Source organism: Acinetobacter sp. Root1280 (assembly GCF_001425285.1).
GTDB classification, from domain to species: Bacteria; Pseudomonadota; Gammaproteobacteria; order Pseudomonadales; family Moraxellaceae; genus Acinetobacter; species Acinetobacter guillouiae.
This window is the reverse complement of the sequence record NZ_LMED01000025.1, coordinates 57,672-115,342: the sequence shown is the minus strand read 5'-3', so window position 1 is coordinate 115,342 and position 57,671 is coordinate 57,672. Positions and strand designations below refer to the sequence as shown.

Sequence of the window (57,671 nt, the reverse complement as noted above, 5' to 3'; positions counted from 1 at the left end):
GTCGCCACGCACTCCCCAAATCGCCGCCTGTTTAACATCATAAGATATAGGTGAATTATTGATTTTCTGAATATAACCTGCTTGAGTCAAACCAGTATCATTCACTGGAACGCCATCAAACGCACTACCAAACCCGACCACTGCCGTTTTAAATTTTAAACCTGCTGGATTTTCACTTGATGTTAATATTTTGGTTACAAAAGACTGTATCGTATTCCAACCATCATTCCCATTATCTCCCCTTGGCGGTGCTGGCACAGTAGACACTCCAGCCAAAGCCTTATTCATTAAATTCTGTGATCCACTATTATTATTCGGATAACCATCGGTCAATACATAAATCCCTTGCCCACTACATGTTGCAGTTTCTGGATCTGTGATTTGATTTCGAACACTTAATGGTGCTACATATTTATTTCCTGACCTAGGAACGTCAACAGATGCATTGCTAAAACCACTATTTGAAACACCTTGCGTTGTAGACCCCATCATATAAGCCGCGGCTTCTGCATAAGCATTGGCTGTAGGTGTCCCATTATAAGCAGTTAAATCAGCAATTCTCGTAAGTAAAATGGTTCTTTGATCCGCAGTGCTGGGTATTGTTTGACAACCTGCCTTACCCGTTTGACAATCCAAGCGTCTTGCAGCTGTTAATATAAATCCCGTTTTACTATCTCTGTTTGAATAAGCGGATAACCCAATTACTTTTTCACCAGAAACTCTTTCAATACCTTTTGCCGGGTTGCCCTGCAAGAGATCAAACAACCCATCCTTTAAACGCGTAAGCCGATCATAACAACGATAATTACCATTCGGTTGTTTTTCACAACCCGTTTTTTCATTTTTTACTTTGGCATTTGCATTAGCTGATGTGATATAACAAAAATTACGTTGATATGATGGATTAGAATCACTCATCACATAGTAATTTCTATTGTTCGATGGGTTTGATGGATAATTTGATGGGTTGTCATTATTACGACATGTTAGATCATAATCTCCATAACTATTAGGCGATATACTACCATCAGAATTCCATGAGTTATTAATTGGTCCCATACTTCCTGAAATGTCCAATAACAACATCAAAGTGATATCACCAGATTTGGCTTGTTGATAAATATCAATATCACTGGCTTGTACCGCACTACTTAACACGAGTCCTGTACAAAAAGCACTCACGCTCAATGCAAGGAGTCTTTTATGAAGCAATACATTACGCTTCAATTGTTTATTGTTAATTTTCATAATCGACTCCCCACTATGAAGCACTTTGTTGTGCAAGAACATATTCACTCACTTGTGTTGTGAACGGTACATTTAATTTTTTTAAACAAGTCGTTATGTCTTGTTTATTCTCATCGGAAACCGTTGTCGGAGATACATCAGCTGGAATTGTTACATCATTCATTTTAGAAAGTAGACAATTATTAATAGCGGCACGATCAGCATTCGAAATACTTGGCATAATAGACACTGCAAAAACTTTTACAGGTTTACTGTCTTCGAACTTAGAAACTTGTCCATCTGTACCTGAAACCCGATTTGAAAAAGGACCACCCGTATTATGACTAGGAAATTTGACAGAAACCTGCGTTAATACAGCTCTTCGACCACTAGTGAACCAGTTGGTATTTTGAATTGTTGCATCACAATAACCCTCTGTACCTAAATCATTATTGGTTGGAGTCGATGCTCCTTCTTTCCATTGCATAATACTTGCTTGAGAAATATCAAAAAAAGAGCTTTGATCTCCTCGATAACAAAACACCAATTCTTTATCTTTATCTGTCTTGTTATTGATATAGCCAAACATACCAATACCTGTAAGACTTACCCCTAAATTACTGGGTTTTTCTGCTTGAAAAAAAACCGCATCCGAATTTTGGGTTAATAATTGTTGTACTTGCGCATTTGTTGCAATATTTAATGCCACCATACTTTGACGAATAGCAATAGTCCCGATAATAGTAATCGCAGCTAAGAAAACTAACACAACAATAAGTGTTGCCCCTTTTTGCTTATTTTTCATTATTGTCTGTCTCCTATTGCATTTCTTAGCGCAACAGTTTGAGATACAACCTGTCTGACATATTTTGTATTTTGTGTTGGCACTTTCACTGTTATGGTTTTATCTAACACTGTAAATTGTTGATCATTTTTAATCGTAGCTTCTGCGCCCACCGACTGTGTTGAACGGATAAGCATCCCGAGTTGTAAAGATACAATTCTTGGTTTATTGGCTGAAGTCAAATTCATATAGTCATTGATTGAATAGTATCTACGGCGATTTAAAGCATCATCCTGAACGCCAAGCAATACTCTAAAATAATCAACACGTTTCATTACGATTTGCCCCGCACTTCCAAACCCTGTGATTGACTTAGGATTATTAGTTATGTCGGCAGAATAATGACCTGAATCACAAGCTAAAGCCAAGGGTTTATTCGGTTCGCTACTACCAGCATTCGCATCAGCTCTTAAAAAGTAACGTTGCACAATCACTTGTTTTCCATCAGCTTCAGAAAAAACTAACTCTTTCCCCTCACAGTCAAAGCCGCCAACCCAAAAATTAACACCCTTTCTTTTCTCTAGTTGATAGATGGGAACATATTGAATAACAAGCTGATCACTGGCCAAATCTATGCCTGATTCTTTTACATTTGATGCGCCTGTCCACAAATCTCCAGAGCCTACCGTGACGCCTGCGCCAGGACTTCTGGATAATAAATTAATATTGGCCGTATCCCCCTCGATCGTGCTGACTAAATTACTTGTAATTAATGGGGGGGTCTTAGATATATCTTTATGTGGGTTTGCAGAAGATGTCAGTACAATTCCACCATTTACAGTTGCATCATTAATGACAGACTGATCTGTGTATAAGTTGGTTAGCCTTAAGTCATGTGTTATATAATTTAAACCAAAATTAGCATTATCTTGAATATCGGATACGCCTTGTTGTAAGGATAAGCTTTTCCCACTGGTTAAAAACAATAATATTGCAGCGGCAGAAATGATTAGCCCCAAAGCAAGAGAAATCATTAACTCTATGAGTGTGAAACCTTTTTGTTTAATCATTTTAATAGGTCTCCATAATTACACAGGTTGAATTTGCATTATATGCATTGCCATTTGTGCAATCACCAGCATTAGGACCATTTGTTGCGCTTGAGTCTCCCCACGCCACATAAATACAACTTCTATTATTTGTATTTTGACAATCCATAATATTAATCGTCATACCTGAACTTGCAGCTCGATTACTGATTTGCGAAACATCAAAATCAGCCAAATCAGTGTCAGTACAATTGGCAGTAATACAGTTTGTTTTAAAACCTTTTTGATCTGCTGCCGTTTGTATTTGTGCTTCATAAACTGAAAAAGCATTACGATTTACCCGTATTCTTTCAGCCAGATCCCGAGCTAATGTAATCGCTTGAATTCGTGAAGCACTTTCAGCAGATGCCTCTAAAGCTCTATATTGCAATGCAACAAAACCTAAAACACCAATTGCTAGGATGAGTAAAGCAACCAATATTTCAACCATACCAACGCCTTTTTGATATTTCATTAGCAGCTTCCCTCAGATATGATTTGGATCGTCCCCATTCTGGAAACTGTTATTGTTTTCGATTTTTTATTCGTCCCAGTACTTGTATTACATATCGTAAAAGCAGTATCTGATGACGCAGGGCTTACAGATGTAGGGTGGTTGGTATCAGCAATAAAAACTCCACCTGTGATCCCAAATTTTATTGTCGTAGGCGATCCTGTTTTTAATACTGACTTACCTGAAGGAGACCAGTTAAGTGTACTCAGTGTATCTACCACTTGAGTTGCAGAAGAAGTCGTTGCGAGCTTAACATCAATCACTCTACGCTCAAGAACAGCCACAGATCTTGCTTTATTTAAAATTAAAATTAATTCTTGCGTGCTTTTATTCAAATTTTGTCGCTGAAACATATCGCTAAATGAAGGTGCGGCCATCATCGCAATAACCGCCATAACAGCAATCGTCACCATCAATTCAATTAAGGTGAATCCTCGATTATTTTGCATTGCCACTCCCCATTACAACAAAACTTTACCCTATTAAAAATCATAACTTAAATACTTACAAAACCAATACAAGTTGGATAAAAGGCATAAAAAAGCAGATAACTGAAATCTCAGCTATCTGCTTAAAAAATAAAGTTTAAATTTAAGCTTGCGTTACATGAATCCGTAGCTCTTTTGGCAGACTAAATGTGATGTTTTCCTCACGACCATTTAACTCTTGCGGTGCTGTTGCACCCCAGTCCTGTAACCGTTGAATCACTTGCTTAATTAAAATCTCAGGTGCAGATGCCCCAGCTGTAACACCGATCTTATGGTTCGAGTTAAACCATTCTTGTTTTAACTCATCTGCGTTATCGATCAGATACGCATGTTTCCCCATGCGTTCAGCCAACTCACGTAAACGATTTGAATTCGACGAGTTTGGAGAGCCAACCACCAACACCACATCACATTGTGTGGCTAAATCTCGCACAGCATCTTGGCGGTTTTGCGTGGCATAGCAAATATCATCTTTACGAGGCCCTTGAATTTGAGGGAATTTATTTCGCAAAGCATCAATCACTTTGGCCGTATCATCTATAGATAAAGTTGTTTGGGTCACAAATGCTATTTTTTCAGGATGATGTACTGTTAATGAAGCGACATCTTCTTCATCTTCAACCAGATAAATTTCACCACCATTCTTTTTATCATATTGCCCCATAGTCCCTTCAACTTCAGGGTGCCCTTCATGGCCAATCAAAATTGCTTCGGTTCCTTCACGTGCATATTTCGTGACCTCAATATGTACTTTGGTAACCAATGGGCAAGTTGCATCAAACACTTTTAAACCACGACGCTCTGCCTCTTGTTGGACGGCCTTTGACACGCCATGTGCACTAAAAATAACAATATTATCGTCAGGCACTTCATCTAACTCATCCACAAAAATTGCACCGCGCTGACGTAAATCATCAACCACAAATTTGTTATGAACCACTTCATGACGGACATAAATAGGTGGATTAAAACATTCAAGCGCACGATTGACGATGGCAATTGCACGATCTACACCTGCACAAAATCCACGCGGATTAGCCAATACAATTTCCATAAAACCCTCAATGCTCACTTCAATGGTTGGATATATTTTATCGATTAAACACAAACAATGTGTAAAAACAGTTTTGTTTGTCTTCGCTCTACTCTAAAATAGAGAAGATATTTTATCATATCAGGAAAAATATCATGTCGGGTCTATTGTTTGTCGTTTCTGCGGCATCAGGAACAGGCAAAACATCTCTCGTTAAAGCGCTACTTGAGCGTGTGAGCAATTTACACGTTTCAGTTTCACATACGACTCGTGGTCAGCGACCTGGCGAACTCGACGGTGTTCATTATCACTTTACCTCTAAAGAAAACTTTCTTGATCAAGTCAATCAAGGTGGTTTTATTGAGTATGCAGAAGTTTTTGGTAATTATTATGGTACTGCGCAAGCAACTGTAAAAGACCAATTGGCAAAAGGCCATGATGTGCTACTTGAGATCGATTGGCAAGGTGCTGAGCAAGTTCGTAAACTTTTTCCTGAATCTAAACAAATTTTCATTCTTCCTCCAACGCAGTTTGATTTACGTCAACGTCTCTCAAATCGTGGCACAGACTCTGTTGAAGTTATTGAACATCGCTTAAGTTGTGCAGTGGAAGACATGCAACAATATGTCAACTTTGAATACATCATCATCAATGATGATTTCAATAAAGCGTTACATGATTTGGAATCTGTTATTAATGCCAATCGCTTAAAAATAGATCAACAGGCAAATCGTCATCAGGCTTTAATTACCAAACTGATTACACCACAATCTTAGATCTAAATACTTATGATCTAAATGCTTTCTAAATAAGCTTCGATTAAAACTTGAGTCTATGATGAAAGCATTTTATACTGCACAGTCTATTTAAAAAATTTGTATTCAAACGAGAATTCTTATGGCACGCGTAACCGTTGAAGATTGTTTAGACCATGTGGACAACCGCTTTGAGCTTGTACTAGTGGCAAGCAAACGCGCGCGTCAATTGGCACGTCAAGGCATTGAACCAACTGTTGAGTGGGACAATGATAAGCCGACTGTTGTTGCATTACGTGAAATTGCGATTGGTCATGTGACTAAAGATATCTTGAAGCAACGTGATCAAGATTACCAAACGTCTAGTCTTGACCTTGCTTTATCAGCAAACAATCTTAATCTTGAAGGTTTTTCTTTCCAGTAAGCTAAGCCTTTGAAAAAAGCCTAGTTTTTCAACTAGGCTTTTTTATTTCAATTATTTTGCAAAAAGTTTTGCCAATCAATCGACAAAATTCAAAATATTTGTTAAAAAAAATAGATATATTTGATGTCTAGAAATTGACAAGCGGCTCAATATGCTTTTCATTAAAGCATTAGGAAAAATATTTCAAATTTGTAATTTAAGATAGGTGTTCTATGCCAGGCCAACAGGTCAGCCAATCCAAGCAACAGTTGAATGTAATTATCGACGCGTACTTAAAACCAAGTGATGTCGAGCGAGTACTTGTGGCTTGTGATTATGCTGATATTGCGCATGATGGTATTACACGTAAAAGTGGTGAACCCTATATTTTACATCCGATTGCGGTGAGTTGTATCTTGGCACATATGCGTATGGATGCCGAAACGCTCATGGCAGCCTTATTACATGATGTGATTGAAGATACAGATTTTACCAAAGAAGATATCACTGAAAAATTTGGTAAAACCGTGGCTGAATTGGTTGATGGGGTTACCAAACTCAGTCACTCCAGCGATAAAGAATATAATAAAGCTGCGTCTTTCCGCAAAATTCTTCAAGCCACCTTACAAGACCCGCGTGTCATTATTATAAAACTCGCCGATCGTTATCATAATATGACGACTCTAGGTGCTTTACGGCCAGATAAACGTGCACGTATTGCACAAGAAACTTTCGATATCTTTGTTCCTATGGCACGTCTTGTCGGTATGAACGAGATGGCGGATAACTTAGAACATCTGTGTTATCAAAACCTAGATCTCGATATGTACAATGATGTACAAGAAAATTTACTCAAAACCAAACCAGAGCGCTGTAAATATCAATCGGTTTGGGAACAAAACTTAGCTGAGTTGCTCAATAATTATAATATTCAAGGGCGCATCAAAAAGAAAAACAACAATATTGAACTCTTACGCCACTTTGTAAAAAATGAAATCGACTTACAAGAGCTCACCCATAGCCATGCTTTTGAAATTGTTTTACAAAGCATCGCGGATTGTGATCGCTTGGTGGATGCCTTACGTGAAAATTTCCAAGTCATCGACTATGAAGACCATATCCGTCGCCCATTACCAGGCGGAAATCAGTCTTTAATGATCAAACTCAAAGGTGAACGTACCACGTTGTCCTTAACCATTCAAACCGAGCTGATGCGTAAAGCTGCACGCTTTGGTGTGGTCCTCGGTGAAAATGCGCCACAAGCTTGTCGCTCTGCGATTCAAGCATCGATGAAGAATTTAGATCTTCTTGTCGGTGGTGAATGTGCAAAAACCACATTTAGCGATCTGCTTGATTATTTACATCAAGAAAAGATCTGGGTCTACACCCCACATGGACAGCTACATGAATTACCACAAGGTGCTACAGCCGTTGATTTTGCGTATTCTGCGAGTTTATTTTTAGGCAACCATGCGGTGGGTGCCAAAATTAATGGTGAAATTAAACCACTTTCAACTCCTTTGGTGAGTGGTCAGGTGGTTGAAGTCATTACCGATGTATTGGCAACACCAAACCCAGACTGGTTAAGCTTTATTAATACCCAAAAAGCGCGCCGTGCGATTCAAAATATCTTGCGAGATCAAGATCCAGATGAACAACGCCTAGTGGGGCAACAAGCGCTCAATCGTGCTTTAAAACTGTTTAATCGCTCGACCAAAGACTTATCTGAAGCGGATTGGAAAGATTTATTAGAATGGCGCCATGTACCCGATAAAGACACCTTATTTGAACAAATTGCAGTAGGTGATCTACTACCACAACTGGTCGCCAACCATTTATTTGCCCATTCTAAAGCCAATGAAGAACACGCTTCAAACCGCCTCATCCAAGGTACAGATGGTGTTGATGTAAAATATGCACACTGTTGTAACCCAGTCTTGGGAGATCCTATTCAAGGACATTTATCCCGTCGTGGTTTAATTGTGCATCGTGCACGCTGTCATAACTTATTGCACGAACAACATTTACATCCTGAAAATATCATGTCTTTACAGTGGACATCGGAAGAAGAAGAAGATGTGAACTTTAATGCTTATTTGAGTATTGATCTTATTTTAACCGATGAACAAATTTCAGAATTGATTTACTTATGTCGTAAAGCAAAAACTGGGGTTGAATCAGTACGCTCTCATGAAGATAAAACCTATGTGAATATCGTGGTGAATAATCGTAAACAAATTGCGCAAATCATTCGCGAATTACGTATGCAATTTGGTTTTCCTCGTATTAGTCGAATGTCTATGCCAGTTTCAATTAATGAAACGCTAAAAGCAAAAGCGTGCTAAATTAAGATCTGTAATGTTTATCGATAATCTTCGATGCACTTTGCATGCCATTCATGCTTTATGATGAAATGATTTGAAATCAAGGAGAAATCAATGTCCCGCCAAGTGATCCATACTGAAAATGCCCCTGCTGCAATTGGTACTTATTCACAAGCCATTTTAGTAGACAACACATTATATCTTTCAGGGCAAATTGGCTTAGATCCATATAGCATGGAATTGGTTGAAGGCATTGAAGCACAAATTCGACGTGTTTTTGATAATTTAAAAGCAGTCTGTGAAGCTGCAGGCGGTTCTTTAGCAGATATTGCAAAGCTCAATATTTTTCTTACCGATTTATCCAACTTTCAATTGGTCAACCAGATCATGGGCGAATACTTTGCTCAACCTTATCCTGCACGTGCAGCATTAGGTGTTGCCTCTTTACCTAAAAATGCATTGGTTGAAATGGATGGTATTGTGATTATTCCTCAATAATAGCAGCCAGAACTAATTATTTGATTTTAAATAATTTAAAAAATAAGATTAAATACTACCGATCAGGTGGTATTTTTTTATTCAAAAAGCCAATAAAGATTAATGAGATTTCAAATGAATTTCATTGACAAATGATAACAATTATCAATAATATTAGATATCGCATTTAACCTTAGGGTTGAGTTTCATGTACGTTTGTTTATGTCGTGGTATTACAGATCAAGATATCAAAGATGCAATGGCAAATGGTGCAGAGAGCTACCGTGAAGTACGTGAATTATTAGACTTAGGCACGTGCTGTGGTCGCTGTGCTCCTGAAGCAAAAAGCATTATCAATGAAGAGCTATCGCTGATTGCAGCACGTATTTCTGTTGCCGCGTAGTTTTGATTTAAAAAATTCAAACATAAAAATAAGTTCAGATTTATAACGACAATAAATAAGTTTTTTAATGATCCCCAGATCATTCTCCTCCCCCGCTTCGACTCAAAGCGGGTTCGTTTTTTTAATCAATCTCTTTTAGCCAAAACGACATCCCTATTGTTTTTGATTGCGATTTTCATTTGCCGTTCCATAAACTACTCGTAACCCTGCAAAAAGTTGATTAATATAGAGCCATATCAAATTACCTTAATTATTAAATTTCAATGACTCAGTTTAAATTCACGTTAAGGTAAAAAATTAGAATGGAGTTTTAACCATATGCAAGGCAATCGAGACGTAATTAATCAGCTCAATCAAGTGCTTTATCATCATTTGACTGCGATTAACCAATACTTTTTACACTCGCGTATGTTTAATGATTGGGGAATCGAGAAACTTGGTTCGGCTGAATACAAAGAATCTATTCGCCAAATGAAGCACGCGGATAAGATCATTGAACGTATTCTTTTTTTGGAAGGTTTACCAAACCTTCAACATTTAGGCAAGCTATACATTGGCCAACATACAGTTGAAGTTTTAAACTGTGATGTACGTAAAGTAAAAGAAAACATTGATGCATTAAAAACAGCAGTTGCACTCACTGAAAGCAACTTAGATTATGTGACTCGTGATCTTGTTCAAGAAATTCTTGAAAAAGAAGAAGAGTTTTGGGATTGGACAACCACCCAATTGGATCTAAGTGAAAGTGTCGGTATCGAAAATTATATTCAAAGCCAACTATAATTTTGAAAGATCACAAAAAATCCCCCTAATTGATTGGGGGATTTTTTATTTCAAATACAAAATACGATAGTCAACCTATCAAAAACGCATACACCAAAATATAAGCTTCATTTTGGATCAATGATCTGAATCAAGTCACTTCTATTGATCATTAAGCATGGTTAAACATATAAAGCTTTCACTGCCACACCTTACATTCAAAGTTTAAATAGCTTTGCGTAGGCGATGCCTCACTTTTCAGAGATGAAAAGATGACAAAAATCTTCTTTTGGGCGAGGAATACGCCTATCCCCCGCCCAACGGCGACATCCCTGTCGCCCCGCGATAGGATAACCATCAATGATTCAACAATGCAAAAAGTAAAAAAGAATTTTATTTTCCTACAGCAGATACAGGCAATAGATCCTGATATGACTTCTCTTTCCCATGCAGCGTCTTCAGAATCCATAACTGATGCTCAGCTTCAACTTTTTTACCATTAAAAGCCAAAACCTGTGCGTATTTCTGAATATCATATGCAGAAGCTAAGTTAGCCACCATACGTCCCATATATTGCAACTGCTGATCTGACATTTTGCTATATGGATTTAGACCAATCCACCAGACACGTTCTTTAAATTGTGTCAGCAACAAAATATCTTGATTCATTACTGCTTGCTGTGATGCACTTAACGGTGTTTTCTTATTTACGAATACGCTTTGTTGGCGATATAAAATATAGTCTCGATAAATTACTCCCACCAAGACCAAACCAATCACAATAATACTTACTGTAACCGAAGACTTTAAGTTCACTGTAGGCAAACGAGAATACTGAGCTTGAATGATCCCCAATAAAAAACCTAAAGGGAGTAAGAAATATGCATAGTGAATTGGGTATTCCAATAGAGCATGAATCAAAATGGCACAGACCATCAATCCCGCTGCAATTGAAACTGCATCTTTGATGCCTTTATTTAGCCAATACAACCAACATGCGACATAAACAATAATCAATCCACCAACCGGAATACCATTCCAAATCAGTAAATCCAAAATCACATTATGTGCCGTTTTATACCATTCATGTGATGGATATAAATCAAAAGCAGCGATTTGCGCCATCCCTGTTTGATTCCAGCCATAACCAAACCATGGCTTTTCTGAAATTGCGACAAGAGCTTGATTCCACATATCTAAACGGAGATAACCCGATGTTGCTCGCTCGACCGCTGAAGATGTTTGCGTTACTTCTTGTGTCGCTACAGCTGCAATCCACTGATTCACTATTGGCAAGCATGCAATCAAAGCAATAAACACCCCACTCCATGCGAGTAATTTTACAAACCCAAAGTGTTTAGTTTGACCAAATTGCTTGATTGTTAAATAAATCAATGTGAACAAACACACAACCCAAGCCGTACGAGATTGCGTCAACGCAATGGTCAATAGAAAAGTAAAAGTTGATGGCCCGAGTATGTAATTTGGTAGTATTTTCTTTTCATAAAAATATAAACATGCAAATACCCCCATACACATAAACGTTGCCAAATTATTCGGCTGGGCAAAGTTTGCATAGGGACGATTACCGTTTAGCAGATTCGCCAATGGTCTAAAATATTCGTTTACGCCTAACCACTGGGTCATTGCAATAAAACTTGAAAGTATCGCACCCGTAAAAACCACAAGGCTAAATACTTTAAAGACCTGTTCTCTTTGTCCCTTTTCACCTACTGCCAAGTTATAACCAACAACCAGCATCAACCAAAACATCGCAATATAGGCTGTACAAAGCAATGCATTACTTAAATACAAAATCTCGCCAACGCCCCATTGTATCAATGGGATTGCCAATACAGGCAATATAAGCAATTGCGGTTTCGGTATTTTTAAGTCTTTATGAATAAAAGCACTGAGTAGCACTAAACCTGATAGAAAAGTAAGCGCTTCACTACCAAAGGTTGTCCAGGGCGTTTTATGAATAGGTAAAAGCCAAGCAAGTAAAAGCAATATGGCTGAAAGAAGATAAGGAATAGCTTTCATAGAAAAAGTGAAAAGAAAAACTGAACCTATTATAAGCTCAGTTTAAAAAAATCTAAGTATTTATTTCCAAGGTCTTAAATCTACGATCTTAACAACCTCACCCTTTTCTTTATTGATTAGCACAACCATATCAACAGCTGTTGCATTGAGTGGAAGCCATGCATTTGCTGTCGGATATTGATGTAGAACTTTTTCCACATCATTTTTAGAATTATAACTCTGCAAAACATCAAATTTTTCAGAGTTTTGCTGTAAATCAAATTTAGCATGACTCAATTGTGTATAACGTTCAGGATGCATTGTTGGTACTACACCATAACTAAAGTCTTCAAATAATCTTTTATTTTGAGCGGCTACGGTCCCTGCTTTTTCTAGTGCAACAATTTGTGGTTTTAACCAGCTCGCTTTTTGATACGCTTGTTGAGCTTGTGCAATGTTCCCTGTTTCGATCTCATTATTTCTAACCAGATCAAAACGACCTGCATTGTCATATACAATCCACGCAGGTCGCCCTTGAGCAATATTAAAAATTCCATAGCTTAATGCTGCAACTTGGATAACAATGATGATTGTTAAATCCATTTTTAACGTTTTTTTACCCTCTTTGACATTTTTATATGTGACCAAAATGATGCAACTGAATTTTAGTATTCTAAAAACCTAAATACAATCAACTGGTTTAAATTTATTTGCAATTCCAGCAGAGGTGCTGCAACTCCACTTTCCATTAACATCCCTGTTTAGAAATACAGACTCACCTTTTATAGCAGAAGCAACCTGAGTTAATTTACATTCTAGTGCAGGATTCGCTACACCAGCCACAGGCGCTGAAACAGCGTAAGTGCAAAATTGTGAAGATGTTGAAAAAAACATATTCTCTACTGTAAAAGTCGCATTATTTGAAGCAGATCCATCATTGATGATTAACTCATATTGTGGTCTTGCTCCATTTAATTCCGCAACTGCGCTAGTAAGTTGAGATTTCACAACAAAATTTTGATATTGCAGTAATGCAACTGCTGCAAGAACACCAATGATCGCAACAACAATCATCAGCTCTATGAGTGTAAAGCCTTGCTTATATTTTTTTTGCCCCATTTGGCAACTACTTTTATAAATAGAGAGATTTATCAGTATAATCAAGTCACAAAAAAAAGCTTTTAAAATAAATTTACGCTAATAAATGCGTAAAAATATGACGTAAATTTACTTTAATTGTCAGATTTGTAAAATAAATTCAATTGATTATATAAGTATTTAAAAAAAGTATATTGTTGTGTCGTTTCAGGTGGCGAACCATTTCCAGTCCAAACAGTGATCCCGCCATTCTCATCTCTGATCATTAAAGAATTAGCACCCGGTAACCCTCCATCATGCCATTTAACCTCGATACTGTGATCATTTTTCTTATATCTACTTAATCCCAATGAAAAACAAGATTTTATTTCATTGACTTTACAGCCTGTATCTATCGAAGATGGTGACAATATAGACTGTTTGCCTCTGAGTAATTGACTTGATAGTTTTGCATAAGATTCTGCGCTTCCAGATAGACCTGCTACAGGTGATAAAGCATTAAAATCAAACATACCCGTATAACCATCAGTAAAGATGGATTCATATCTAAAATCATATTTTACTTCATCTGCACCAAATGGACCATTAATAAACTGAATATTATAGTTTTCTAAATTCATTTTTTGATTTAAAACGGATCTAAATGGATTTCCCGTCACTCGTTCAACCACAATTGAAAGTAAACAATAATTACGATTATCATAGCTATACATCTGCCCAGGCTGATGATCAAGCTTTAAACTTTGCATTTTTTTTAGATTATAAGGACACCACGGTTTTTCATAGGTGTTAAATAATGGATCATTGCTTTTTAGACGATCAAAACCAGAAGTATGCGTCAATAAGTTCTCTATAGTGATATCCTTGATCCGCTTATCCGAATAATGATTTAATTCCGGCAAGTATTTGACTAAATGGTCATCTAATTTAAGCCTCTGATCAGCAATCATTTTTAAAACCAATGAAGCTGTTATTGGCTTGGTAAGGCTTGCATATCTATATCTGGTATTTTCATCTATATGACTCGAAAATAATGGATAATTCTTCCAGCCACTTTCGCAATGATAGCTCTTACCTTCTGGGGAGATATAAACCAACTGATTTGCAAGACTGCCATTATCATTTACACTAAATATGATAGTTTGTTTCATCCATGCAGGACTATCAGTTGAGCAATTGATTGAATTTTTAGATAAGATTGCCTCTATAGGATAAATAAATCTAAAAAATTGATTCCGGGCAATAAGGGTAAAGTGTGCAACAAGGCCAATGATAACAATGATCAAAGCAATCAATGCAATGTCTGTATTCTTTATACTTTTAAACAACCGATTTCCCCTATAGCACAAGATTCAATGCACTTTAAAGTTTAATATTAATCTATTATCTGCATCAAAATATTTTTTCTTTTTAGCTAGCATTAAACATTATCGAAAGATGATCCCCGACTATGACAAACTCAGCATTTTTTATGTCATTTTTAAACTGATGATATAGGTTGTCATACATAATTTAATCTTCGACGACAACAGGACCAGGAATCGCTATACAACCTACTGGGCGGTATTTACGCCCAACATTTGTATAACAAAACCAACTATTTTCAGAATCATAATCCCAGACCAAAATCTTACCTTGAATTGCTGAAGCCGCATTACCACCAAATGTTGCTTTTAAGATAGCAAGTTGCCTTATACCACCATGGTTATAAGCCAACTTGGGAAAAGTTACAACCAAATGAGTCCCTTGTACGTTGAAGTCCTTGGCACCTAATAAATTACTATGAGTCCAACCAAACGGACAATTCGCTTCGGTGGAACCCTCACTTAAACACATTTCAATTGCAGGTCGAATTGCAGCTGTTTCTGCCATGACTCGAGTCACTTGTGATTTAGCCACATAGGTTTGATATTGTGGAAGCGCGATTGCAGCAAGAACACCAATAACCGCAACAACGATCATTAATTCAATCAGGGTAAAACCCTTTTGAGTTTTCATCACATTTCTCCAATGTTTTTAAAATTATTATTGCTCTTAGAACAATTTATAAAACAGTATTTTGTAGAAAAAATAAATAATATATTTTAATATTAGAAAGAAAGAGAGCAGATTACAAGTTTTTTACTTGTTATATTTTCTAGGTCATTCAGCGTAAAAAAGTGACACCCATTGTCAAAAAATCCAATTAATTCACAATTATTGGATTTTTTAAAAAAAATTAACACTTTAAAACTGACGATATGAGCTGCCATAAAACAAATTCACAATTTTTATGACTTCTGTCAACTTGTTAGCATTTCTAAACTAATGATATAGATTGCCATTAATATATTTAAAATTTGAACAATTGCTAAAATGTCATTGGTGACTGAGGTTCGATATTTTTTTAAACGAGATGATCATCTTCTGAATAAGCAATGCCTACAAAAACCGCAAACAAAGCAATAATGATTATGTAATATGCACCTCCATTTAATAATGAAGCACCAAATATATTAAAAAGCATAGCTAGACACATGATTTTTATTTTTGTCTTGCGTGTGATCATTTGTCTAAAAATAACCACAATAACCACTGTAGTGGCTATGAAACCAATTAAACCATATTCTATTAAAATCTGTAGCACTACGTTATGCGCTTGGCCAATTTGTTGCTCACCTAAAAATACTTTCAAATTTCGAACAGCTTCTCCGCCATAGCCCCAAAATGGACTTAAAAGGAACCAATCAAAAATTTGCTGATATAAATCTAGGCGACTTGAGGAGATTTGATTTGCATCCCCTTGAACTGAACGATGAAGTGATCTAAAAAATCCGAGTGATGGAGAAGCAACATTAAAAAAGGTAGATAGATAAACAGCACTCATAAAAGACAATGACGTTATACCTATAAAAAATCTTTTTTGATTTAAAAGTATAAATAAAACAGCCCATGCCATGAATATGCCCAAATATGCAGCTCTGGAACCACTCCACAAAATACTAGTCAAAATTGTTATAGAGAAAATCAAATACAAATATTTAATCGGGCTTTTATCTAGTAGAAATAAAAAAAATGCTGAAAAATAGCAAATGCTGAGCAAATCAGCCAAATGTCGAACATTTGTAAAAAAGTATAAATTTTCAACCCAATTATAAGTAAATGGATTATCAACGGTATTCCACATATAGAGTAGAACAGCAACATGTAACATCCCTATTACAGTCAAAACCCTATTAATACTGATGAAAGAAATCACTTTAAGATCAAGTAAAACCTTAGAGACATATCCAAACACTACACAGACAATGATGCCTATTAATCTCCACCATATTTCATATGCTTCTTTAAGAGGTGAAATTAAACTAGAAATAGCAAATAAAGAGATCATTGCAAGCACTAAAATAGTTAATTTATAATTAATACCATTAAATACCTCATGCTTATAAAAAAATAAAAAAGGTAATATAAAGTAAAGCATATAAACTGTAGGATTATAATTATTATAGAATGCACTTCCTGTACTACTTACCCCGAGTACAAACACTAAAAATAGATAGATATATCCGACAATCTTATTGTGATTATTTATTTTCATTTTATATAAAACCCTATACTTTCTACTTGGCTTTCTGCAAAGACCTGACGAGATTCATCATAAATTGGTGGGGTATGATCACCAACGATTACCACATAAGTGCCTTTCAGTTCAGGTTTTTTGATCAATTGTGATAAATTATGAAAAAACTGCTTTTGTAATTTTAAATTTCGACATGCACTCATAGATTGATCGAGTTGATATTTTTTACAATCAAATTGATCATCTTTTAGATCTCTTAAATCATAATTTACATGTGTATTTAGACTTAGCCAGTAAAAGAAAATCTTTTTATGTTGGCGAAACTCATTCACAATCTGATTTTGTAAATCACGATCACAAAAACCAGGAAATGAATAACATCTTGAGTTTAAATCAGGAAGTGATTCTCTAAAAATCTGCTGATCAAAACCAACTTTTGGATACCAATATTTTCGGTCATACATTGCACCAGTTGCGCCATGCATTGCAACAGTATAGTAGCCTTTTGCTTTTAATATATTCGGCAAGCAGTTTTGGAAGCCTGCTTGCTGATCTTTTAAGTTAAAACCTTTTAATGTTTTTTGGCATAACTCTCTGATTTCACCATCGATTGTAAATCCATTGACATTTAGAGGTCTTTTCCAAAGCCACTGAACCTGATTATTTTCCGTTATTTCCTTGAGTAAATCTTGCTGAATATCATCTTTTTTTGACACTCCCCAAGACTCATTGACAATTAAAATCATTTTTTCATATTTTGTGGGGGTTTTAAAAATTTCGTTTGAAGCTGATGCTGTTTGCTTGTTCTGAAAAACATCACCTTTGTCTGAAAAACTTTGAACGAATCCTTCTGTTCTAACATTATAGGTATTTAAAATCTGTGAAGCTAAAATTCGATTACTTTGCATATTCCATAAGCGACTATTATCTTCAACTAAAAAATTCTGAGCAATCCAGAGTACTAGAAAAAAATTAGTGCATAGTACAAATGAAAGCTGATAACTTTTATCTAGCTTTTGTGCCGACAATTTAATATAAAAGAAACTTAAAACTAAAAAAAAGATAAAAACTAAAATATTAATCGGATTTGCATAAGTAGCGAATTTAATTAAATAAATTAAATCTAACAAGCGGATGAATGGAAATATTTGTGAAAAAATATTTAAAAAGTCAAAAAAACTCACAATAAAAAATGCGATTAAGCCTATATTTTTTTTTCTGAGTAATAACAACAATAATATAGCAAAATAATCAAAGTTAACGATGACTCGATGTACATCTAAAAAAAAAGCAACTGTTTGCCAAAAAATATTCGGGAGCAAAAAAATAATGATTGTTTGTATAAATTTTTTCATAGTAAAAAAAAGAGGAAGATAGACTTCCTCTTTTCCTTTAAATCAAATTATGAACCAGAACCAGAACAACCTGCTGGTTTATATTTTCCAGCAACACTTGTTTTACAAGTCCAAGCACCTGTTGCTGAACGTGTCCATGTTAAAGTCTCGCCTTTAATTGCTTGAGCAGCATTGCCACCAAACGTTGCAACCAAAGTTGTATTCGTAGTAGCCGTACCAAAAGTTGCAATCAAACCAGGATCTTGTAATTTTCTTTCACCTAACAAGTTACTTTTCGTCCAACCAAATTCGCATGTATTCTCAGCAATACCGTCATTTAAACATGTTTCAATTGCTGTTTTAATCGCGCCTGTTTCAGACATGACACGACTAACTTGAGATTTCGCGATATAGTTTTGATACTGTGGAATCGCAATCGCAGCAAGAATACCGATAATCGCAACAACGATCATTAATTCAATCAGGGTAAAACCTTTTTGAGCATTCATAACATTTCTCCAATGTTTTAAAAATTTTTATAGCTTTTAGAGCAATTTATGTGGCTGTTTTTTTTGTGGAAAAAATCAACAACCAATCGAGACTCTTTGATTTTAGAGAGAATGTAACGCTTTACAAGTTTTTTTTTACCGCTTATATTTTTACGTAATTATACGTAAAAAAGTGACATTTATTGTCACCAAAAACCAGATTAATTCACAATGATTGGATTATTTGTTAACTCATTAACATTGGCAGCCTGAGCATATTGGTTGCCATAAAATAAATTCAAAATTTGACCAATTTCTAAAACTCCATTGCTGACCGCAGTTCGATAATTTTTATTTTTTAACTCTGAAATCATCACATCACAAATTTGTTGCCACACCTGTTGTGTGGTGGCTTGATGAATACCACGATCAACCACAATTTCGACTGTCTTTTCACATAAGTTTAAATACAGCAACACGCCACTATTATACTCAGTATCCCACACGCCCAATTCAGCAAACAATTGTTGCGCTCTGAGACGTGTATTTTGATGATATGCCTGATGACTTGGAATATGCCCCTCGATCACCACTTGTATTTCACCGACATGGCCTTCTTCTGCTTGCTTTACAGTTTGTGCAATGGCGTGTTGATCTTGCTTTGAAAAATAGCGTTTCGACGCAGGCATATATAAAACGTGTTTTAACCAACGTTTTAAGCTGGGTTGTACCTGCTCCTGTAACTTCGGTTCAGTCACAATTGCTGTTGTATCTGTTTTTGTTACCATGAGCCTGATGCTCCTCCACCGCCAAAACCGCCGCCACCGCCACTATAACCTCCACCACCACCAAAACCGCCCCCTCCATTACTTCCACCACGCCCACCACCTGATAGAAACATTTGGAAAATAAGTTGTGCCAGTGAGGTAATCAACAAGAAGAATATACCAAAACCCAAAACCAGACTCATCACAATCCCTGAACCATAAATAAGACCTGCAGCCGTTGCAGTCACACCCGCAACCGCTGCACTTAAACGATTACCGACAATAAATGATGCAAAGATACCGATCACCAAAATCACCATAGCAGTGGTTAAAGTTCGATCCTTAGCCTCTTGTTCTTGCAGTGCTTGGGTTTGCCGCGCTTTTAACTCATCCGCGGCTTGTTTGGCAATTTCAGGGTCAAGATTTAAAATACGCTCAATCTCATTGACACCTGCCTGTAAACCTTGAGCATATTGCCCCTGTTTAAAATCAGGGGTGATTTGATTGCGTATAATTCGACTGACCATAATGTCAGGAAGCACACCTTCTAAACCATAACCTGTTGCAATATGAATTTTTTGATCATTGATTGCGACTGCAATCAATAAACCATTGTCTTGTTTTGCTGAACCTAACTTCCATTGCTCAGCAACCCGCATTGCGAAATCAAAAATACCTTCTTGCCCCGTGGTTGGGACAATGATAATGCCAATTTGCGCTTTGCCTTGGCGGTATATATCACGAATTTGTTGTTCTAAATTTTGCTTTTCAGCTGCAGATAAAACCTTGGCTTGATCAACGACAGGCTGATTCAGTGTGGGAATATTTCGAGTAGTTTCACCCTCTGCCATATCATTGACAACTTGGGGTACGTTTTGTACGGGACTTTGAGGTCCTTGTTGTGTAGTTGGCGTTTGATTTACTTGATTTTGAGTATCTGGTGGTTTTGAACCGATCACATTGGGTAAATTAGTATTGGGCACCACTTTACCCAAAACAATCGCATCTTGCGCCTCTTGCTCATCTGTGGCTGTCGCAGTTTCAGCCCAGACACTCGATTGAACAGAAAGCATCAGTCCAAGAAATACAAATAATATTGTACTCATGTTTTTCATTACTGATTTTTCTCGCCATTCAATCATAGTTCACCTTTTATTTAATAATGAATATTCTTAGCCTATCTTTTTCAGCATGCTTTAAAGACAGTGAAATGAAATCACATCATTAATTAAAATTAACTGTTGGCGCTTTAGATGCACCCGCTTCTGCACTAAAGTTTGGCTTGGCTTTCATACCAATCACTTTAGCAGTCATTGCTTGAGGGAATTGACGTACATAAGTATTGTAATCTTGAACAGATTCTACATAACGTGTACGCGCAGTACTGATACGGTTTTCCGTACCTTCCAATTGAACCTGTAAATCCCGAAATTGTTCATTGGCTTTTAAATCTGGATAATTTTCCGTCACCGCTAAAAGTCGCGATAACGCACTGGTCATTTGTGATTGTGCTTCTTGGTATTTTTTAAACAATTCAGGATCGTTCAATACTTCTTTGTCTACTTTTAAACCTGCAACATTGGCACGTGCCTCAGTCACTTCGGTTAAAACCTTTTCTTCATGGGTTGCATAACCTTTGACAACATTGACCAGGTTCGGCACTAAATCTGCACGACGTTGATATTGGTTTTCAACTTCTGACCATGCCGCATTTACAGATTCGTCTTTGGCTTGCAAAGTGTTATAGCCACAACCTGAAAAAGCCAAAGTACTTGCCAATGTAAGTGCAACTAAACCTTTTTTCATTGAATTCATTGCCAATTCCTCAGAGATATTTATTTGTATTTGTTGATATCTCTGCATTCTATACAGTTTAAGGCAAAGTTTTGTTTAATTTCTGCTACCTAGCCAATGATCAAACAATTAAATTTTTGAATGTTTGATAGGCATTGACAAAAAATGCCTTAAAGCGAAACCACTTTGAATGTTGAAAATAATCTAAACGTGACTCAATTAATTTCGGATTGAGATAACCGATATCTTGAGCGCGCCGATAAAGCAAATCTACTGTTTTATCCGCCAAGTTATAATTTAGCATTTCAATATTAGCCATATTAAATATAATTTGCGCAGTGATTGGATCACGATCTACAAATCTTAACCGTTGATCCATTTGAATTTGGCTATGTAATAGGATTTTGTCTAAATCGTAATGTTGCTTTTGAAATTGTACAGTTTTAACTTTTGCCTTTGGTTCAGCTGCTTGACCAAAATCCAACCCTAAAACATCGTGATGTTGAATCCATGTTGCATCTTTTTGTTGTTGGATTTTCGCATCTAAAATTTTAACATGAATCCATTCACTGCCCTGATGAAGATTTGGATCACGTTGCATGCCCTGTTCAATCCAATACTTGGCTTTTTCAGACTGCCCAGCCAGTTCATACGCTGTCCCTAGATTCGCAGCAGTTTTAGCCAGATTTGGATGGGATTTTTCAATGTGTTTAAATATTTGAATCGCTTGATCGTATTCATGCGCATAAATCAGCAAGACACCATAATCATTTAAATTCTCAACAGATTTGCTCTTAGGTAAATGCCCTTGTGCCAATTGCTTTTGAGCAGTTTTTTGATCTAATCCGCCATAACCTAACTCAAAAGCATAAGTATTGATACAAGCATGAGCTGTAACAGATATTACGGACAACCCAATCACAGGGATATAAAATTTTAGCTTCATCTTATTATTCTCATCTTAATTATTTAGAATAAATTAACATAGAATTTAAACATAATTTAAAAATATAAAAAAGCCACCCTAAGGTGGCTTCTCAATTTAAATTACTTTTATTCTTCGTCTTTTTGCTCAGGTAAATCTTTCACTGCTTCTGCGATTAGACCAAACATATAGTTACCATAGGCATTGGTTTTATCATAATGAAAGCGCAAACGCGGAGTTACACGAGTTTTAATACGACGACCTAATTCGTGGCGTAAAAAACCAGATGCTTTATTTAAAACATCTAAAGTTTCTTTATTTGCCGCTTCACTTTGCTCATCGCCAAGTTCACGCCCCATCACGGTAACGTAAACTTCTGCATAACCTAGATCTGGACTGACTTTCACCGCAGAGATGGTCACTAGACCACCTAAGCGTGGATCTTTCAGCTCTTGGCGGATCAGTTCTGACAACTCACGTTGTACTGTATCTGCCATACGCTTAAGACGTTGACTACCCGCCATTAAAGACTCCGTTTAATCAACTGAACATCATACACTTCGATTTTATCAAGTGCTTTGATGTCTTTATAACCTTTCACTGCAAGACCACATTCCATACCGGCACGAACTTCTTCAACCACTTCTTTATAGCGACGAAGAGATTCAAGCTCACCTTGGAATACCACAACATCATCACGTAGTACACGGATTGGTTTATTACGATGTAATACACCTTCGAGTACCATACAACCCGCAGCAGCACCAAACTTACTTGAATGGAATACTTCACGAACTTCTGCAACACCCAGAATTGTTTCACGGTGTTCAGGAGCAAGTTTTCCGCTCATTGCTGCTTTCACATCATCAATAAGTTGATAGATGATTGAGTAGTAACGAATGTCGATACCATCTGCATCTGCTTTTTGACGTGCGGTATTATCTGCACGCACGTTAAAACCAAGAAGTACCGCTTCTGAAGATTCAGCAAGAGTCACATCAGACTCAGTGATTGCACCAACGCCTGAACCAATGACACGTACTTTAACTTCGTCAGTTGCAAGATCAGCAAGTGCAACATGTAACGCTTCCAACGTACCACGTACATCAGTTTTAAGAACAACATTTACAATCGGCACATCTTTCTTGCCCATTGATGCCATGATGTTCTCAAGACGCATTGCGCTTTGACGTTCAAGACGTTTTTGACGCTCACGATCCATACGCGCATCGGCAACTTCACGTGCTTTTTTCTCGTCATTAACAACAAGAACTTCATCACCCGCCATTGGTGCTTCTGGAAGACCTAAAATTTCAACTGGAATTGAAGGACCTGCAGATTGAATACGTTGACCATTCTCATCCGTCATCGCACGAACACGGCCGTAAGATGCACCTGCAAGAACCAAGTCACCTACTTTCAATGTACCGTTTTGAACAAGGATAGACGTTACCGCACCACGGCTATTGTCTACACGTGCTTCAATTACAACACCTTGAGCAGCACCTTCTTCAGATGCTTTCAATTCTAACATTTCAGCTTGAATTGAAATCAAATCTAGAAGTTCGTCGATACCTTGACCAGAATGTGCTGAAACCATTGCAACCGGTACATCACCACCCCATTGTTCAGGCACGATTTCTTTGGTTGTCAATTCATTCAATACGCGATCTGGATCAGCTGATTCTTTATCCATTTTATTGATTGCAACAATAATTGGAGTACCCGCAGCACGCGCATGGTCAATTGCTTCCGCAGTTTGTGGCATTACACCATCATCCGCTGCAACAACAAGTACCACGATATCAGTCGCTTTAGCACCACGTGAACGCATTGCAGTAAATGCAGCATGTCCAGGCGTATCAAGGAAAGTAATAATTCCTTTATCCGTTTTAACGTGATAAGCACCAATATGCTGTGTAATCCCGCCCGCTTCGCCTTGTGCAACTTTGGCACGACGAATACGATCAAGTAACGATGTCTTACCATGGTCAACGTGACCCATGATCGTTACAACTGGCGCACGTGTTGTTTGTGCACCACGCGCTTCTTCTGCTGCTTCAAGTAGGTTATCTTCAGCTTGTGTATCAGATACACGTACTGGGTTGTGACCCATTTCTTCAACAATCAATGCTGCAATTTCTTGCTCAATGGCTTGGTTCTGAGTAACAAGCTCACCCATTTTCATGAGTGATTTAATCACTTCACGAACTTTAACTGCCATTTTTGCTGCAAGATCTGCAACAACAATGGTTTCACCAATTTCAACGTCATAAACTTGCTTTTTGACTGGTTTTTCAAAACCATGTTTATTGGCTTGACTGGTTTTTAAACCACGTTTATGCGGGTTATGGCTGAAAGATTGCTCTTCTTGACCACGACGACCACCTTTTTTAGGAGAACGTGTATTTGCAGTATTGGTACCACGTTTGATTTCACGGTCTTCTTTTGCAAATGAATCTTCATATGCTTGACCAACCAAACCAGCAGCCAACGGTGAATCATCAACGACACGAATCGTTGTCGTTGTTTCATCAGAAGAATACTTAGACGCCATTTGACGCATTTGCTCAAGGGTACGTTGTTGAGCTTCTTCTGCTGACTTACGACGAGCTGCTTCTTCAGTCGCTTTCAGTTGTGCTGCTTGAGCTTCACGGGCACGTTTCTGCTCAGGGGTTTCAATGGTTTTTACTGTTGCTTTGGTAATCGGCTTATTGGTCGATTTACGCTTTACAACAACAGCTGCTTTTGGTGTTTCTTTCGCAGCAGTTTGCTGTTTTGCAGCAGCACGCATTTTTTCTAAATTCGCTTTCGCTGAACTTTCAGTTTTTTCAACTCCACTCACTACAGTATTTTGCTGTACTTTTTGAGTTGACGTCACTTGAGCATTTGCTTGAGCTTTCGCCAAAGCTTCTGCTTTGATTTGTTCAGGGTCTGGCTTAGTAAACGTATGTTTCTTACGAACTTCTACGTTAATTGTCTTCGCTTTACCTGAAGTACTCGCAACTTTAGCTGTACTTGTCGTTTTACGTTTCAACGTGATTTGTCCTGCTTGTCCCGTATCTTGACCATGCGCTTTTTTCAAATGGTTCACGAGAACATCTTGCTGTTCAGTAGAAATTTTATCTTCAGCCTGTTTTTGTGGCAATCCAGCTTCACGCACCTGATCAAGGAGCTTTGCAACAGGAAGTCCTACGCTGACCGCTAACTCTTGAATTGACTTATCCGTCATGTATTACCTCCTAGTTAAACCATGATTCACGTGCTTTCATAATCAATTGACCTGCTTTCTCAGCGCCTAAACCGTCGATATCAGAGATATCATCCGTTGCTTGGTCAGCTAAGTCATCGATTGTTACCACACCACGTGCTGCTAAAGCATGCGCAATTTCAGAAGTCATTCCTTCCATCGCAACAAGTTCTGGACTTGGGTCCTGAATATCTTCTTGTTGCTTTAACGCATCAGCTAAAGCTGCTTCTTTTGCACGACTTTGTAGCAATTCAACTGTATCTGCATCTAATTCGATTTCATCGAAAGTTTCCGCAGGTACATAAGCGATTTCCTCGAGTGAGGTAAAGCCCATTTCTACTAAAGCCATTGCAAGATCTTCTTCAATATCAAGACGTGTTACAAACATGTCTAAATACTGTTGAGCTTCATTTTGTTGACGAGCACGGTACTCATCTTCAAGCATCATATCTAATTTATAGCCCGTAAGCTCTGATGCTAAACGGACGTTTTGACCTTGTGAACCAATTGCTCGCGCAAGTTGATCGCTGGTTGCAAAAATAATGTCTGCTGTACGCGCATCTTCATCAATCACAATCCCAGATACATCCGCAGGCTCTAAAGCACTGGCGATATATTGAGCAGGATCATCAGACCACACCACAACATCAATACGCTCACCATTTAACTCAGACTGTACCGCTTGGATACGTGTACCACGCATACCAATACATGCACCGACTGGATCAATACGATGATCGTTGGTTTTAACCGCAATTTTTGCACGTACACCTGGTTGACGCGCTGCCGCTTTAATTTCAATGATTTCTTCAGAAATTTCAGGAATTTCTTTTTTCATTAATGCAATCAGCATTTCAGGTTTAGCACGTGACAACAATAATTGTGCACCACGACCTTCACGGTTCACATTATAAAGAATTGCATTCATACGCTGTTTAGGGCGAAGAATTTCTTTAGGAATCATTTCTTCACGCGCTAAATACGCTTCTGCGTTATCACCCAAGTCAATGATGAAGCCATCTTTGGTTTGTTTTTTCACTTCACCATAGATCAATTCACCGACTTTAGCTTCATAAGCATCCGCCACTAAAGCACGTTCGGCTTCACGAATTTTTTGCACAATGACTTGTTTAGCAATCTGCGCGGCAATACGACCAAAATCAATTGATGGTACTTCTAACTCACGGATATCACCAATTGACCATTGAGCAGGATCAACATCAGAAATCGCATCTTGACATGCTGGCATTTCATGATCTTCATCAGCAACAACTTCCCATTGACGGAAAGTGCTGTAATCACCTGTTTTACGGTCAATTTCTACACGTAACTGAGCTTCTTCCGAATTCGTTCCTTCGTAGAATTTCTTTTTCGTCGCTGCAACTAAAGCCTGTTCAAGCGCTTCAAAAATTGCTTCACGACTTACACCTTTCTCATTACTAACCGTTTCAACGACGGTGAGAATTTCACGAGCCATAAGTCACCTATTTATTCAGATTTCTATTTCTGGATTAATCCTGAAAGATCAAATTCGCTTTGTCTATATTGTTGCTATCGATCTCAAGTACTTGCTGTTTTTCAACTTCGACTTGAATGAATTCATTTTCTAAATCTACAGCAATTAATTTTGCTTGGAATTTACGGCGATTTTCAACTGCAGCAATCAAACGCAATGCAACTTGTTGTCCGATGTATTTTTCTAACTGCGCCAACTGGAAGAATGGTCGATCCCAACCTGGTGATGATACTTCTAAAGCATATTCACCTGAAATTGGATCATGTACATCTAATATTGCACCGACTTGCTGAGTCACACGTACACAATCTTGTACGCCAATACCACGACCTAATTCTGCTTCACCATCTTCATTGATTGTTGGTTCAGCATTTTCCACAACGTCTTTGTCGATATAAATACGCAATAAAGAACGCTTACCTTGAGGAATAAATTCGATTCCCCAAAGTTCTACATCACAAGCTTGCACTGCAGGAGTGATTAGATCTTGAAGTGCTTGAGTTTTATTTGATAGCTTCATTTACTCTCGTCATATTTGTGCGATTCAATCGCTCATCGGACTAATTCAAACTTACTATAGTGAAGCATGTCTTTTTGACCAATTGATGTCCACACTACACGATAGCCAATAAAAAAGGGCGTAATCGCCCCTATTATCGCACAGTAAACCGAAGTTCACTATGCAAAAAAGACCCACCTATCTGTGAGCCCTTTTAGAAACTTGGTAGCGGGAGCTGGATTTGAACCAACGACCTTCGGGTTATGAGCCCGACGAGCTACCAGACTGCTCCATCCCGCATCAGCGTTGCAAAATTATACACAAGAAATTTATTTTTTTCAATCTATCATTAACCGATACATTGTATTTCTTGCTTGATTAAGTTGCACCTTAATCAAAATGGTAGCGGGAGCTGGATTTGAACCAACGACCTTCGGGTTATGAGCCCGACGAGCTACCAGACTGCTCCATCCCGCATCAACACTGCAAATTCACACATCATCTCAATTTTTCAACTTAGATGATCTTTAACTAAGTTGCATCTTAATTAAATTGGTAGCGGGAGCTGGATTTGAACCAACGACCTTCGGGTTATGAGCCCGACGAGCTACCAGACTGCTCCATCCCGCATCAATGTTTTTCAGCTGCTAACACCAACAATCTGGTTCATTGTTGGTGCGGAAGGGGGGACTTGAACCCCCACGCCCGAAAGCACTACCACCTCAAGGTAGCGTGTCTACCAATTCCACCACCACCGCAGCTGTGACGCATTCTAGTCGCATCATTCAGAAAAAGAAAGAACTAAATGGCATTATTCGCCAGTTTTTGGTGCAGTTGGTGAAGTTTCACCCGTATTGGCTGGTGCAGCTGGTGTCGTTTGAGAGCTGGTCTGTACAGATTTCAAGCCATACGCATCCGAAGTTTGTTTTTTAGCAAACACCGCCAAACTTAAACTGGTGATAAAAAACAAAGCCGTGAGAATCGCAGTTAAACGAGTTAAAAAGCTTGCAGAACCTGAAGCACCAAATACTGTTGCAGCACCACCGCCACCAAATGATGCACCTGCATCTGCACCCTTACCATGTTGAACGAGGATAAGCCCGATCATCAAAACGGCCAAGATGATATGTACAACCAGCACAAATGTATGCATGCTGAACTCCTATTCTTCTGTTTTAGCAAATGCTTGAGCAATTTTATAAAATGACTCAGCATTAAGTGATGCACCACCAACCAGCGCACCGTTGATATCTGGACAAGCAGCTAACTCTACTGCATTTTCAGGTTTGACACTACCGCCATATAAAATCGCTGTATGTTGAGCTTGGGCTGTAATTTGAGTTAAACCTTCGCGAATTTTTGCATGCATTGTCTGAGCATCTTGTGGAGAGGCTGTTTTACCTGTTCCAATCGCCCAAATGGGTTCATAGGCAATCACAATATTGTGCCATTGTTCTACTTTTACAACCGCCGCGAGATCGCAAATTTGTTGTAAAACTACTTGCTCTGCCTGCCCTGCTTCACGTTGTTCTAGGCTTTCACCTACACAATAAATCACTTGAAGCCCAGCATTTAAAGCATTTGATAATTTGGCTTTAATTTTTTTTACATCATCGCCAAAAAATTCTCGACGTTCTGAATGCCCAATCAACACATAATCAATATGGCTGTCTTTGAGTAGTTCAGCACTGACTTCGCCTGTATAAGCACCAGTGCCAGGCATTTGAGAAAGATCTTGTGCGACAACTTTGACGGGTGAATCTGCATCTTTAAGTAATTTTTGCACAGACAATAACGCAATAGAAATAGGCGCAACACCAATATGACATTGTTGTTCTGTAATCGGTGATTGTTGTAAATACTGATTTAAATCTTGAATGAGCTGTTGCGAATTCGCTTGCATTGGGTTCATTTTCCAATTGCCGACAACCCAAGGAGTAATAGTCGAACCCGACATACATCTAACCTTTTATCGAAAATGTGCACATTCTACACGGAATTTATATTTTTAAAGTATTTTTTCACGAAGAGAATAGCGAGACTATTTTCGAGTTTCATAACGTAGGCTGAGATAATTTTAGCCACAACCCTTCGGGACTAGCGTGTTTTTTGCCGCTACGTGTTACCTTGCGAAACGATGTTTCTCATCATTTAGAATGACTAAATTTCGTATCTCGCGCCTAGTATCGCCTAAAAAACACACGTAGTCGCAAACGTAGACGAATTGTCAACAGCCCCTAATATAAAGCAAAGAAACATAAATCATTTCAAAGATAATGCTAAAAAGCCTGATTGGCTCAAGTTATTTTCAAATATGTTTCTATAAAAAATACGTTTAATTCTAGATATTTCTAAGGATCATCGTATAATTTTCGTATTCCAATTATAAAATGAAATTTAATGTGTTTTGGGGATGTCTATGCAAAATGGTTCACCTAAGTTTTCGGGGTATATCCGTCGCTTAGTCGACGAAGGTTTTTTATCTGCCCAGCAAATGAAAGATGCGCTCAGTAATGCTCAAAAAAATAAAGTGAGTATCGTGGCTTATCTCAGTGAAAAACTCAATATACCGCCACTGATCATTGCTGAAATGATCTCCCAAGAATTTGGAGAACCCATTTTTGATTTGGACAGTTTTAATCCTGAGATGCTGCCCAAGGAGCTTATTGACTCAAATTTAGTCACTAAACATAAAGTGATTCCTTTAGTACAACGTGGCAATATTTTATATGTCGCCACCAGTGATCCGACCAATATAGAAGCGCTGGATGCCATTCGTTTTAACTGCGGTTTGAATATTGAACCAATCATTGTTGAACATCATAAATTAGAAAAATATTTAGAAAAGCACTTTACGGTAGAGGAAAGCTTTAATTTTGATGGTGAAGACTTTGATGTTGATATCATCGCAACCGATGACCAACCGCCATCAGAAGAAGATGACGATGAGGCTTCAGAAGAAGAGGCACCTATTGTTAAATATATCAATAAACTCTTAATCGATGCGATTCGTATGGGTGCATCAGATTTACACTTTGAACCTTATGAAAAAAGTTATCGGGTACGTTATCGTGTAGATGGAGTACTAAGAACCATTACCAATCCCCCCTTGCAATTAGCTAGCCGTTTGGCATCACGCTTAAAAGTGATGTCTAGAATGGATATTTCTGAAAAGCGTGTTCCACAGGATGGTCGTATTAAGTTAAAAATATCAAAGACCAAAGCTATTGATTTTCGTGTGAATTCATTACCTACATTGTTTGGCGAAAAATTGGTACTGCGTATTCTTGATCCTTCCAGTGCCATGTTGGGAATTGATGCACTAGGTTATGAAGAAAAACAAAAAGCATTATTTATGGAGGCCTTAGAAAAACCTCAAGGCATGTTACTAATTACTGGACCCACAGGTTCAGGTAAAACTGTTTCCCTCTATACAGGTTTAAATATCCTCAATACAGAAAGTTCAAATATTTCCACGGCTGAAGATCCCGTTGAAATTAACTTGGAAGGGATTAATCAGGTTAACGTTAATCTTAAAGCAGGTCTCAGCTTTTCGGTCGCTTTGAAATCATTCCTACGTCAAGATCCTGACATTATCATGGTCGGTGAGATTCGAGACCTCGAAACTGCTGAAATTGCGATCAAGGCTGCTCAAACGGGGCATATGGTGATGTCTACCCTGCATACTAACAGTGCACCTGAAACATTAACCCGTTTACGTAATATGGGGGTTCCTTCATTTAATATTGCTACCTCTGTCAATCTTGTGATTGCACAACGATTGGCAAGACGTTTATGTAATCATTGTAAAGCACCCGTTGAAATTCCTAGACAAAGTCTGTTAGAAATGGGCTTTACTGAACAAGACTTAAGCAATCCTGACTTACAAATTTTTCAACCTGTGGGCTGTAATGAATGCCGTGAAGGCTATAAAGGTCGTGTCGGGATTTACGAAGTGATGAAAGTAACACCTGAGATTTCAAAAATTATCATGGAAGATGGCAATGCACTTCAAATTGCAGCGGCATCTGAAAAATTGGGGTTTGACAATCTAAGACGTTCAGGTTTAATTAAGGTTATCAATGGCTTAACTTCTTTACAAGAAATTAACCGTGTGACCAGCGAATAAATATAATCAATATTCAAGGAAATTATGATGGCAGCTAAAAAAGCTCAAATGATGCCTACATTTGCTTATGACGGGGTTGATCGCAAAGGGATCAAAATCAAAGGCGAACTACCTGCTCGCAATATGGCGCTTGCCAAAGTTACCTTACGAAAACAAGGCATCACCATTAAAACCATTCGAGAAAAAAAGAAAAATATTCTTGAAGGTTTAATGAAAAAAGGCATTTCCACTTTAGACATTACCATTTTCACTCGTCAACTCGCCACAATGATGAAAGCGGGTGTGCCATTAGTACAAAGCTTTGAAATCGTTGCAGAAGGATTAGAAAATCCTTCAATGCGCGAAATCGTGCTGGGGATTAAAAGTGAGGTCGAAGGGGGGAATACTTTTGCAGGGGCATTAAAAAAATACCCTCGCTATTTTGACAGCTTGTTTTGTTCATTGGTTGAGTCTGGCGAGCAATCTGGTGCTTTAGAAACCATGTTGGATCGTGTGGCAATCTATAAAGAAAAAAGTGAATTATTGAAACAAAAAATTAAAAAAGCGATGAAATATCCAATTTCCGTCATTATTGTTGCTGTGATTGTCACTATTATCTTAATGGTGAAAGTTGTGCCGGTCTTTCAAGGCTTATTTAGCTCTTTTGGTGCAGATCTCCCCGCATTTACTCAAATGGTGGTGAATATGTCCAATTGGATGCAAAGTTATTGGTTTATTTTGATTATCTTTATCGCTGTTATGATTACTGCTTTTTTAGAAGCCAAAAAACGCAGTAAAAAATTTCAGGATTTTCTAGATCGAACAGCACTGAGATTGCCTGTTTTTGGCGATCTGGTTTATAAAGCAATCATTGCACGCTATAGTCGTACACTTGCCACAACATTTGCGGCAGGAGTCCCTTTAATCGAAGCATTAGAGTCAACAGCTGGTGCAACCAATAATGTGGTTTATGAACAAGCGGTAATGAAAATTCGCGAGGATGTCGCCACAGGGCAACAACTGAATTTTGCCATGCGAGTCACCAATAAGTTTCCGTCTATGGCCATTCAAATGGTGGCGATTGGAGAAGAATCGGGTGCGCTTGATGCGATGTTAGACAAAGTTGCAACGCATTTTGAAAATGAAGTCGATAATGCTGTTGATGGTTTAACCTCAATGATGGAGCCATTAATCATGGCGATATTAGGTGTTCTTATTGGTGGTCTAGTGATTGCGATGTATCTGCCTATTTTCCAAATGGGTTCAGTGGTTGGTTGATAATGATGAATATGTTCCATGATTTGTTAAATTTTCTGATTCAATCACCAACAGCACTCTATTTGACTGTTGGTATTTTAGGCTTATGTGTGGGTAGTTTTTTAAATGTAGTCATTTACCGTACCCCCAAGATGATGGAAAAAGAATGGCGGCAGGAATGGCATGCAGAATGCCAATTACTGGCAGGCTCACAACAGATTGTGATTGATGAAGAAAAACTCAGTCTCAGTCAACCAGCCTCTACCTGCCCCCAATGTAAAACCTCAATTCGTTGGTATCAAAATATACCTATCATCAGTTGGTTGGCTTTAAGAGGCAAATGTGCTTCGTGTCAAAACCCAATTAGCATCCGTTATCCATTTGTTGAGCTTTTAACTGCGGTGTGTTCATTAACAGTGGTTGCTGTTTATGGCCCTACTTTAGAAATGGTTTTTGGTGTACTACTGACTTGGGTACTGATTACACTTACCTTTATTGATTTTGACACTCAGCTACTTCCAGATCGCTTTACCTTAACCTTGGCTGCAATAGGTTTAGGTATTAACTCATTTCATTTATATACAACAGCAAGTGCTGCAATTTGGGGCTATATTATTGGTTTCCTGTGTCTTTGGATTGTCTACTATCTATTTAAAATAGTGACAGGCAAAGAAGGCATGGGCTATGGTGACTTTAAGCTGCTTGCTGCACTTGGCGCTTGGATGGGGCCCTTGATGTTACCGTTAATTATCCTATTGTCTTCTGTAGTGGGTGCGATCATTGGTATTATTTTACTTAAGATTCGTAAAGAAAATGTCCCTTTTGCCTTTGGTCCTTATATTGCAATTGCAGGATGGATTGCATTTTTATGGGGTGAGCAAATTATGAAAGTATATTTAGGTCAATAATTTCAACACAGTATTAGGAATACGCAATGACGTTTATCTTGGGTTTAACAGGTGGAATTGGTAGCGGTAAATCCGCAGCAAGTCAGTGGTTTGAAACCCAAGGGATTACAGTTGTTGATGCTGATATTGTTGCAAGAGAAATTGTTGAAAAAGGACAACCAGCACTTCAACAAATTAGAGAGGTTTTTGGGGATTGGGTACTATTAAGCAATGGTGAACTTGATCGTCGTGCATTGAGAGAACATATTTTTAAAGACCCATTAGCACGGCAACAACTTGAATCGATTACCCATCCTGCGATTCGCGCTGAGATTATTCAACAATTACTAGCAGCAACCAGTCCTTATGTAATTTTGGTTTCTCCCCTGCTTTTTGAGACCAATCAACATGAACTCACCCAGCGTGCTCTACTGATTGATGCCAGTGAAGACATGCAAATCTTACGTGCTTCACAACGAGATGGTCAATCCATCGAACAAATTCAGAAAATTATTGCAGCCCAAATGCCACGTAACAAAAAGCAAAAATTAGCAGATGATATTGTGCTCAATGATGGGCATATTGATCATCTATATGCGAAATTAAAGTCTTTACATCAACAGTATCTAAAACAGGCACAGCAGTAAATTGTGTCTCTCATCATTTTAAAATAGATTTTTATCCATTTAACTTGATTGATCTATTTCTTCTTATCTAACTGCTTTTGCAAACTGTCTTTATGTGTAAACCAACGCCAAGGCTGTAAAGCACCAATGCCCATACCAATCAAACCGCACATCATTGCAAGGCTTATCGGTTCATTTAACAAGGGTACGGCGATTATTGCGGCAATAAAGGGCGCAAGTGTGACGATACTGCCTGTTTTAAAAGCACCTAACCGTTTAATTGCTTCGACATAGGCCAAAGTCGCAATGATCACCACAAAAATACCGTGAAACAACGTTTGCATAACCAAATGTGGTGTGGACACTTGATCTAAATGCTTAGGTAAAAACAACAAATAAATCGGGACATAAACGATCGCCGACCAAATCGCAACACCTGCCATGGCGTGCCATGCGGAAAGTTGCCATTGACGCAGTAATACAGTAAAAGTCCCCCACCAAATTGCACTGATAAAAAACAGTAAATCACCAATACCAAAAGCAACGCCTGTTTCGCTATACATCAAAAAACTCATCACAGAAATCGCAGAGAGCATGATGATTAAACTGATCCATATATGTTTATCAAATGGTTGGCGATAAAGTAACAGACCAGCTAAAGCTGTACACAATGGAATACAACCATTTAAAAAAATGGCAGCATGTGCCGCAGGGACAAAATGAAACGCGCTATATGACGTCAAACAATAGGCAACACCGCCAATCATCGCCAAAATAAAGGGTTGTTTGTTAAATAGAAAAGCCGTGTCTTTTTTATAGATTAAAATCGGCATCAGAATACAAAATGCCAAAGAAAAGCGTAATGCGGTGATATCCCATGGACTGATATGCCAAATTGCATTCAGTCTTGAGGTAATCGTAAAACCTCCCCAAATACACATTGTAATGGCGACATACATGTAGCCTTGAGTACGGGAGGTCATCATGTTGCTTCTCTAATCTTACCGATACAATTTAAACTAAATCATTCACTTTGTTGGCGTTGACGGCATGCTTCATATAACGCCATACCAGTAGCCACACTTACATTTAAACTTTGTAAGTTTCCAGCCATTGGGATAAATACGGTTTGATCACATTGCGATTGGGTGATTGGACGCAATCCTGTATCCTCTGCACCCATTACCACACATACTGGTGTTCCTGTAAAATCAAACTTCTGAATAGGCAGCGCCTTTTCATCGAGCATAGTACCGACCACACGGACATTATAATTTTCTTTGATTTGTCCAAGCGTACGCGCCAAATTGGTGACTTGAATAAACTTCACCTTTTCAGCACCACCTGCCGCAACTTTACGTGCAGTCGGCGTTAATGTTGCCGCACGGTCACGCGGAACAATCACCGCTTCTACACCCATAGCTGCCGCTGTACGGATACATGCGCCCAGATTATGCGGATCCGTGATATGGTCTAAAGCCAACAATAAAGGTTGCTGGCTTGACTCTAGAAGCTGATCTAAATCTTTTTCATTTAATACAGGATGTGGGCGAACAGCTGCGACCACGCCTTGGTGAAAAGGTTGACCTGCCAACTTTTCCAAGCTGTCACGACTTGCTTTTTGGACACTGATTCCAAAAGGCTCTGCAAGCTGGAGAATGCGCTGTAAACGCTGATCATCACGACCTTTTAAGGTAAATAAGGTTAAAACACGTTCAGGTTCTAACTCCAATAATGACTCCACTGAATGAACGCCATAATAATATTCGGACTTCGCCATGAACAACCTCATTAACAACATGATGATAGAAATGAAAAATCCTGCAAAGCCAACTTTACAGGATTCTATTTGATGCTTTAGTTTAACCGATTTCGCTTAAAAATTCTTTGCCTAATTTAGTGTCTGTTTTAAGCAAAGCTTTTTTCATTAGCCTTCTAAATGGCAAACGTAGTCTAAAACGTCATCCGTTTCAATTTTAAAACGACTATTGCCAGGCACATAGAATGACTGACCTGCGCGGAACAACTCACTTTCTTCACTGTCTGCGATTTTAACGCGACATTCACCAGAAATAATTTCCATACGTTCAGGCACATGTGTTTCAAATGTTAAAGCTTCTTCTGTTGGAAGAATGACCCCTAAAGTCTTTTTGGTTCCGTCTTCAAACTGCACAGTGTGGCTAATACATAAACCGCCAAAATATACATTAGATTTTTTAACTACTGATACATGATCATACTGAGCTGACATGCGTATTCTCCAGATAATGCGCATTTATAAAAATTATGTTCGATGTAGTTTAATGTTGCTCCGCAAACTAATCAATCTATGTTTTTAAGGTTAAGCTATTTCTATTTTTGCTCTGCTTTATCAGTCCGCTTAGATCAAAGCTTAAGCTTCTCTAACAATAAAGACCCAAAACCACAATACACGTCACCAAGAATACCAATCCTGTGGATGCTCAATTTATTCCCTACTTAGACTGAAGAAATGTCTTGTTTCAATATTGGCTGATAAAAGATGCAGATCAATAGATTCAAATGTCTGTTGCATAAAATCAGTCATAAAAAATCTAGATATTTGCTTCATTTTTTATCTAATTCAACAGGATTTATCTATTTTGATGTTTTTACTGGCAACTTAAGCAAAGGAAATTACATTTTCATATTAAAATTATTTAGAATGCTTAAAATTACTTCGTATTAGAATACGTTCTGACTTGTGACCACAACAAAACTTCACTATCTTAGAACTTCACCGTTCGCAGCTTGGATGCGTTTATGCTGACACACTTAAATCTGATCAATTTTGCTTTAGCCGATAACCTTGCTATTGATATCGAGCAAGGGTTCAACGTGCTTACAGGTGAAACAGGTGCGGGTAAATCATTATTATTAGATGCGTTGTCAGCCTGTTTAGGAGAGCGTACCGATACCAATTATGTGCGTTATGGCGCTGAAAAAGCAGATATTACCGCCGTTTTTAGCTATCAAGCACAGAGCCCGGAAGCCAATTGGCTCAAGACTCATGAATTAGATGATGAATCTGGTGAAATCCATTTAAGACGGGTGATCTTTGCAACAGGACGCAGCAAAGCATGGATCAATGGTCGTCCCAGCAGCCTCGCTGAATTAAAAGAACTTGGCCGCCTTTTGGTGCAACTATACAGCCAACATAGCCAACAACAACTGCTTGAACCGCCCTACCCGAAGCATTGGTTAGATCGGTATAGTAATTTTTATCAGCCAGCCCAAGATGTGCGTGATGCGTACAGCACTTGGCAAAAAAATATTCGTACACATCAAGCAGCGATTGATGCACAAGCCAATCGCCTGCAACGTATTGACACTTTAAAATTACAACTTGAAGAACTCGAAGATGTCATTCGTATTGATTATAAAGAAATCGAACAAGAATTTGATCGTTTAAGTCACCATGAACACATCATGCAAGACTGTGGCTATAGCTTAAATGTTCTTGATGAATCTGAACAAAATATTACCCAAGAAATTTCTTCAATTATTCGACGTTTAGAATCGCATGCTGGACGAAGTGAACTGCTGTCTGAAATTTACAATTCATTGATCAACGCACAAAGTGAAATTGATGACGCAACGGCAAATTTACGTCAGTTTATAGACCGTCAAAGTTTTGATCCTGAACGTATGGATGAGCTAAATACACAACTCGAAGTCTTTCATCGCTTGGCACGTAAATACCGTATTCAGCCCGATGAACTCAAACAGCAATATGAAACATGGCAAAATGAATTAGAGCAACTACATCAACTTGAAGATCCTGAAACCCTCGCTGAGCAAGTTGAACAATCTCATCAAGTGTTTGTAGAGAAAGCACAACATTTAGATCAGATTCGTCGTGATGCTGCTGAACCTTTAGCCAAGCAACTGACTGAGCAAGTCAAACAACTGGCGCTACCAGAAGCACATTTTGAATTTAAATTTGAACCGCTGGAACAAGTTTCTGCTGAAGGTTTAAGCTTTATTCAATTGCTCTTTACTGCCAATAAAGGGATTCCACCTCAACCGCTGGCACGTGTCGCTTCTGGTGGTGAGCTGTCACGTATTGCATTGGTCATGCAAGTGATGAATGCCGAAAAAACTGAAGCAGAAGTTTTAGTGTTTGATGAGATTGATGTCGGAATCAGTGGTGGTACCGCTGAAATTGTCGGGCGCTTATTGGCAGGCTTGGGGCAACACGTTCAAATTTTATGTATTACTCACCAAGCTCAGGTTGCGGCCCAGTCCGATCAACACCTATTGGTGAAAAAGCTGCAAACAGATCCTGCAAGTAGTACCATCGTTGCACTAGAAGAAGAGCAACTTATTTTAGAATTGGCTCGTATGACAGGCGGTATTGAAATTGGTGAAACCACCTTGCAACATGCAAAACAATTAAGACAGCTGAAATTTCAGCCATCTTAATACCTCAATCCTAGTGTATAAAAAAGAATACCCATATAAAAAACCAGTCAGCACGCGACTGGTTTTTTATTCCTATTTTGCAATATAAGCGCTTTTATCTATTCACTCGCCCTATTGTCATCGCTTTTATTAGAGATGCACATTTTTATTTGGACACCATTTTGTTTGTATTTTAAACATATTGATGAAAAACTTAGGCTGTTTTTGCAGGCTTTTAAAATATTCACAACCTATTGATATTAATTGTGCTATTTATATAGATATAGATTTTATTTAAACAATTAAAAATATTTAAGCGGATTGAAAAGGAGTTGCATATCGGTGCCAAAACAATATCTTTCTCATCGCTGCTTGATTGCACCACCTGATCTTGCTGATGATTTCTTTGCCAATACAGTAATCTATCTTGCCCGTCATGATGAAGATGGTGCGCAAGGTATTATTATCAATCGACCTTCAGGTATTCAAGTCAAAGAACTTTTGAATGACTTAGAAATTGAAGCAGATAATGTGCATCCACATGAAGTTTTGCAAGGTGGTCCATTGCGTCCTGAAGCGGGTTTTGTGATTCATACAGGACAACCGACCTGGCACTCTTCGATTGCCGTGGGTGAAAATCTGTGTATTACCACCAGCAAAGATATTTTAGATGCGATTGCACACAATGAAGGTGTAGGTCGTTATCAAATTGCATTGGGCTATGCCAGCTGGACTAAAAATCAACTTGAAGATGAAATTACCCGTGGCGATTGGTTGATTTGTGATTCAGATATGGATTTGGTGTTTAATTTGCCTTATACCGACCGTTGGGATGCGGCTTATCGTAAAATAGGGATTGATCGTACTTGGTTATCTTCTGAGATTGGACATGCCTGATTTAAATTCCCCACAACTGATTATTGCATTTGATTTTGGTACACAAAAAACGGGAATGGCTGTAGGCTCCTCCATCATTGAAAGTGCAACACCGCTTGCACTTTTTCCAATGAAAGATGGTATCCCCAATTGGGATGAATTGCTTAAGATCATCAAACAGCATCAACCGAATTTATTTCTGGTTGGCTTACCGTTAAATATGGATGATTCCGAGTCAGAATTATCCACACGCGCACGTAAATTTGCACGACGTTTACGTCATCAAACCAATATTGAAACCCTGATGGTCGATGAGCGCTTAACCACACGTGAAGCACGAGATGAACTCGATCATTACCACGCGCAAGGGCGAGCAAAGAAATTAGCAGCGGATAGTATTGCAGCGGCTTTATTTATTGAAAGTTGGTATCGAAACCCTGAAGGCATTACCCCTTAAACTGAGCATTAAAAATGTCTAAAACCTATGTCATCTATGGTGTAAGCAAAGGCTTGGGGCAAGCTATTTTACACGCAGTACCTCAAACACAAGATCTGGTTTTTGGTATTTCACGTTCTCAGCCACAGTGCGACCTTGCTCATTTCAAATGGATCTCTGCTGATTTATCAAAACCTGAACATGCTCGGGATGTAGTTAAAAATCAAATTCAAAATCAGCCTATAGATTATCTGATTTACAATGTTGGGATTTGGGAAACAAAAGCCTTTCAAGCAGATTATGACTTTGAACAATGCACTGACATTGAAATATCAAATTTGATTTATACCAATATTCAATCCTGTATTTTGGCAATTCAGTCCTTGATTGAGAATCTTAGATTGTCTCCAAATGCAAAAATTATCTTGATTGGTTCAACCTGGGGACTAGATAATCATAAGGGCAAAGAAGTGGTCTTTTCAGCCAGCAAATTCGCCCTCAGAGGCATTGTCCATTCGCTCCGAGAAAGCTTACGCAAAGACCAGATTGGAGTAAGCATATTAAATCTAGGCTACTTAGCGACTGAATTTGATCTGAATACATCTGTAGATGAGGTTTTACAACAGAGTGGTCATGAGTTAATTCCCTTACAGGATGTTATTCTTGCCATCAAATTTATCTTATCGACCAGTCAAGCCAGCTGTGTTAAGGAAATTAATATGCCCGCTATGGCAGACCTAAATCTATAAAAAACCCATTTTTCAATGGGCTTCAAGATCAAAGTTTAATGATGGATGCTGGTTATTTTTTTGCTTGTTCCAAAATATGTACCGTCACGGTACGCCCTGCGACAAAGGCCAATGAATCATGGGGCACTTCATCTAAAATAATTTTCACAGGTACCCGTTGAGCCAAACGTACCCAGCTGAATGTTGGATTTACATTGGCCAATAGGCCTGATGAAGTGGTCCGTTCACGATCCTCAATCCCAGACGCAATCCCTTGAACATGGCCTTTATATTTCAAAGAATCGCCCATGAGTTGTACTGTTGCAGGATCACCTAGATGTATTTTATTGAGTTTGGTTTCTTCAAAATATCCCACAACATAGAGCTGTTTACGATCAAGTAAAGCGGCAACAGCTTGCCCAACTTTGACATAATTCCCTGCGCGCAAATCAAAATTTGATAATGTTCCATCTGCAGGTGCAATCACTTCTGAACGTTGCATATTCAATTGCGCCAAATGCACACTACTGGTTGCTGCTTCAATCAAAGCTTTTTGTTGTTTGATATTGGCTTCTGCTTGTTGTACCGCAGCTTGCAATTGCTGATGCTCTGCATGGGACTGATCTCGTGTAGCAAACATTTGATCTTGTTCTTGTTTAGAGATCGCACCATTCATCAGGTCCGCATATCGACGTGCATTTTTATCTGCAAGATTGATATTGGCTTTTGATTTCACAATATTGGCTTTTGCCTCAGCAAGCCCCGCTTCAGCTTCAGCCAGTCCTGACTGGGCTTTTGCAAGATCTGATTTTGCTTGTTCCACGTCTAAAGTTTGGCGTGCTAAATCAATTTTAAAAAGCACCTGCCCTTTTTTCACGGTTTGGTTATCTTGAACCATCACCTCTGTGACTAAACCAGCAATATCAGAAGACACTTGAATAACATCGCCACGGACACGCCCATCACGTGTCCAAGGTTCTGCATTGTAGTAATTCCAGATATGCAGCGCACAAAATATCGCAATAATCACCACGATACCCAATGATATCGGCCGGATTGCCTTACGTATGTCAAACGTATTCATTTCAATTTTCCAATCATTAAACTTAAAAGTAAATCAGCTCTATTGCAGCGGCTAAGTCGTCACCTGAATAAATACCCAATGAATCGACCATAATAAAATCAAATAGATACAGATGTTAAAAATCCCAGGCAATGCAATCCATTCTTTTTCAACCAAGCGATCTGTACCAATACACACCACTTTCCAGATGATGAATGCCAGAATTGCTTGAATTAAAAATATTGGGACATAAACACCATAAATGTTGAGCTCACCCATATTTATGCTCCCAATAAAACAGTTGAAGGTTGTGCATCAACCAGATGAATATGACAAATACTATTACGAATATTATTCACAGAAATTTCTATACGCTGTCTGATATCTTGATCACCTACCGCTTGCGCATCTTGCAAGACATGATCAAATTGCTGAATCAATGCTTGTCGTAAGTTATCATCAGGCTGAGTTACTGCTTTTTCGTTTAGCCACTGGTTAAGTAGGCCTTGTAATTTAACAATTGCACTGGTCGTCGTAGATTCAGGCGACAATTTTTGGACCAGCTCCTGCAAACGAGTTAAATCAATTGCGGCACTCGACTCAATCAAAGCATTATTAATTTCGATTTTGAGCTGTTCTGACTGAATCAATTTGGTATTTAACACGCCAATACGATCAAGCATGCTGCGTAAATGTATTCTAAAGCCTGTCCCATAAGACATCGCAATACTTTCCCGCATGGCTTTATAGTGTAACGCCAACATCCGTTTTACCGTCATCTCAGGGGACATTGAACGTACCATTTGCATGATACAAACCGTGATAATCGGCCCAATCACGGTTGCAATCGAAGCATCAAAAAAGGTGATCTGATCCATCAAATAACGGTTTTGCAGATTTAACCCCATAATCGTACTCATAATCAGCGGTAAGCCCAGTGCATGCAAAGGCGGATGTAAATACAACATCACACAGAACATAATAAAGGGGGCTAATACAACGGCTAACTCCCAAAATGCGGTGATATGCGGAAAAATCCCATATGCATAAATAAAAACCAAAATAGCGGCATAAATACTGGAGCGGATAAATATTTTTAGCGCAGGTACAGGGTCATCTAAAAAGGTCAAAATACATGCTGTAATTGCGGCCATTTCTGCCACCATAAAGCCCATTTTCCAGCCACTTAAAATCCAAAATGCGCAGGCAATGTTGGTGGTTAAAAATGCCGATATCCCGCCACGTACCGCAACGCCATAATCACGATGTAAACTGGGATAGGTTGTGGTTAAAGGTACAATGGATTCAGGTAAGCTATGATTACCTTGCTGCATGCATTGCCAAATAAACTTCACTGCACGAACATTTTGAATAAAATGGCGAATATCCATTTTTAGACTGCCCAAAATCACCTGTTGTTTAGCAGTTGCATGTTCAGTGATGGTTTGAAATTCTTGGTCAAAATGTTCAGGTAAGTGCTTGAGCTCATCTTCAAGAATGGCATTCTCACCTTCTAAAAAATCATCAATCTTTTGGTGAAACTCAAGCAGATACGGACGATAAGTTAAATCAATTTGATCCAGTTGCTTGATTCGTTCTGACATTGCGACCAAGTTAGCCACTAACATCGTCACTTGATGTAGCAACTCTTGGAGTGGTTTGGTCATGCCTTTAAATTTTGAAGTTTCATAACTTAAATGCACAGCCATACTATGAATATCTGTTGTATCACGCGTGATATTGGTCAATAGCTGAGTATAATTGTCTGTATGTGCGGGATCAGACAAAATTGAGTCAAAAGCCTGTTTAGTGTCTTGCATGGTTTTAGTGACACGGAGTTCGACCACAGGCCCAATATGCATAGGAAATATAGTTGCAGAGACCACAGCACTACACACCACACCCAACGAGATTTCTAAGAAACGACCCACTGCCATATCGAAAATCGACACCGTCTCGATATAATAAATCGAGTTAAAACAAATAATCACTGCGGTATAACCCGCTAACATCACCACATAACTGCGTGGTGATCGGTCGATTAAAGACAGATATAGACAGATCCCCACCCAAGTTGCCAGTACAAAGGTAAATAACCAAGGGGTATTAACCAAATGAGGCATCACTGCGATAGCAAAAATTGCTCCGATCAAGGTTCCTAAAATTCGATAGATACTTTTTGATGCCATCATGCCCGAATAAGGATTGGCAATCACAAAGACTGTACCAATCGCCCAAATCGGATAGCTCAGGTTGAGTTCAAATGCAATATAAAGTGCCAGCATTCCTGCAATGAAAGTTTTGCTCGCAAAAATCCAATCGAGTTTATTGGGTCTAAAAGCCAATAAGGGTTTGATCAGTAACATGCAAGCAACTCACTATAAATTCAATTTCATTGATTTTCTCTGTCATCTCTAGCTCTCTAAGATCTAGGAAGCTGATATTCACCACTTTTATAAGGGCTTGTTGTACACATCACATTTTCTTTTCTTAGCGACCAAAAAACCGCACTGCTTAGTCAAATAAACAGTGTGGTTTTAAATAAAGATGTGAATAGAAGAACAAATTTAGGCATTTGCTCAAATACAACGATTGAGTAGAGAAGGACTCAATTTATGATAAAAATTTATACTTCTAGAAAAGTATAAATTCACCATTGGATATTCATATCAGCAATAATCTCAAAAAAAACACAAATAATCAATAAAAATATCTCATTTTGATAATACAACTAAATATAATTTACTTTAATGCTCAAATGTAGTGCTTTTTCTCAAAATAACCACTAAAGTTAAAAATGTAGAATCATTTGCATTTACAATGCAAATTCCACTGTTTTTTCTTGAACAATTTGTTATAAAGTAACATTCATTATTATTTTTTTTGATTCTCACTAATTGAGTAGGTCATCAATGGCACTTTCCAGTTTTGGCAAAATTCTCACCGTATTGGATTTATTTTCGGTGTCTCGCCCAGTAATTAATGTCGATGTGATTTGTGAAGAGCTTGGTTTATCTAAACCGACCAGCTATCGCTATTTAAAAGAATTAGTTTCGGCTGATATTTTGCAACGCTTAAATGGAACTTCAGGCGATTACACCCTTGGTCCTAAAATTGCTGTGATGGACTATATTTCTAGAACCACCGATCCATTGGTTCAAATCAGCAAACCATTTATGCAAGAAATTTCAGAACGTACAGAGCTTTGCTGTTTACTGACACATTTAAATGATGACTATTGTATTGATGTTCATCATGAGGTGTATCGTGATGAAACTTTACTTTCTTATGGTCGTGGTTGCCCTCGTCCCGTATTTATGGGCTCTTCACCTAAAGTGATCATGGCGCATTTATCTAAACAGAAAATTCATGAATATTACCTTCGCTTTGCAACACAATTAACTGAAGTTGGTTTTGCTGAAAATGAAGAAACCTTTGTTAATAAAATGAAAAAAATTAAAAAGCAAGGTTATTATTTTTCACAAGGCGAACTTGATCCAAATGTTTCTGGCTTATCTATCCCAGTGAAGTTTTCAAGTAAAGAAGCGCCTTTAGCATTGACCGTACTTGCTTCAAAAAATCGTTTTGAATACGTCAACACCCCAAAATTGATTGAGACCTTGCAAGAGTCTGCTGCACAGATTGAAAAACGCTATCAAGCACTCTCTGCCAATGACCAATTATCTGAATTTCACCCATAAACGCAATCATCTTGATAATTTAACATTTTGTAATGTTTTTATCTCTTGATAATGTTTTTATATTCTCATAATATGATTATGTTCTTCAGTAATCCATGATTTTTTGGACATTGTTTTTGCGAAGACAATTCCTCCTCAGAGTAAGGAAGCCTATGTGTTTAAACATAGGCTTTTTTATGCGCAAAATTTTTTATCCATTGAGTTTACTTTTAAGCCATTAAAAAAATAATTAGAGTAATTGGCGAATCATTTTCATTGAGGAATAATCTAAAGCAGCCAATAACAATGATGCATAATTTTAATTAAGGAATGTTATGAATATTCTCATCGTCCATGCACACCCCGAACCCCTTTCATTTACAACCGCGATGAAAGATCATGCTGTAGAGGTCTTGGAAAAATTAGGACATCAAGTTGAAGTTTCAGACTTGTATGCCATGAATTTTAATCCAATCGCATCACGAGAGGATTTCTCAGAACTGAGTCATCCTGAATATATGAATTATGCTTTGGAACAGCGCCATGCTTGTAAAAATAAGCAGATTGCCACAGACATTCAGATTGAAATTGAAAAAGTACAAAAAGCAGATTTAGTGATTTTAAGTTTCCCCATGTATTGGACATCTGTACCTGCTATCTTAAAAGGCTGGATTGATCGCGTATTCGTTTCAGGTATTTTCTATGGTGGTAAACGTTTTTATAACCACGGCGGCATGGTGGGGAAAAAAGCCTTGCTAAGCTTTACCTTGGGTGGCCGTGAACATATGTTTGGTGATCATGCGATTCATGGTTCAATTGAAGATTTATTACTGCCGATTCAACGTGGAACTTTAGCTTATGCAGGCTTTGAAGTGCTGCCACCATTTACCGCTTACCATGTCCCTTATATTTCTAATGAAGCACGTCAACAAATCCTGCTTGATTATCAGCAATATTTACATAACTTAGAAAATTTACCTGCATTAGACTTTCCTAAACTTGAACAATTTGATGACAAGCTTTATCCACTTGGATAAAAGTAACGAAAGGTCAAATTTACACGAGGCGCTAAAATTCGTGTAGATTTGGCGAGGGTATGTTTCCAATAACGTTGGGTCTGTCCTTGCATCACAATCAATTGACCACTGTGTAAAAGTAAATCTACTTTTTTAGCTTTCCACTTGTGCTTAAAACTGAATTTTCGAGTAGCACCTAGACTCAATGAAGCAATCACCACATTGTGGTTGGGCGCTTCCAATGATGGCTCATCATCACTATGCCAGCCCACGCCTTGTGAGCCATTTTCATATAAATTTGCCAAACAGGAATTATAAGTTTGCCCTGTGAGTTGCTCGATATGCTGTTTGAGTCGATATAAAGCGGGATTCCAGATATGGGCTTGTTTTGCCATACCTGAATAATGATATTGGTAATCATCATCGCCATACCACACCACTTTGCGCTCAGTTTTATAATATTGACCATGCAAATAAACTTCATCATGTTGCCAAGCCAAATGCTGTAGAAAATAGTTTAAATATTTTTGACTTTGTTCATGATCCAAAATTAAGCCAAAGTCTTTTACTACCCCATCATAAGGCAGTAAATTATCTTGTGCTTCAGGTTCAAATAAATCTAAATTCATTGTCTAAAATGAGCTACGGGGTCATCCAACAATGAATCAATATTTAACATGAAACAAGTCATTTTTGATCAAAATTAAACAACTTTAATATGAAGAATAGTAGGTCATATCATGGGTAAATATTCAAATGAACAGTGGTATATAGAAGGCGTCCAAGCCTATTTAGCCAAATATGGCGAAGTCCCACCGCCATGGATTTTTGCACCAGAATACCATCCTTATTCTATAGGATGGCGAATGGGAAGCGGAGAATCACATATGATGTATTTAGATGAATGGATGAGTCAGCAAAAAATGAGCTTTGCTGAAAAGGTCAACTATTTGCATCGTTACCCAGCACCACCACGTTGGTATCAATGGCTGGTTCACTTTTTATGGGATGATCTTCCATATGATATGGAAGATCAAGACTATCTCAAGTATTTTGAAAAGCTTAATCAACTCGGATTTAAATTAGCAGACCAATTTCAAGAGGATTTTGATCGTGAAGATTTGGACTAGTGTAAAACATCATTAAAATCTTTCACAATTCAAAACATAGCAATCACTTGTAGCAACGTTTATTCAGCTTTAGACTAAAACCAAGCTGATAAAAAGCAAAAAACCTATGAATTTATGGCAATTATTTCAAAAATTACGCCCCTTTGTACGCCCCTACCGCTGGCTCGTCATCATCACCTTAGTGTTAACGTTGATTGGCTCACTCACCGCTCAGGTCAATGCTCTTACACTTAAATATGCTGTAGACAGCATTAACCAACTGATCCAAGCAGGACAAGGCCTAGCGGATGGATGGCACATTATCATTACCATTACTGTGGTTTTATTGGCCAAAGAAGTCATCAATGCAATTGTTCAGTTTGGGCAAAAATCATTTGGTGAAAAACTCAGAATTTTAATTTCACAGGACCTATCTCAGGGCATTATCGAAAAATTTATTACCTATCGATTGGCCTTTTTCGATCAGAAAAATAACCAAGCAGGAAAATTACAAACCCGTATCGACCGTGGAGTTAGCTCGCTCACTCGGCTGGTTCAAATCTTTTTTATTGATATTTTACCGTTATTTACCAGTGCAATTATCGCTTTAGCCCTAATGTATTATGCCAATTTTTGGGTGGGTGTGGTCGCAACAATCATTGTACCAATTTACTTTTGGCTGACCTTTAAACAATCACAAAAGCTTTCTGGCAAACGTCGAGCCTTGCGCGATAACATGGAAAAGAAGAATCAAGGTATTTTGAGTATTATTAACTCAATTACAGTGATTAAATCTTTTAATAAAGAGGCTGTTGAATCCACCAAGCAACTGAACTTACAAAAGTCACTGACTGAAAATCAGATGCAAACTCGACAAACCAGCTATATCTTTGATGGTTTAAAAACCTTTATCGAACAAGTTGGTGTAGTCCTGATTATTATTTTAACTGCTTACTTTGTTTTAGATGGACAAATGAGTATAGGGATGATCATGTACCATGTATTGTTGTTCAATAACGTGTCTGCACCGATCCGCTCTTTGCATCGTATTTATGATGAAATTAACTCAGCAATGATCTATTCAGAAAGCTTCTTTAGTATCTTAGAAGCAGATCATGAAATCGAAGCCAGTGGTTTAATGAAACCTCAAATTCATGGCAAATTTGAATTGGAAAATGTTGATTTTATCTACCCGAATGGTCATCAAGCCTTACATCGGATTAACATGACTATTCAACCCAATAAAATCACAGCCTTAGTGGGCTTATCAGGTGCGGGAAAATCAACCTTAATCAGCCTACTGGATAAATTTTATGCCCCGAATTCAGGCTGTATCAAACTCGATGGGATTGATTTAGAGCAACTCGATACACACTATTTAAGAGAACATATTGGCTTAGTATTGCAAAAAAACCATATTTTCCAAGGCTCAATTTTAGAAAATATTCGTTATGGTAAGCCCCATGCAAGCAATGAAGAAGTCATCGCAGCTGCAAAAAAAGCCTCGATTCATGAGCAGATTTTAAAATTACCGCATGCCTATGAAGCAGATGCCTTGCTATTGTCTGGCGGGCAACAACAGCGAATCGCACTTGCTCGAATGTTCCTTAAAAACCCGCCGATTATCTTTTTAGATGAGCCCACAGCGAGTTTAGATGCCATCGCTTCAGAGCAAATCAAACAAAGTTTAGATGAGATTAAACAAGGCCGAACTGTAATTATGATCTCGCACAGCCTTTCGCAAATTATTGATGCCGATTACACCTATGTGATGAAAGAAGGACAAATCGTTGAGCATGGTGAACATCATGATCTTTATCATCAAGATGGTGCTTATAAGGAAATTTTTGATGCGATGGCTAAAAGCTTAAATATCGAAAAAATTGCACGAACTTTTGAAGATGATGGCGAGGAGGAAACCCATAGCTAAAGTCTAGTTAGTGCTTTGTATAAACCTACAGAAGCTCATACTGATTAAATTGATTTCTGCAGCATTGGATCATTCAAGATATGCCTATCTGCTAACGAGATAAATTATCTTTTATGAACTATTCCCACATACAAATAAAAAGCCACTCTATGTTCTAGAATGGCTTTTTTCTTTTTAGGCTAATGAATTTAGAGGCCTATCATTTCCATTTTACGGCTTGGACTTCAACCTTTTTAGGATTGTCCGTTTCAGCACTACTGCAACCACAACCGCCACCGCATCCACTCACCATCGCAGGCTGAATCCATTTGGCTAAACGATTCCAACCTTGCGACTGACAAAATTGAGCCAGTTTAGAAAACACCGAATACGCTGACTTTGGAAAGACTTTCTTAAATACAAAAATTGCACTCCAAATCACCAATACCGCAATAATCAATAATTCAATCATCTCTAGCTCCTTTGCTTCAAGATTCTGGCTTATAGACCAAAATAACCTGACGCAATTTGATAAGTGAGGAAAGCCATTAAATAAGCCAAACCAAATAGATAAACTGTCATACCAGCAACAGTTTTCCAAGAACCTGTTTCACGTTTTACCGTAGCCAATGTCGCTAAACAATGCGGTGCATAGATAAACCACACCAACAACGATAAACCTGTTGCAACTGACCAGCTTAAATCACCCTGACTGATCAGATGTGATAAACCTTGAGCAACTGCATCATCATCCGCTGCGGATAACGCATAAACCGTACCCAATGCTGCAACCACAACTTCACGTGCTGCCATCGCTGGAATTAAAGCAATACAGATTTGCCAATTAAATCCAAGCGGTTCAAAGATTGGGTGCATCACATGCCCCAGCATCCCAGCAAAAGAGTAGTCAATATCGGGTAAAGTTGCACCCTCTGGCGGTTGAGGGAATGTACATAAGAACCATAATAAAATCGATAAAGCGAAGATAATGCCACCGACACGCTTTAAGAAGATCTTGGCACGGTCTAACAAACCAATCCAGACACTTTTTATATCTGGGATACGGTAGCTTGGTAATTCCATCAATAAAGCATGTTGTGATTTATCTTTCTGGAAAAATTTCAGCACGGTCGCAACAATGAGCGCGCTCACAATTCCCGCCATGTATAAACCGAAGAGCACTAAACCTTGTAGATTAAGGAAACCCCAAACCATTTTCGCTGGAATAAATGCAGCAATCAGTAAAGCATAAACTGGCAAACGCGCTGAACATGTCATCAATGGCGCAACCAATATTGTCACCAAACGATCTCGCGGATCACTGATACTTCGAGTCGCCATGATCCCAGGTACAGCACAGGCAAAACTGGATAACAGTGGGATAAACGCCCGACCACTTAAACCTGCTTTAAACATCAATTTATCGAGTAGAAATGCCGCACGCGGTAGATAGCCTGACTCTTCTAAAACCAAAATAAAGAAGAACAGAATCAGAATCTGTGGCAAGAACACCACTACACTACCTGCACCTGCAATAATCCCATCGACCACCAAGCTGTGAAGTAGTGGCTGGGTAATAAACTGCCCAATCCAGCCACCAAACCAGCCAAAAAATTCTTCAATACCATCCATAAATGGCGCTGCCCAAGCGAATACAGCTTGGAAAACAATAAACATCATCAGCGCAAGGCTAAGAAGTCCTAAAACGGGGTGTAAAAAAATCTTATCGAGAAAATCAGTACGTTTATCTTCATGATCTAAAAAAACCACCACATCTTTTAAGATTTGGTCAATTTTTTCATGATTGGAACCTGAAAGCTTAACATCACTCAGTTCTGCACTTGGTGTGTGGAATTTTTCATTTTCCAAAGCACCCATCAAGTTTTCAATCCCTGCATTACGCACAGCAACCGTTTCCACCACAGGAATACCTAAACGCTGTGATAATTTTTGGGTATTGATCTGCATCCCACGACGACGCGCTTCATCCATCATGTTTAATACAAGCAGAATCGGTTTGCCTTGTTCAATGACTTCAAGGACAAGTCCCAAATGTAATTTTAAGTTGGTTGCATCCACCACACATAAAAATGCCTGTTGATCTTGTTCACCGGCAATTTTCCCTAAAACGACATCACGGGTAATGGCTTCATCAGGACTGGCTGCATCGAGGCTATATGTTCCAGGCAAATCTAGAACACGCACCGCACGACCAGAAGGTAAATTAAATGTACCCACTTTACGTTCAACAGTCACCCCAGCATAGTTGGCAACTTTTTGACGTGTACCGGTTAAATGGTTGAAAAGTGAAGTTTTACCGCAGTTAGGATTTCCTACTAAAGCAATACGTAAAGTTTCGCTCATGCGGAAGCTCCTTCTAATGCCTGATGTATTTCAATTTTCTCGGCTTCGATCTTGCGCAACGCAAATCGAGTAAAACCAATTTGAATGAGAATAGGATCACCACCAAAAACACCTTTTGTGATCACTTGTACACGTGTGCCAGGCACAAAACCTAGAGTTTCTAAACGACTCGCCACTAAATCTGGCTGATTGACATTATCTTGTGAGGTACGATTGACCTTTGCGATAATGGCAGTTTGCTTTACTTTCAAGTCTGACAAACGCACAGCAATTAACCCTAAAATTTACACGATAGACAGACTATTATACATACAAATGAGAATAATTACCAAGTAAGGTTTGATTACAATTCTCATTCAAATACGATATTCGACTTATGTTTTCTTTTAGTCTACATTCCATCAACAAATAAGTTTTAAACACCACCGAAGACCATGCTAAATAAGAAACCACGTATTCCTGCTGCTGTTGCCATTCCTGAAAATCTAGGCTTTTTACAGGGATTCCGTGACTATTTAATTGCGCAAACGGTCAGTCCGCATACAAGAAACGCCTATTTATCTGACTTAATTCAATGTAGTGAATGTGTAAATTCTTACCTTCCGAATTGGACACATGAAGACATTTCCGATGTACTTATTCAACTCACTAAACAAGGCAAAAGCCCTCGGTCAATTGCCCGTTCACTTTCTGCTTTACGTTCGTTTTTTAAGTTTTTACGTGAACAAAAGATTCGTTTAGATAATCCTGTCGCGACCCATAAAACCCCCAAACTCGGACGAGCATTGCCTAAAGATTTATCGGAGCAGGACGTTGAAGCACTGATCCAAGCACCAGAGGTCACAACAGCGTTAGGTTTGCGTGATCGCGCCATGTTTGAAGTGCTTTATGCTTGTGGTTTACGTGTTTCTGAGCTTCTCAATTTAAGATTAGATTTGATCAATTTAAAACAAGGCTATTTAAGAATCACAGGTAAAGGTAATAAAGAACGTTTGGTGCCTTTGGGGGGCATGGCATGTGAATGGGTGGAAAAATATTTAACTGAATCTCGCCCACAACTGTATAAATCCGCTACCGATTATCTATTTCTAACCCAACATGGCGGCATCATGAGTCGTCAAAACTTTTGGTATGCCATCAAACGTTATGCCTTACAAGCTGGGATTCAAGCAGAGCTATCACCACATACCTTACGCCATGCTTTTGCAACGCATCTTTTAAATCATGGTGCTGACTTACGCGTTGTGCAAATGCTTTTGGGGCATAGTGATTTATCGACCACACAAATTTACACCCATGTCGCACAAATCCGTATGCAACAGCTGCATGAAAAATATCATCCACGCGCTTGATGGCTGAGCATGACGTGTATATCGGCAATTTACATCCCTTAATCAAGTTTTAAAGTACACTATTAAAAATTTTGTTATGCTAATTCCCTCAAATCATGCTGAAGAAACATAAAGAGTTATTTATGCAATTGAATCGTTCAAAATTGATGTTGGCTTGTCTTATTGCAAGCACGATGGCAGTGAGTGCTTGTTCAAAAAATCCAGACTCAAAAAAAGATGACACTTTAACTGCGACAGCACCTGCAACAGGTGAGGCATCGAATTTAACTGAGCGTGATGCAAAACAACGTCTAATTCAAACATTACAAGCCAATTTCAAAAAGGCTGGCGTTCAAGCCAAAATTTTAGATGCTAAACCGACTGAAATGCCCAATCTTTATTGGATCAGCATGGAAGGCATGAGCTCAGTCTATGCAACATCTGATGGTAAATTCCTGATCCAAGGTGATGTAATCCGTTTAGGTGGCGATAAACTCAGTAGCATTGGTGACAAAATACAAGCTGCAGAAAACAAGAAATATCTTGCTGAGTTAAATATTAAGGATCTGTTGGTTTACCCTGCGCAAGGTAAGGTTAAACATGTAATCTATGTATTTACTGATGCAAGCTGCCCTTATTGCCATAAACTTCATGAACATATCAGTGAAATCACGGCTAAAGGTATTGAAATACGTTATATCGCATGGCCACGTGGTGAACAATTTATACCGACGATGGAAAGTATCTGGTGTAGTGCAGACCGTAGTGCTGCATTTAATCAAGCCATTGCTGGTACTGCGCTTCCACCTGCAAGTTGTAAAAATCCAGTTCGTGACCTGTATGCTTTAGGTCTAAAAATGGGTGTAAATGGTACCCCTGCGATCTACAATGCAGAGGGTGAATATCTGGGCGGTTATATGACTGCTGACGAAATTGAAAGCCGTTTAAATAAATAATTTTTATCAGTAAATTTACTATTATTTATAGCTCAATATAAAGATGCGTCAGGCTCTAGAGTCTGGCGCATTTTTTAGCTATGATCTAAGCTTAATATAATTTATATACATAATTGGAGTGTGACGTGAAACCAGTTCGTCTGGCAATACTCGGTCTTGGAACCGTAGGCGGTGGTGCCCTTAAACTACTACAAGAAAACGCTGCTGAAATTAGACGTCGCACCGGTCGAGAAATTGAAATTACCCACGTAGGCACGCGTCGTCCACGTCCAGATCTAAATTTACCAGCAAGCATTAAACAGAGCGCTGATCTGCTAGATATCGTCCGCCAGCCTGATGTTGATGTTGTCGTTGAAGTCATGGGCGGTATTCACCCTGCTTATGAAGTCATGATGGAAGCTATAAAACATGGCAAGCAAGTGGTAACGGCAAACAAAGCCTTACTTGCAGAACATGGCAATGAGCTATTTAAAGCAGCTGATGATCACCACGTACAAGTTGCCTTTGAAGCAGCGGTTGCCGGTGGTATTCCAATTATCAAGGTCATTCGTGAAGGCTTAGCAGCCAATAAAATTGAATGGCTGGCGGGTATCATCAATGGTACAGGTAATTTCATTCTGACTGAAATGAGTGAAAAAGGTCGTGCCTTTGCGGACGTACTTAAAGAAGCTCAAGAACTTGGTTATGCCGAAGCAGACCCAACATTTGATGTTGAAGGCATTGATGCTGCGCATAAGCTGACTATTCTTGCGTCATGTGCCTTTGGTATTCCTTTACAGTTCGATAAGGTTTATACCGAAGGTATCACCAAGATTACTGCACAAGATGTGAAATACGCTGAAGAGCTTGGCTATAAGATCAAACACTTGGGTATTGCACGTCGTTCTAGCAAAGGCATCGAACTTCGCGTACACCCAACCCTGATTCCTGAAGAAGAGCTTCTTGCCAATGTAAATGGCGTGAAGAATGCAGTTTTGGTTCAAGCCAATGCAGTTGGCCCTACATTGTATTATGGTGCAGGTGCAGGCGCAGGCCCTACTGCTTCTGCGGTTGTGGCAGATGTGGTTGATATTGTCCGTGATATCATTTACACAGAAGATGGTTCAGGTACTATTCCTCAGCTTGCCTTTGAAGCTCTTTCCGACTTGCATATCTTGTCGAGTGATGAGATGACCACAGGTTATTATTTGCGTTTAAATGCTGAAGACCAAACTGGCGTACTTGCAGATGTAACAACAATTTTAAGTCGCACTGGGATCAGTATTGATGCCATCATGCAGCAACCTCGCTTAAAAGATCTGATTCCTATCGTGATTTTGACTGATCCGATTGTCGAATCGAAAATGAATGAAGCGATTGCACAAATTCAAGCCTTACCTGCTATCCATGGCGAAATCGTACGAATTCGTTTAGAATTGCTCGATAACTAATCGGGTTTTAAACTCCTCTAAATTTGCAGCAATACCCTGCAAAGCGTCATTCAATGAATGGCTCAGCCTCTCCGAGTAGAGGCTTAGAGGTTAAAAGAATATCTTATTTGCTCTACACACAATTGGAACACCATCATGTCTAATGCCAATCGCTATACAGGACTTGTTGATCGCTATCGTGACCGCTTACCAGTATCAAAAACTACACGTGCTATTTCTTTAAATGAAGGTAATACGCCTCTCATTAAATTAGACAATATTCCCGGTATTATTGGTAAGAATGTTGAAATTTATGTGAAGTATGAAGGTTTAAACCCGACAGGTTCATTTAAAGACCGTGGTATGACCATGGCAGTGACCAAAGCGGTAGAAGAAGGCTCTAAGGCGATTATCTGTGCATCTACAGGCAATACCTCTGCTGCTGCTGCTGCATATGCTGCTCGTGCGGGTATCAAAGCATTTGTGTTAATCCCAGAAGGCAAAATTGCCATGGGTAAAATGGCACAAGCGATGATGTACGGCGCGATCACCATGCAAATTCGTGGCAACTTCGATGACGGCATGCGTTTGGTTAAAGAAGTTGCAGACCAAGCGCCGGTAACGATTGTTAACTCAATCAACCCATACCGCTTACAAGGTCAAAAGACCATTGCTTATGAAATCGTAGAAGCATTAGGTCGTGCGCCTGACTACCACTGCTTACCTGTTGGTAATGCAGGCAATATCACTGCGCATTGGATGGGTTATACCGAAGCAGTTGCTAATCAACCTGTTGAAGCATTTGAACAAGTGGTTTATGACCCTGAAACAGATAAGTTTACCGGTCCAAACCCTGAAGGTCGTCCGGTCATGGTCGGTTATCAAGCTTCTGGTGCTGCGCCATTCTTACGTGGTGGTCCTGTTGAAAACCCAGAAACAGTTGCAACAGCAATTCGTATTGGTAATCCTCAAAGCTTTAATCATGCTAAAGCGGTCGTTCGTGACTCAAATGGCTGGTTTGATGAATTAACTGATGCAGAAATTTTAGAAGCGCAACGTCTGCTTTCTATGTATGAAGGTGTATTTGTTGAACCTGCTTCTGCGGCATCTATCGGTGGTGCAATTCGTGATATCAAAGCAGGTAAAATTGCTGAAGGTTCTGTGATTGTATGTACTGTGACAGGTAATGGTCTAAAAGATCCTGATACCGCAATTAAACAATGTGAAGATGCAGTGATGTTGTCTATTGATGCAACAATGAATCAAGTGAAAGACTCTATTCTTTCAAATATGTAATAACGCATTCACATCTAAAAAAACCAGTTGTGCGCAACTGGTTTTTTATTTGCTCAAGCTAAACATTATTCTTCTTCATATTGGTCATAGTACAGATCTGATTCAGTCACACTATCTGCCTTTAATATCAATTGCTTTGTCAGCACGATTTGAAAGTGCCACCCAAACACCAGTATTCCAAATTTACACATCTCATAATCTATTTTTTATGCTTAATTTAAGCATAAAAAAGCCCTTCATATTGAAGAGCTTTTTGTCATTTAGCTGGTTAAGTGCTGTGAGAAACTGATTAGATACGTTTCGGTAAATTACTGACCCAGTTTAATAAATTGGTTGCATCATTGGTACGTGCCTGAGACGAACTTGCACCTAATAACACCACTACAGCTGGACGACTATTTACAGTGGTATGCATGACCACGCAACGCCCTGCTTCATTGATATAACCCGTTTTAGAAATATTAATATTCCAGCCACCATTACGTACTAAGGCATTGGTATTATTTGATTTCAACACGCGATAACCTAAATTAAAGTCATAATGTGCTGTTGTTGAAAATTGACGAATTAAGCCATATTGCGAAGCAGCACTGACTAAAATACCCAAATCACGAGCAGAAGAAACATTACGTGGATCTAAACCAGTAGATTCAACATAATGAGTTGAATTCATTCCCAATTGACGTGC

57 protein-coding genes and 4 tRNA genes (2 of these 61 cut by a window edge) are annotated in these 57,671 nt (G+C 38.5%); 22 read left to right on the top strand and 39 right to left on the bottom strand.

What is annotated here, in order from left to right; genetic code table 11:
* The 6 genes from ASC84_RS16270 to ispH form a co-directional block, all read right to left on the bottom strand.
* Positions 1–1,248, bottom strand: the start of a protein-coding gene (locus ASC84_RS16270; protein WP_056516675.1) for a pilus assembly protein. The gene continues 2,442 nt to the left of window position 1, outside the view; only the first 1,248 of its 3,690 coding nucleotides appear in the window; the start codon lies at positions 1,246–1,248; the stop codon falls past the left edge of the window.
* 13 nt (positions 1,249–1,261) lie between these two features.
* Complete coding sequence (locus ASC84_RS16265) at positions 1,262–2,032, bottom strand: PilX N-terminal domain-containing pilus assembly protein (RefSeq protein WP_056516672.1); 771 nt, start codon at positions 2,030–2,032, stop codon at positions 1,262–1,264.
* Complete coding sequence (locus tag ASC84_RS16260; RefSeq protein ID WP_056516669.1) at positions 2,032–3,081, bottom strand: PilW family protein; 1,050 nt, start codon at positions 3,079–3,081, stop codon at positions 2,032–2,034. The genes ASC84_RS16265 and ASC84_RS16260 overlap by 1 nt, the downstream gene beginning before the upstream one ends.
* Before the next feature lies 1 nt (position 3,082).
* A complete protein-coding gene (gene pilV, locus ASC84_RS16255; protein WP_155860355.1) occupies positions 3,083–3,574 on the bottom strand; it encodes a type IV pilus modification protein PilV in 492 nt (163 codons plus the stop codon).
* Positions 3,574–4,062, bottom strand: a complete 489-nt coding sequence (locus ASC84_RS16250; protein ID WP_056516664.1) for a Tfp pilus assembly protein FimT/FimU — start codon at positions 4,060–4,062, stop codon at positions 3,574–3,576. The genes pilV and ASC84_RS16250 overlap by 1 nt, the downstream gene beginning before the upstream one ends.
* A gap of 142 nt (positions 4,063–4,204) precedes the next feature.
* A complete protein-coding gene (gene ispH / locus ASC84_RS16245) occupies positions 4,205–5,155 on the bottom strand; it encodes a 4-hydroxy-3-methylbut-2-enyl diphosphate reductase (RefSeq protein ID WP_056516662.1) in 951 nt (316 codons plus the stop codon).
* 134 nt (positions 5,156–5,289) lie between these two features.
* Between ispH and gmk the strand changes: the two genes are divergently transcribed.
* The 6 genes from gmk (at position 5,290) to bfr (ending at position 10,279) form a co-directional block, all read left to right on the top strand.
* Positions 5,290–5,910, top strand: coding sequence for a guanylate kinase (gmk, locus tag ASC84_RS16240; RefSeq protein ID WP_034617459.1), 621 nt, complete (start codon positions 5,290–5,292; stop codon positions 5,908–5,910).
* A 121-nt stretch (positions 5,911–6,031) separates the two neighbouring features.
* Positions 6,032–6,313, top strand: coding sequence for a DNA-directed RNA polymerase subunit omega (rpoZ, locus tag ASC84_RS16235; RefSeq protein ID WP_004718302.1), 282 nt, complete (start codon positions 6,032–6,034; stop codon positions 6,311–6,313).
* 212 nt (positions 6,314–6,525) lie between these two features.
* Positions 6,526–8,637, top strand: coding sequence for a bifunctional (p)ppGpp synthetase/guanosine-3',5'-bis(diphosphate) 3'-pyrophosphohydrolase (locus ASC84_RS16230; protein WP_056516659.1), 2,112 nt, complete (start codon positions 6,526–6,528; stop codon positions 8,635–8,637).
* Between the two features lie 93 nt (positions 8,638–8,730).
* Positions 8,731–9,114: a RidA family protein gene (locus tag ASC84_RS16225; RefSeq protein WP_004718306.1), complete on the top strand. Its 384-nt coding sequence runs from the start codon at positions 8,731–8,733 to the stop codon at positions 9,112–9,114.
* A gap of 187 nt (positions 9,115–9,301) precedes the next feature.
* Complete coding sequence (locus ASC84_RS16220; RefSeq protein ID WP_004718308.1) at positions 9,302–9,496, top strand: bacterioferritin-associated ferredoxin; 195 nt, start codon at positions 9,302–9,304, stop codon at positions 9,494–9,496.
* A gap of 318 nt (positions 9,497–9,814) precedes the next feature.
* The gene (gene bfr, locus ASC84_RS16215; protein ID WP_056516656.1) at positions 9,815–10,279 is read left to right on the top strand and encodes a bacterioferritin; all 465 of its coding nucleotides are present in this window, start codon (positions 9,815–9,817) and stop codon (positions 10,277–10,279) included.
* A 372-nt stretch (positions 10,280–10,651) separates the two neighbouring features.
* Here bfr and ASC84_RS16210 read toward each other — a convergent pair whose 3' ends face one another.
* From ASC84_RS16210 to tpiA, 22 genes are all read right to left on the bottom strand, one after another.
* Entirely contained in the window at positions 10,652–12,301 is a 1,650-nt protein-coding gene (locus tag ASC84_RS16210; RefSeq protein WP_056516653.1) for a PglL family O-oligosaccharyltransferase, read from the bottom strand.
* A gap of 60 nt (positions 12,302–12,361) precedes the next feature.
* Positions 12,362–12,928 (bottom strand): TfpX/TfpZ family type IV pilin accessory protein, encoded by a 567-nt coding sequence (gene tfpZ / locus ASC84_RS16205; protein WP_319822759.1) that lies wholly within the window; start codon positions 12,926–12,928, stop codon positions 12,362–12,364.
* Between the two features lie 33 nt (positions 12,929–12,961).
* On the bottom strand, positions 12,962–13,399 hold the full coding sequence (locus tag ASC84_RS16200; protein WP_056516651.1) for a pilin: 438 nt from the start codon (positions 13,397–13,399) through the stop codon (positions 12,962–12,964).
* 113 nt (positions 13,400–13,512) lie between these two features.
* The gene (locus tag ASC84_RS16195; RefSeq protein WP_056516647.1) at positions 13,513–14,706 is read right to left on the bottom strand and encodes a serine hydrolase; all 1,194 of its coding nucleotides are present in this window, start codon (positions 14,704–14,706) and stop codon (positions 13,513–13,515) included.
* Between the two features lie 184 nt (positions 14,707–14,890).
* On the bottom strand, positions 14,891–15,376 hold the full coding sequence (locus ASC84_RS16190) for a pilin (RefSeq protein WP_056516643.1): 486 nt from the start codon (positions 15,374–15,376) through the stop codon (positions 14,891–14,893).
* 388 nt (positions 15,377–15,764) lie between these two features.
* Positions 15,765–16,955: an O-antigen ligase gene (locus ASC84_RS16185; protein WP_056516641.1), complete on the bottom strand. Its 1,191-nt coding sequence runs from the start codon at positions 16,953–16,955 to the stop codon at positions 15,765–15,767.
* Positions 16,952–18,292: a sulfatase-like hydrolase/transferase gene (locus tag ASC84_RS16180; RefSeq protein ID WP_056516638.1), complete on the bottom strand. Its 1,341-nt coding sequence runs from the start codon at positions 18,290–18,292 to the stop codon at positions 16,952–16,954. The genes ASC84_RS16185 and ASC84_RS16180 overlap by 4 nt, the downstream gene beginning before the upstream one ends.
* Before the next feature lie 47 nt (positions 18,293–18,339).
* Positions 18,340–18,780 (bottom strand): pilin, encoded by a 441-nt coding sequence (locus tag ASC84_RS16175; protein ID WP_056516635.1) that lies wholly within the window; start codon positions 18,778–18,780, stop codon positions 18,340–18,342.
* Positions 18,781–18,980: 200 nt separating this feature from the next.
* Positions 18,981–19,547, bottom strand: a complete 567-nt coding sequence (locus tag ASC84_RS16170; RefSeq protein ID WP_056516632.1) for a TPM domain-containing protein — start codon at positions 19,545–19,547, stop codon at positions 18,981–18,983.
* Positions 19,541–20,668: a YgcG family protein gene (locus tag ASC84_RS16165; protein ID WP_056516626.1), complete on the bottom strand. Its 1,128-nt coding sequence runs from the start codon at positions 20,666–20,668 to the stop codon at positions 19,541–19,543. The genes ASC84_RS16170 and ASC84_RS16165 overlap by 7 nt, the downstream gene beginning before the upstream one ends.
* A gap of 82 nt (positions 20,669–20,750) precedes the next feature.
* Positions 20,751–21,341: a LemA family protein gene (locus ASC84_RS16160; protein WP_056516623.1), complete on the bottom strand. Its 591-nt coding sequence runs from the start codon at positions 21,339–21,341 to the stop codon at positions 20,751–20,753.
* A gap of 100 nt (positions 21,342–21,441) precedes the next feature.
* Positions 21,442–22,266, bottom strand: coding sequence for a M48 family metallopeptidase (locus tag ASC84_RS16155; RefSeq protein WP_056516621.1), 825 nt, complete (start codon positions 22,264–22,266; stop codon positions 21,442–21,444).
* A gap of 107 nt (positions 22,267–22,373) precedes the next feature.
* Positions 22,374–22,769 (bottom strand): ribosome-binding factor A, encoded by a 396-nt coding sequence (locus ASC84_RS16150; RefSeq protein WP_004718330.1) that lies wholly within the window; start codon positions 22,767–22,769, stop codon positions 22,374–22,376.
* Positions 22,769–25,477, bottom strand: coding sequence for a translation initiation factor IF-2 (gene infB, locus ASC84_RS16145; RefSeq protein WP_004718332.1), 2,709 nt, complete (start codon positions 25,475–25,477; stop codon positions 22,769–22,771). Before infB ends, ASC84_RS16150 begins: the two co-directional genes overlap by 1 nt.
* A gap of 10 nt (positions 25,478–25,487) precedes the next feature.
* Positions 25,488–26,972: a transcription termination factor NusA gene (gene nusA / locus ASC84_RS16140; RefSeq protein ID WP_004718337.1), complete on the bottom strand. Its 1,485-nt coding sequence runs from the start codon at positions 26,970–26,972 to the stop codon at positions 25,488–25,490.
* A 34-nt stretch (positions 26,973–27,006) separates the two neighbouring features.
* The gene (gene rimP / locus ASC84_RS16135) at positions 27,007–27,531 is read right to left on the bottom strand and encodes a ribosome maturation factor RimP (RefSeq protein ID WP_004718339.1); all 525 of its coding nucleotides are present in this window, start codon (positions 27,529–27,531) and stop codon (positions 27,007–27,009) included.
* 202 nt (positions 27,532–27,733) lie between these two features.
* Positions 27,734–27,810: transfer RNA gene (locus ASC84_RS16130), tRNA-Met, on the bottom strand.
* A 100-nt stretch (positions 27,811–27,910) separates the two neighbouring features.
* A tRNA-Met gene (locus tag ASC84_RS16125) sits at positions 27,911–27,987 on the bottom strand.
* A 76-nt stretch (positions 27,988–28,063) separates the two neighbouring features.
* A tRNA-Met gene (locus ASC84_RS16120) sits at positions 28,064–28,140 on the bottom strand.
* Positions 28,141–28,183: 43 nt separating this feature from the next.
* Positions 28,184–28,268 (bottom strand) — tRNA-Leu (locus ASC84_RS16115).
* A 53-nt stretch (positions 28,269–28,321) separates the two neighbouring features.
* Entirely contained in the window at positions 28,322–28,663 is a 342-nt protein-coding gene (gene secG / locus ASC84_RS16110; protein ID WP_004718341.1) for a preprotein translocase subunit SecG, read from the bottom strand.
* Positions 28,664–28,672: 9 nt separating this feature from the next.
* Positions 28,673–29,467, bottom strand: coding sequence for a triose-phosphate isomerase (gene tpiA / locus ASC84_RS16105; protein ID WP_056516618.1), 795 nt, complete (start codon positions 29,465–29,467; stop codon positions 28,673–28,675).
* A gap of 456 nt (positions 29,468–29,923) precedes the next feature.
* Here tpiA and pilB point away from each other — a divergent pair, with 456 nt between their 5' ends.
* Genes pilB through coaE form a run of 4 tightly spaced genes read left to right on the top strand, consistent with a single transcriptional unit; the run spans position 29,924 to position 34,409 of the window.
* Positions 29,924–31,639 (top strand): type IV-A pilus assembly ATPase PilB, encoded by a 1,716-nt coding sequence (gene pilB, locus ASC84_RS16100; protein ID WP_056516615.1) that lies wholly within the window; start codon positions 29,924–29,926, stop codon positions 31,637–31,639.
* A 27-nt stretch (positions 31,640–31,666) separates the two neighbouring features.
* Positions 31,667–32,896 carry a type II secretion system F family protein gene (locus ASC84_RS16095; RefSeq protein ID WP_056516612.1) on the top strand — a complete coding sequence of 410 codons (1,230 nt, stop codon included), beginning with the start codon at positions 31,667–31,669 and terminating at the stop codon, positions 32,894–32,896.
* A gap of 5 nt (positions 32,897–32,901) precedes the next feature.
* Positions 32,902–33,783 (top strand): A24 family peptidase, encoded by an 882-nt coding sequence (locus tag ASC84_RS16090; RefSeq protein WP_081409386.1) that lies wholly within the window; start codon positions 32,902–32,904, stop codon positions 33,781–33,783.
* Positions 33,784–33,809: 26 nt separating this feature from the next.
* The gene (coaE, locus tag ASC84_RS16085) at positions 33,810–34,409 is read left to right on the top strand and encodes a dephospho-CoA kinase (RefSeq protein ID WP_056516608.1); all 600 of its coding nucleotides are present in this window, start codon (positions 33,810–33,812) and stop codon (positions 34,407–34,409) included.
* Between the two features lie 53 nt (positions 34,410–34,462).
* On the opposite strand, the gene ASC84_RS16080 is transcribed toward coaE, so the two are convergent.
* From ASC84_RS16080 to ASC84_RS16070, 3 genes are all read right to left on the bottom strand, one after another.
* A complete protein-coding gene (locus ASC84_RS16080; RefSeq protein WP_056516606.1) occupies positions 34,463–35,374 on the bottom strand; it encodes a DMT family transporter in 912 nt (303 codons plus the stop codon).
* Between the two features lie 38 nt (positions 35,375–35,412).
* A complete protein-coding gene (gene rlmB, locus ASC84_RS16075; RefSeq protein WP_004718355.1) occupies positions 35,413–36,168 on the bottom strand; it encodes a 23S rRNA (guanosine(2251)-2'-O)-methyltransferase RlmB in 756 nt (251 codons plus the stop codon).
* Positions 36,169–36,315: 147 nt separating this feature from the next.
* A complete protein-coding gene (locus tag ASC84_RS16070; RefSeq protein WP_004718357.1) occupies positions 36,316–36,639 on the bottom strand; it encodes a pyrimidine/purine nucleoside phosphorylase in 324 nt (107 codons plus the stop codon).
* A gap of 530 nt (positions 36,640–37,169) precedes the next feature.
* On the opposite strand from ASC84_RS16070, the gene recN reads away from it, so the two are divergent.
* From recN to ASC84_RS16050, 4 genes are all read left to right on the top strand, one after another.
* A complete protein-coding gene (gene recN / locus ASC84_RS16065; RefSeq protein WP_056516604.1) occupies positions 37,170–38,831 on the top strand; it encodes a DNA repair protein RecN in 1,662 nt (553 codons plus the stop codon).
* A gap of 321 nt (positions 38,832–39,152) precedes the next feature.
* On the top strand, positions 39,153–39,707 hold the full coding sequence (locus ASC84_RS16060) for a YqgE/AlgH family protein (protein WP_004718361.1): 555 nt from the start codon (positions 39,153–39,155) through the stop codon (positions 39,705–39,707).
* A complete protein-coding gene (gene ruvX, locus ASC84_RS16055; protein ID WP_004818593.1) occupies positions 39,700–40,143 on the top strand; it encodes a Holliday junction resolvase RuvX in 444 nt (147 codons plus the stop codon). Before ASC84_RS16060 ends, ruvX begins: the two co-directional genes overlap by 8 nt.
* 14 nt (positions 40,144–40,157) lie before the next feature.
* Positions 40,158–40,871 carry an SDR family oxidoreductase gene (locus ASC84_RS16050; protein WP_056516600.1) on the top strand — a complete coding sequence of 238 codons (714 nt, stop codon included), beginning with the start codon at positions 40,158–40,160 and terminating at the stop codon, positions 40,869–40,871.
* Positions 40,872–40,923: 52 nt separating this feature from the next.
* Here the strand turns inward: ASC84_RS16050 and ASC84_RS16045 are convergent, their stop codons facing one another.
* From ASC84_RS16045 to ASC84_RS16035, 3 genes are read right to left on the bottom strand one after another with little or no spacing between them, the layout of a single operon-like run.
* Positions 40,924–41,934, bottom strand: coding sequence for an HlyD family secretion protein (locus ASC84_RS16045; RefSeq protein WP_004818589.1), 1,011 nt, complete (start codon positions 41,932–41,934; stop codon positions 40,924–40,926).
* Positions 41,935–41,985: 51 nt separating this feature from the next.
* Positions 41,986–42,192: a DUF1656 domain-containing protein gene (locus tag ASC84_RS16040; protein WP_004718368.1), complete on the bottom strand. Its 207-nt coding sequence runs from the start codon at positions 42,190–42,192 to the stop codon at positions 41,986–41,988.
* A gap of 2 nt (positions 42,193–42,194) precedes the next feature.
* A complete protein-coding gene (locus tag ASC84_RS16035; protein ID WP_056516597.1) occupies positions 42,195–44,279 on the bottom strand; it encodes an FUSC family protein in 2,085 nt (694 codons plus the stop codon).
* Positions 44,280–44,825: 546 nt separating this feature from the next.
* On the opposite strand from ASC84_RS16035, the gene ASC84_RS16030 reads away from it, so the two are divergent.
* Positions 44,826–45,614: an IclR family transcriptional regulator gene (locus ASC84_RS16030; protein ID WP_004818582.1), complete on the top strand. Its 789-nt coding sequence runs from the start codon at positions 44,826–44,828 to the stop codon at positions 45,612–45,614.
* Between the two features lie 314 nt (positions 45,615–45,928).
* Positions 45,929–46,630, top strand: a complete 702-nt coding sequence (locus ASC84_RS16025) for an NAD(P)H-dependent oxidoreductase (RefSeq protein ID WP_056516594.1) — start codon at positions 45,929–45,931, stop codon at positions 46,628–46,630.
* Here the strand turns inward: ASC84_RS16025 and ASC84_RS16020 are convergent.
* Positions 46,615–47,238, bottom strand: coding sequence for an alpha-ketoglutarate-dependent dioxygenase AlkB (locus ASC84_RS16020; protein ID WP_004718376.1), 624 nt, complete (start codon positions 47,236–47,238; stop codon positions 46,615–46,617). The genes ASC84_RS16025 and ASC84_RS16020 overlap by 16 nt on opposite strands.
* Positions 47,239–47,349: 111 nt before the next feature.
* Here ASC84_RS16020 and ASC84_RS16015 point away from each other — a divergent pair, with 111 nt between their 5' ends.
* Entirely contained in the window at positions 47,350–47,739 is a 390-nt protein-coding gene (locus ASC84_RS16015) for a hypothetical protein (RefSeq protein WP_056516591.1), read from the top strand.
* 106 nt (positions 47,740–47,845) lie between these two features.
* Complete coding sequence (locus ASC84_RS16010; RefSeq protein ID WP_056516588.1) at positions 47,846–49,648, top strand: ABC transporter ATP-binding protein; 1,803 nt, start codon at positions 47,846–47,848, stop codon at positions 49,646–49,648.
* A 199-nt stretch (positions 49,649–49,847) separates the two neighbouring features.
* Here ASC84_RS16010 and ASC84_RS16005 read toward each other — a convergent pair whose 3' ends face one another.
* The 3 genes from ASC84_RS16005 to ASC84_RS15995 are packed head-to-tail and all read right to left on the bottom strand — an operon-like array spanning position 49,848 to position 52,257.
* Positions 49,848–50,099 carry a DUF6587 family protein gene (locus ASC84_RS16005; RefSeq protein ID WP_004718378.1) on the bottom strand — a complete coding sequence of 84 codons (252 nt, stop codon included), beginning with the start codon at positions 50,097–50,099 and terminating at the stop codon, positions 49,848–49,850.
* A 29-nt stretch (positions 50,100–50,128) separates the two neighbouring features.
* Entirely contained in the window at positions 50,129–51,991 is a 1,863-nt protein-coding gene (gene feoB / locus ASC84_RS16000) for a ferrous iron transport protein B (protein WP_004718379.1), read from the bottom strand.
* The gene (locus ASC84_RS15995; protein ID WP_004718380.1) at positions 51,988–52,257 is read right to left on the bottom strand and encodes a FeoA family protein; all 270 of its coding nucleotides are present in this window, start codon (positions 52,255–52,257) and stop codon (positions 51,988–51,990) included. The genes feoB and ASC84_RS15995 overlap by 4 nt, the downstream gene beginning before the upstream one ends.
* A gap of 168 nt (positions 52,258–52,425) precedes the next feature.
* On the opposite strand from ASC84_RS15995, the gene xerD reads away from it, so the two are divergent.
* From xerD to thrC, 4 genes are all read left to right on the top strand, one after another.
* Entirely contained in the window at positions 52,426–53,343 is a 918-nt protein-coding gene (xerD, locus tag ASC84_RS15990; protein WP_056516585.1) for a site-specific tyrosine recombinase XerD, read from the top strand.
* A gap of 122 nt (positions 53,344–53,465) precedes the next feature.
* On the top strand, positions 53,466–54,278 hold the full coding sequence (locus ASC84_RS15985; protein ID WP_056516582.1) for a thioredoxin fold domain-containing protein: 813 nt from the start codon (positions 53,466–53,468) through the stop codon (positions 54,276–54,278).
* Between the two features lie 125 nt (positions 54,279–54,403).
* Positions 54,404–55,708: a homoserine dehydrogenase gene (locus ASC84_RS15980; RefSeq protein ID WP_004718385.1), complete on the top strand. Its 1,305-nt coding sequence runs from the start codon at positions 54,404–54,406 to the stop codon at positions 55,706–55,708.
* A gap of 135 nt (positions 55,709–55,843) precedes the next feature.
* Positions 55,844–56,983: a threonine synthase gene (gene thrC, locus ASC84_RS15975; RefSeq protein ID WP_004718388.1), complete on the top strand. Its 1,140-nt coding sequence runs from the start codon at positions 55,844–55,846 to the stop codon at positions 56,981–56,983.
* A 289-nt stretch (positions 56,984–57,272) separates the two neighbouring features.
* Here the strand turns inward: thrC and pbpG are convergent, their stop codons facing one another.
* Positions 57,273–57,671: the end of a D-alanyl-D-alanine endopeptidase PBP7/8 gene (pbpG, locus tag ASC84_RS15970; RefSeq protein ID WP_056516579.1), read on the bottom strand. Its footprint extends 657 nt past the window's final position; 399 of the gene's 1,056 nt are visible here — the last part of the coding sequence; its start codon lies beyond the right edge, outside the window — the gene reads right to left on this strand; the stop codon is at positions 57,273–57,275.

What these genes read in the sequence shown, in the direction of transcription:
- ASC84_RS16265 (WP_056516672.1), bottom strand. Translation starts at nt 2,032, where the DNA reads ATGAAAAATAAGCAAAAAGGGGCAACACTTATTGTTGTGTTAGTTTTC.
- ASC84_RS16260 (WP_056516669.1), bottom strand. Translation starts at nt 3,081, where the DNA reads ATGATTAAACAAAAAGGTTTCACACTCATAGAGTTAATGATTTCTCTT.
- pilV (WP_155860355.1), bottom strand. Translation starts at nt 3,574, where the DNA reads ATGAAATATCAAAAAGGCGTTGGTATGGTTGAAATATTGGTTGCTTTA.
- ASC84_RS16250 (WP_056516664.1), bottom strand. Translation starts at nt 4,062, where the DNA reads ATGCAAAATAATCGAGGATTCACCTTAATTGAATTGATGGTGACGATT.
- ispH (WP_056516662.1), bottom strand. Translation starts at nt 5,155, where the DNA reads ATGGAAATTGTATTGGCTAATCCGCGTGGATTTTGTGCAGGTGTAGAT.
- gmk (WP_034617459.1), top strand. Translation starts at nt 5,290, where the DNA reads ATGTCGGGTCTATTGTTTGTCGTTTCTGCGGCATCAGGAACAGGCAAA.
- rpoZ (WP_004718302.1), top strand. Translation starts at nt 6,032, where the DNA reads ATGGCACGCGTAACCGTTGAAGATTGTTTAGACCATGTGGACAACCGC.
- ASC84_RS16230 (WP_056516659.1), top strand. Translation starts at nt 6,526, where the DNA reads ATGCCAGGCCAACAGGTCAGCCAATCCAAGCAACAGTTGAATGTAATT.
- ASC84_RS16225 (WP_004718306.1), top strand. Translation starts at nt 8,731, where the DNA reads ATGTCCCGCCAAGTGATCCATACTGAAAATGCCCCTGCTGCAATTGGT.
- ASC84_RS16220 (WP_004718308.1), top strand. Translation starts at nt 9,302, where the DNA reads ATGTACGTTTGTTTATGTCGTGGTATTACAGATCAAGATATCAAAGAT.
- bfr (WP_056516656.1), top strand. Translation starts at nt 9,815, where the DNA reads ATGCAAGGCAATCGAGACGTAATTAATCAGCTCAATCAAGTGCTTTAT.
- ASC84_RS16210 (WP_056516653.1), bottom strand. Translation starts at nt 12,301, where the DNA reads ATGAAAGCTATTCCTTATCTTCTTTCAGCCATATTGCTTTTACTTGCT.
- ASC84_RS16200 (WP_056516651.1), bottom strand. Translation starts at nt 13,399, where the DNA reads ATGGGGCAAAAAAAATATAAGCAAGGCTTTACACTCATAGAGCTGATG.
- ASC84_RS16190 (WP_056516643.1), bottom strand. Translation starts at nt 15,376, where the DNA reads ATGAAAACTCAAAAGGGTTTTACCCTGATTGAATTAATGATCGTTGTT.
- ASC84_RS16185 (WP_056516641.1), bottom strand. Translation starts at nt 16,955, where the DNA reads ATGAAAATAAATAATCACAATAAGATTGTCGGATATATCTATCTATTT.
- ASC84_RS16180 (WP_056516638.1), bottom strand. Translation starts at nt 18,292, where the DNA reads ATGAAAAAATTTATACAAACAATCATTATTTTTTTGCTCCCGAATATT.
- ASC84_RS16175 (WP_056516635.1), bottom strand. Translation starts at nt 18,780, where the DNA reads ATGAATGCTCAAAAAGGTTTTACCCTGATTGAATTAATGATCGTTGTT.
- ASC84_RS16170 (WP_056516632.1), bottom strand. Translation starts at nt 19,547, where the DNA reads ATGGTAACAAAAACAGATACAACAGCAATTGTGACTGAACCGAAGTTA.
- ASC84_RS16165 (WP_056516626.1), bottom strand. Translation starts at nt 20,668, where the DNA reads ATGATTGAATGGCGAGAAAAATCAGTAATGAAAAACATGAGTACAATA.
- ASC84_RS16160 (WP_056516623.1), bottom strand. Translation starts at nt 21,341, where the DNA reads ATGAATTCAATGAAAAAAGGTTTAGTTGCACTTACATTGGCAAGTACT.
- ASC84_RS16155 (WP_056516621.1), bottom strand. Translation starts at nt 22,266, where the DNA reads ATGAAGCTAAAATTTTATATCCCTGTGATTGGGTTGTCCGTAATATCT.
- ASC84_RS16150 (WP_004718330.1), bottom strand. Translation starts at nt 22,769, where the DNA reads ATGGCGGGTAGTCAACGTCTTAAGCGTATGGCAGATACAGTACAACGT.
- infB (WP_004718332.1), bottom strand. Translation starts at nt 25,477, where the DNA reads ATGACGGATAAGTCAATTCAAGAGTTAGCGGTCAGCGTAGGACTTCCT.
- nusA (WP_004718337.1), bottom strand. Translation starts at nt 26,972, where the DNA reads ATGGCTCGTGAAATTCTCACCGTCGTTGAAACGGTTAGTAATGAGAAA.
- rimP (WP_004718339.1), bottom strand. Translation starts at nt 27,531, where the DNA reads ATGAAGCTATCAAATAAAACTCAAGCACTTCAAGATCTAATCACTCCT.
- secG (WP_004718341.1), bottom strand. Translation starts at nt 28,663, where the DNA reads ATGCATACATTTGTGCTGGTTGTACATATCATCTTGGCCGTTTTGATG.
- tpiA (WP_056516618.1), bottom strand. Translation starts at nt 29,467, where the DNA reads ATGTCGGGTTCGACTATTACTCCTTGGGTTGTCGGCAATTGGAAAATG.
- pilB (WP_056516615.1), top strand. Translation starts at nt 29,924, where the DNA reads ATGTCTATGCAAAATGGTTCACCTAAGTTTTCGGGGTATATCCGTCGC.
- ASC84_RS16095 (WP_056516612.1), top strand. Translation starts at nt 31,667, where the DNA reads ATGGCAGCTAAAAAAGCTCAAATGATGCCTACATTTGCTTATGACGGG.
- ASC84_RS16090 (WP_081409386.1), top strand. Translation starts at nt 32,902, where the DNA reads ATGAATATGTTCCATGATTTGTTAAATTTTCTGATTCAATCACCAACA.
- coaE (WP_056516608.1), top strand. Translation starts at nt 33,810, where the DNA reads ATGACGTTTATCTTGGGTTTAACAGGTGGAATTGGTAGCGGTAAATCC.
- ASC84_RS16080 (WP_056516606.1), bottom strand. Translation starts at nt 35,374, where the DNA reads ATGATGACCTCCCGTACTCAAGGCTACATGTATGTCGCCATTACAATG.
- rlmB (WP_004718355.1), bottom strand. Translation starts at nt 36,168, where the DNA reads ATGGCGAAGTCCGAATATTATTATGGCGTTCATTCAGTGGAGTCATTA.
- ASC84_RS16070 (WP_004718357.1), bottom strand. Translation starts at nt 36,639, where the DNA reads ATGTCAGCTCAGTATGATCATGTATCAGTAGTTAAAAAATCTAATGTA.
- recN (WP_056516604.1), top strand. Translation starts at nt 37,170, where the DNA reads ATGCTGACACACTTAAATCTGATCAATTTTGCTTTAGCCGATAACCTT.
- ruvX (WP_004818593.1), top strand. Translation starts at nt 39,700, where the DNA reads ATGCCTGATTTAAATTCCCCACAACTGATTATTGCATTTGATTTTGGT.
- ASC84_RS16050 (WP_056516600.1), top strand. Translation starts at nt 40,158, where the DNA reads ATGTCTAAAACCTATGTCATCTATGGTGTAAGCAAAGGCTTGGGGCAA.
- ASC84_RS16045 (WP_004818589.1), bottom strand. Translation starts at nt 41,934, where the DNA reads ATGAATACGTTTGACATACGTAAGGCAATCCGGCCGATATCATTGGGT.
- ASC84_RS16040 (WP_004718368.1), bottom strand. Translation starts at nt 42,192, where the DNA reads ATGGGTGAGCTCAACATTTATGGTGTTTATGTCCCAATATTTTTAATT.
- ASC84_RS16035 (WP_056516597.1), bottom strand. Translation starts at nt 44,279, where the DNA reads ATGTTACTGATCAAACCCTTATTGGCTTTTAGACCCAATAAACTCGAT.
- ASC84_RS16030 (WP_004818582.1), top strand. Translation starts at nt 44,826, where the DNA reads ATGGCACTTTCCAGTTTTGGCAAAATTCTCACCGTATTGGATTTATTT.
- ASC84_RS16025 (WP_056516594.1), top strand. Translation starts at nt 45,929, where the DNA reads ATGAATATTCTCATCGTCCATGCACACCCCGAACCCCTTTCATTTACA.
- ASC84_RS16020 (WP_004718376.1), bottom strand. Translation starts at nt 47,238, where the DNA reads ATGAATTTAGATTTATTTGAACCTGAAGCACAAGATAATTTACTGCCT.
- ASC84_RS16015 (WP_056516591.1), top strand. Translation starts at nt 47,350, where the DNA reads ATGGGTAAATATTCAAATGAACAGTGGTATATAGAAGGCGTCCAAGCC.
- ASC84_RS16010 (WP_056516588.1), top strand. Translation starts at nt 47,846, where the DNA reads ATGAATTTATGGCAATTATTTCAAAAATTACGCCCCTTTGTACGCCCC.
- ASC84_RS16005 (WP_004718378.1), bottom strand. Translation starts at nt 50,099, where the DNA reads ATGATTGAATTATTGATTATTGCGGTATTGGTGATTTGGAGTGCAATT.
- feoB (WP_004718379.1), bottom strand. Translation starts at nt 51,991, where the DNA reads ATGAGCGAAACTTTACGTATTGCTTTAGTAGGAAATCCTAACTGCGGT.
- xerD (WP_056516585.1), top strand. Translation starts at nt 52,426, where the DNA reads ATGCTAAATAAGAAACCACGTATTCCTGCTGCTGTTGCCATTCCTGAA.
- ASC84_RS15985 (WP_056516582.1), top strand. Translation starts at nt 53,466, where the DNA reads ATGCAATTGAATCGTTCAAAATTGATGTTGGCTTGTCTTATTGCAAGC.
- thrC (WP_004718388.1), top strand. Translation starts at nt 55,844, where the DNA reads ATGTCTAATGCCAATCGCTATACAGGACTTGTTGATCGCTATCGTGAC.